At 74.4% G+C, this 56,705-nt stretch carries 51 protein-coding genes and 2 pseudogenes (2 of these 53 running past the window's edge); 31 read left to right on the top strand and 22 right to left on the bottom strand.

Annotated elements, in window-relative coordinates; genetic code table 11:
- Window positions 1-230 carry the 5' portion of a hypothetical protein gene (locus ACL02O_RS03020; RefSeq protein ID WP_357314747.1) on the bottom strand. The gene continues 82 nt to the left of window position 1, outside the view, so the window shows 230 of its 312 coding nt (coding positions 1-230); the start codon lies at window positions 228-230; its stop codon lies off the left edge, out of view.
- A 105-nt stretch (window positions 231-335) separates the two neighbouring features.
- Here ACL02O_RS03020 and ACL02O_RS03015 point away from each other — a divergent pair, with 105 nt between their 5' ends.
- The gene (locus tag ACL02O_RS03015; protein WP_412816410.1) at window positions 336-692 is read left to right on the top strand and encodes a DUF3099 domain-containing protein; all 357 of its coding nucleotides are present in this window, start codon (window positions 336-338) and stop codon (window positions 690-692) included.
- Window positions 693-738: 46 nt separating this feature from the next.
- Here the strand turns inward: ACL02O_RS03015 and ACL02O_RS03010 are convergent, their stop codons facing one another.
- Window positions 739-1,629 (bottom strand): carbohydrate kinase family protein, encoded by an 891-nt coding sequence (locus ACL02O_RS03010; protein ID WP_412816367.1) that lies wholly within the window; start codon window positions 1,627-1,629, stop codon window positions 739-741.
- Window positions 1,626-2,552: a pseudouridine-5'-phosphate glycosidase gene (locus tag ACL02O_RS03005; protein WP_412816366.1), complete on the bottom strand. Its 927-nt coding sequence runs from the start codon at window positions 2,550-2,552 to the stop codon at window positions 1,626-1,628. Before ACL02O_RS03005 ends, ACL02O_RS03010 begins: the two co-directional genes overlap by 4 nt.
- 88 nt (window positions 2,553-2,640) lie before the next feature.
- On the opposite strand from ACL02O_RS03005, the gene ACL02O_RS03000 reads away from it, so the two are divergent.
- From ACL02O_RS03000 to ACL02O_RS02990, 3 genes are all read left to right on the top strand, one after another.
- A complete protein-coding gene (locus ACL02O_RS03000) occupies window positions 2,641-2,859 on the top strand; it encodes a DUF3039 domain-containing protein (protein WP_412816365.1) in 219 nt (72 codons plus the stop codon).
- Window positions 2,860-2,899: 40 nt separating this feature from the next.
- The gene (locus tag ACL02O_RS02995; protein WP_412816364.1) at window positions 2,900-3,550 is read left to right on the top strand and encodes a trimeric intracellular cation channel family protein; all 651 of its coding nucleotides are present in this window, start codon (window positions 2,900-2,902) and stop codon (window positions 3,548-3,550) included.
- 179 nt (window positions 3,551-3,729) lie between these two features.
- Window positions 3,730-5,463, top strand: a complete 1,734-nt coding sequence (locus ACL02O_RS02990) for a DEAD/DEAH box helicase (protein ID WP_412816363.1) — start codon at window positions 3,730-3,732, stop codon at window positions 5,461-5,463.
- A gap of 132 nt (window positions 5,464-5,595) precedes the next feature.
- Here the strand turns inward: ACL02O_RS02990 and ACL02O_RS02985 are convergent, their stop codons facing one another.
- Together ACL02O_RS02985 and ACL02O_RS02980 are read right to left on the bottom strand one after the other, a co-directional pair.
- Complete coding sequence (locus ACL02O_RS02985; RefSeq protein ID WP_412816362.1) at window positions 5,596-5,829, bottom strand: DUF7455 domain-containing protein; 234 nt, start codon at window positions 5,827-5,829, stop codon at window positions 5,596-5,598.
- A 247-nt stretch (window positions 5,830-6,076) separates the two neighbouring features.
- Entirely contained in the window at window positions 6,077-7,687 is a 1,611-nt protein-coding gene (locus ACL02O_RS02980) for an RNA polymerase sigma factor (protein ID WP_412816361.1), read from the bottom strand.
- A gap of 288 nt (window positions 7,688-7,975) precedes the next feature.
- Between ACL02O_RS02980 and ACL02O_RS02975 the strand changes: the two genes are divergently transcribed.
- Window positions 7,976-8,797: an inositol monophosphatase family protein gene (locus ACL02O_RS02975; protein WP_412816360.1), complete on the top strand. Its 822-nt coding sequence runs from the start codon at window positions 7,976-7,978 to the stop codon at window positions 8,795-8,797.
- Between the two features lie 186 nt (window positions 8,798-8,983).
- Here ACL02O_RS02975 and ACL02O_RS02970 read toward each other — a convergent pair whose 3' ends face one another.
- Entirely contained in the window at window positions 8,984-9,499 is a 516-nt protein-coding gene (locus ACL02O_RS02970) for a LytR C-terminal domain-containing protein (protein ID WP_412816409.1), read from the bottom strand.
- A gap of 423 nt (window positions 9,500-9,922) precedes the next feature.
- On the opposite strand from ACL02O_RS02970, the gene ACL02O_RS02965 reads away from it, so the two are divergent.
- Both ACL02O_RS02965 and ACL02O_RS02960 read left to right on the top strand, forming a co-directional pair.
- Complete coding sequence (locus ACL02O_RS02965) at window positions 9,923-10,219, top strand: DUF4193 domain-containing protein (protein WP_046565779.1); 297 nt, start codon at window positions 9,923-9,925, stop codon at window positions 10,217-10,219.
- Between the two features lie 134 nt (window positions 10,220-10,353).
- Window positions 10,354-11,220: a hypothetical protein gene (locus tag ACL02O_RS02960; protein WP_412816359.1), complete on the top strand. Its 867-nt coding sequence runs from the start codon at window positions 10,354-10,356 to the stop codon at window positions 11,218-11,220.
- Between the two features lie 130 nt (window positions 11,221-11,350).
- Here ACL02O_RS02960 and ACL02O_RS02955 read toward each other — a convergent pair whose 3' ends face one another.
- Window positions 11,351-11,851, bottom strand: a complete 501-nt coding sequence (locus ACL02O_RS02955) for a DUF3093 domain-containing protein (protein ID WP_412816358.1) — start codon at window positions 11,849-11,851, stop codon at window positions 11,351-11,353.
- Between the two features lie 86 nt (window positions 11,852-11,937).
- On the opposite strand from ACL02O_RS02955, the gene dut reads away from it, so the two are divergent.
- The 4 genes from dut (at window position 11,938) to ACL02O_RS02935 (ending at window position 14,385) form a co-directional block, all read left to right on the top strand.
- The gene (gene dut / locus ACL02O_RS02950) at window positions 11,938-12,435 is read left to right on the top strand and encodes a dUTP diphosphatase (protein ID WP_412816357.1); all 498 of its coding nucleotides are present in this window, start codon (window positions 11,938-11,940) and stop codon (window positions 12,433-12,435) included.
- Window positions 12,436-12,460: 25 nt separating this feature from the next.
- Entirely contained in the window at window positions 12,461-13,126 is a 666-nt protein-coding gene (locus tag ACL02O_RS02945) for a DUF3710 domain-containing protein (protein ID WP_412816356.1), read from the top strand.
- Between the two features lie 204 nt (window positions 13,127-13,330).
- Window positions 13,331-13,711 carry an OB-fold nucleic acid binding domain-containing protein gene (locus ACL02O_RS02940; protein WP_412816355.1) on the top strand — a complete coding sequence of 127 codons (381 nt, stop codon included), beginning with the start codon at window positions 13,331-13,333 and terminating at the stop codon, window positions 13,709-13,711.
- Entirely contained in the window at window positions 13,708-14,385 is a 678-nt protein-coding gene (locus ACL02O_RS02935) for a DUF3159 domain-containing protein (RefSeq protein WP_412816354.1), read from the top strand. Before ACL02O_RS02940 ends, ACL02O_RS02935 begins: the two co-directional genes overlap by 4 nt.
- A gap of 46 nt (window positions 14,386-14,431) precedes the next feature.
- Here the strand turns inward: ACL02O_RS02935 and ACL02O_RS02930 are convergent, their stop codons facing one another.
- Both ACL02O_RS02930 and ACL02O_RS02925 read right to left on the bottom strand, forming a co-directional pair.
- On the bottom strand, window positions 14,432-15,121 hold the full coding sequence (locus ACL02O_RS02930) for a potassium channel family protein (protein ID WP_412816353.1): 690 nt from the start codon (window positions 15,119-15,121) through the stop codon (window positions 14,432-14,434).
- A gap of 3 nt (window positions 15,122-15,124) precedes the next feature.
- Window positions 15,125-15,790, bottom strand: coding sequence for a potassium channel family protein (locus ACL02O_RS02925; protein ID WP_412816352.1), 666 nt, complete (start codon window positions 15,788-15,790; stop codon window positions 15,125-15,127).
- 158 nt (window positions 15,791-15,948) lie between these two features.
- Here ACL02O_RS02925 and ACL02O_RS02920 point away from each other — a divergent pair, with 158 nt between their 5' ends.
- The 4 genes and pseudogenes from ACL02O_RS02920 (at window position 15,949) to uppS (ending at window position 22,365) form a co-directional block, all read left to right on the top strand.
- Window positions 15,949-18,018 (top strand): APC family permease, encoded by a 2,070-nt coding sequence (locus ACL02O_RS02920; protein WP_412816351.1) that lies wholly within the window; start codon window positions 15,949-15,951, stop codon window positions 18,016-18,018.
- Window positions 18,015-19,256: a class I SAM-dependent RNA methyltransferase gene (locus tag ACL02O_RS02915; protein ID WP_412816350.1), complete on the top strand. Its 1,242-nt coding sequence runs from the start codon at window positions 18,015-18,017 to the stop codon at window positions 19,254-19,256. The genes ACL02O_RS02920 and ACL02O_RS02915 overlap by 4 nt, the downstream gene beginning before the upstream one ends.
- Before the next feature lie 305 nt (window positions 19,257-19,561).
- Window positions 19,562-21,537 (top strand): annotated as a pseudogene (gene dxs / locus ACL02O_RS02910) (1-deoxy-D-xylulose-5-phosphate synthase); the annotation flags it as partial.
- Window positions 21,538-21,582: 45 nt separating this feature from the next.
- Window positions 21,583-22,365 carry a polyprenyl diphosphate synthase gene (uppS, locus tag ACL02O_RS02905; RefSeq protein WP_412816408.1) on the top strand — a complete coding sequence of 261 codons (783 nt, stop codon included), beginning with the start codon at window positions 21,583-21,585 and terminating at the stop codon, window positions 22,363-22,365.
- 24 nt (window positions 22,366-22,389) lie between these two features.
- On the opposite strand, the gene ACL02O_RS02900 is transcribed toward uppS, so the two are convergent.
- The gene (locus ACL02O_RS02900) at window positions 22,390-23,583 is read right to left on the bottom strand and encodes a hypothetical protein (RefSeq protein ID WP_412816349.1); all 1,194 of its coding nucleotides are present in this window, start codon (window positions 23,581-23,583) and stop codon (window positions 22,390-22,392) included.
- A 161-nt stretch (window positions 23,584-23,744) separates the two neighbouring features.
- Here ACL02O_RS02900 and ACL02O_RS02895 point away from each other — a divergent pair, with 161 nt between their 5' ends.
- Window positions 23,745-25,664 carry a hypothetical protein gene (locus tag ACL02O_RS02895; RefSeq protein WP_412816348.1) on the top strand — a complete coding sequence of 640 codons (1,920 nt, stop codon included), beginning with the start codon at window positions 23,745-23,747 and terminating at the stop codon, window positions 25,662-25,664.
- On the top strand, window positions 25,622-27,439 hold the full coding sequence (locus ACL02O_RS02890; protein ID WP_412816347.1) for a TgpA N-terminal domain-containing protein: 1,818 nt from the start codon (window positions 25,622-25,624) through the stop codon (window positions 27,437-27,439). The genes ACL02O_RS02895 and ACL02O_RS02890 overlap by 43 nt, the downstream gene beginning before the upstream one ends.
- Window positions 27,440-27,702: 263 nt before the next feature.
- On the opposite strand, the gene ACL02O_RS02885 is transcribed toward ACL02O_RS02890, so the two are convergent.
- Window positions 27,703-29,577, bottom strand: a complete 1,875-nt coding sequence (locus tag ACL02O_RS02885; RefSeq protein WP_412816407.1) for a hypothetical protein — start codon at window positions 29,575-29,577, stop codon at window positions 27,703-27,705.
- Between the two features lie 87 nt (window positions 29,578-29,664).
- Here ACL02O_RS02885 and ACL02O_RS02880 point away from each other — a divergent pair, with 87 nt between their 5' ends.
- Together ACL02O_RS02880 and ACL02O_RS02875 are read left to right on the top strand one after the other, a co-directional pair.
- Complete coding sequence (locus ACL02O_RS02880) at window positions 29,665-30,939, top strand: outer membrane protein assembly factor BamB family protein (protein ID WP_412816346.1); 1,275 nt, start codon at window positions 29,665-29,667, stop codon at window positions 30,937-30,939.
- On the top strand, window positions 30,936-32,222 hold the full coding sequence (locus ACL02O_RS02875; RefSeq protein ID WP_412816345.1) for an outer membrane protein assembly factor BamB family protein: 1,287 nt from the start codon (window positions 30,936-30,938) through the stop codon (window positions 32,220-32,222). Before ACL02O_RS02880 ends, ACL02O_RS02875 begins: the two co-directional genes overlap by 4 nt.
- A gap of 1 nt (window position 32,223) precedes the next feature.
- On the opposite strand, the gene ACL02O_RS02870 is transcribed toward ACL02O_RS02875, so the two are convergent.
- Entirely contained in the window at window positions 32,224-33,438 is a 1,215-nt protein-coding gene (locus ACL02O_RS02870; protein ID WP_412816344.1) for a peptidase C39 family protein, read from the bottom strand.
- Between the two features lie 161 nt (window positions 33,439-33,599).
- Here ACL02O_RS02870 and ACL02O_RS02865 point away from each other — a divergent pair, with 161 nt between their 5' ends.
- The 3 genes from ACL02O_RS02865 (at window position 33,600) to ACL02O_RS02855 (ending at window position 35,978) form a co-directional block, all read left to right on the top strand.
- Entirely contained in the window at window positions 33,600-34,271 is a 672-nt protein-coding gene (locus tag ACL02O_RS02865; protein WP_412816343.1) for a response regulator transcription factor, read from the top strand.
- Complete coding sequence (locus ACL02O_RS02860; RefSeq protein ID WP_412816342.1) at window positions 34,268-35,422, top strand: sensor histidine kinase; 1,155 nt, start codon at window positions 34,268-34,270, stop codon at window positions 35,420-35,422. Before ACL02O_RS02865 ends, ACL02O_RS02860 begins: the two co-directional genes overlap by 4 nt.
- 169 nt (window positions 35,423-35,591) lie before the next feature.
- Window positions 35,592-35,978, top strand: a complete 387-nt coding sequence (locus ACL02O_RS02855) for a VOC family protein (protein ID WP_412816341.1) — start codon at window positions 35,592-35,594, stop codon at window positions 35,976-35,978.
- Window positions 35,979-36,033: 55 nt separating this feature from the next.
- Here ACL02O_RS02855 and ACL02O_RS02850 read toward each other — a convergent pair whose 3' ends face one another.
- The 4 genes from ACL02O_RS02850 to ACL02O_RS02835 form a co-directional block, all read right to left on the bottom strand.
- Window positions 36,034-36,828, bottom strand: a complete 795-nt coding sequence (locus ACL02O_RS02850) for a hypothetical protein (RefSeq protein ID WP_412816340.1) — start codon at window positions 36,826-36,828, stop codon at window positions 36,034-36,036.
- A 262-nt stretch (window positions 36,829-37,090) separates the two neighbouring features.
- Complete coding sequence (locus ACL02O_RS02845) at window positions 37,091-39,154, bottom strand: 3-hydroxyacyl-CoA dehydrogenase NAD-binding domain-containing protein (RefSeq protein ID WP_412816339.1); 2,064 nt, start codon at window positions 39,152-39,154, stop codon at window positions 37,091-37,093.
- Window positions 39,151-40,347 carry a thiolase family protein gene (locus tag ACL02O_RS02840; protein WP_412816338.1) on the bottom strand — a complete coding sequence of 399 codons (1,197 nt, stop codon included), beginning with the start codon at window positions 40,345-40,347 and terminating at the stop codon, window positions 39,151-39,153. Before ACL02O_RS02840 ends, ACL02O_RS02845 begins: the two co-directional genes overlap by 4 nt.
- A gap of 182 nt (window positions 40,348-40,529) precedes the next feature.
- A complete protein-coding gene (locus tag ACL02O_RS02835; protein ID WP_412816337.1) occupies window positions 40,530-41,852 on the bottom strand; it encodes a ribonuclease D in 1,323 nt (440 codons plus the stop codon).
- Window positions 41,853-42,077: 225 nt separating this feature from the next.
- Here ACL02O_RS02835 and ACL02O_RS02830 point away from each other — a divergent pair, with 225 nt between their 5' ends.
- Together ACL02O_RS02830 and ACL02O_RS02825 are read left to right on the top strand one after the other, a co-directional pair.
- Complete coding sequence (locus ACL02O_RS02830; protein WP_412816336.1) at window positions 42,078-43,589, top strand: trypsin-like peptidase domain-containing protein; 1,512 nt, start codon at window positions 42,078-42,080, stop codon at window positions 43,587-43,589.
- 131 nt (window positions 43,590-43,720) lie between these two features.
- Window positions 43,721-44,509 (top strand): hypothetical protein, encoded by a 789-nt coding sequence (locus ACL02O_RS02825; RefSeq protein ID WP_412816335.1) that lies wholly within the window; start codon window positions 43,721-43,723, stop codon window positions 44,507-44,509.
- A gap of 69 nt (window positions 44,510-44,578) precedes the next feature.
- Here ACL02O_RS02825 and ACL02O_RS02820 read toward each other — a convergent pair whose 3' ends face one another.
- Window positions 44,579-45,148, bottom strand: a complete 570-nt coding sequence (locus ACL02O_RS02820) for a DUF3000 domain-containing protein (RefSeq protein WP_412816334.1) — start codon at window positions 45,146-45,148, stop codon at window positions 44,579-44,581.
- 151 nt (window positions 45,149-45,299) lie between these two features.
- Between ACL02O_RS02820 and hemE the strand changes: the two genes are divergently transcribed.
- Genes hemE through hemQ form a run of 3 tightly spaced genes read left to right on the top strand, consistent with a single transcriptional unit; the run spans window position 45,300 to window position 48,519 of the window.
- Window positions 45,300-46,409 carry a uroporphyrinogen decarboxylase gene (gene hemE, locus ACL02O_RS02815; protein WP_412816406.1) on the top strand — a complete coding sequence of 370 codons (1,110 nt, stop codon included), beginning with the start codon at window positions 45,300-45,302 and terminating at the stop codon, window positions 46,407-46,409.
- A 2-nt stretch (window positions 46,410-46,411) separates the two neighbouring features.
- On the top strand, window positions 46,412-47,821 hold the full coding sequence (gene hemG / locus ACL02O_RS02810) for a protoporphyrinogen oxidase (RefSeq protein WP_412816333.1): 1,410 nt from the start codon (window positions 46,412-46,414) through the stop codon (window positions 47,819-47,821).
- Complete coding sequence (gene hemQ, locus ACL02O_RS02805) at window positions 47,818-48,519, top strand: hydrogen peroxide-dependent heme synthase (protein WP_412816332.1); 702 nt, start codon at window positions 47,818-47,820, stop codon at window positions 48,517-48,519. The genes hemG and hemQ overlap by 4 nt, the downstream gene beginning before the upstream one ends.
- Window positions 48,520-48,702: 183 nt before the next feature.
- Here the strand turns inward: hemQ and ACL02O_RS02800 are convergent, their stop codons facing one another.
- From ACL02O_RS02800 to ACL02O_RS02785, 4 genes and pseudogenes are all read right to left on the bottom strand, one after another.
- Window positions 48,703-49,152, bottom strand: coding sequence for a GNAT family N-acetyltransferase (locus ACL02O_RS02800; RefSeq protein ID WP_412816331.1), 450 nt, complete (start codon window positions 49,150-49,152; stop codon window positions 48,703-48,705).
- Window positions 49,153-49,161: 9 nt separating this feature from the next.
- On the bottom strand, window positions 49,162-50,109 hold the full coding sequence (locus tag ACL02O_RS02795) for a cytochrome c biogenesis CcdA family protein (protein ID WP_412816330.1): 948 nt from the start codon (window positions 50,107-50,109) through the stop codon (window positions 49,162-49,164).
- 1 nt (window position 50,110) lies between these two features.
- Window positions 50,111-50,676, bottom strand: a pseudogene (locus ACL02O_RS02790) (redoxin domain-containing protein).
- Window positions 50,677-50,764: 88 nt separating this feature from the next.
- Window positions 50,765-51,025 (bottom strand): Prokaryotic metallothionein, encoded by a 261-nt coding sequence (locus ACL02O_RS02785; protein WP_412816329.1) that lies wholly within the window; start codon window positions 51,023-51,025, stop codon window positions 50,765-50,767.
- A 158-nt stretch (window positions 51,026-51,183) separates the two neighbouring features.
- Here ACL02O_RS02785 and ACL02O_RS02780 point away from each other — a divergent pair, with 158 nt between their 5' ends.
- The gene (locus tag ACL02O_RS02780; protein ID WP_412816328.1) at window positions 51,184-51,459 is read left to right on the top strand and encodes an isoamylase early set domain-containing protein; all 276 of its coding nucleotides are present in this window, start codon (window positions 51,184-51,186) and stop codon (window positions 51,457-51,459) included.
- Between the two features lie 42 nt (window positions 51,460-51,501).
- Here ACL02O_RS02780 and msrB read toward each other — a convergent pair whose 3' ends face one another.
- A complete protein-coding gene (gene msrB / locus ACL02O_RS02775; protein WP_412816327.1) occupies window positions 51,502-51,912 on the bottom strand; it encodes a peptide-methionine (R)-S-oxide reductase MsrB in 411 nt (136 codons plus the stop codon).
- A 47-nt stretch (window positions 51,913-51,959) separates the two neighbouring features.
- Between msrB and ligD the strand changes: the two genes are divergently transcribed.
- The 3 genes from ligD to ACL02O_RS02760 all read left to right on the top strand — a co-directional run.
- Complete coding sequence (gene ligD, locus ACL02O_RS02770; RefSeq protein ID WP_412816326.1) at window positions 51,960-52,985, top strand: non-homologous end-joining DNA ligase; 1,026 nt, start codon at window positions 51,960-51,962, stop codon at window positions 52,983-52,985.
- Between the two features lie 163 nt (window positions 52,986-53,148).
- Window positions 53,149-56,334 carry an FtsX-like permease family protein gene (locus tag ACL02O_RS02765; RefSeq protein ID WP_412816325.1) on the top strand — a complete coding sequence of 1,062 codons (3,186 nt, stop codon included), beginning with the start codon at window positions 53,149-53,151 and terminating at the stop codon, window positions 56,332-56,334.
- A 67-nt stretch (window positions 56,335-56,401) separates the two neighbouring features.
- Window positions 56,402-56,705: the 5' portion of an FtsX-like permease family protein gene (locus ACL02O_RS02760; RefSeq protein ID WP_412816324.1), read on the top strand. 2,426 nt of this gene lie beyond the right edge of the window; only the first 304 of its 2,730 coding nucleotides appear in the window; the start codon lies at window positions 56,402-56,404; the stop codon falls past the right edge of the window.

Here is a 56,705-nt window from a genome sequence, read left to right as displayed (position 1 = left end):
TCGCGGGCGGAGAGGATGTCCCAGTCGTTGTCGGTGCCGTCGGCCTCGGCCAGCAGCACGGCGAGGCGACGACCCCGGTGGTCGGTCGCGTAGACCACCATGACGTCGTCCCCGAGGTGCCGGATGACCCGTCGGGTGCTGTGCAGGGCCTCCCAGACTTCCCCGGGCGTGACGTCGTAGACCCGCAGGTTGGCCAACGCCTCGTCGGTGAAGCTGAACCGGTCGCCCACGACCGGAGCGTACCACGCACGTAACACGCGCTGCCTTGTCACGATTTTCGCCGATCAACCGTCGGTGGTGACAGGATGGGGCGTATCCCCTCGAGGAGGTCCGTGGTGAAGCGTCAGGCGTACCAGCCGATCCTGATCACCGACGCCTCGCGCAGCCAGGACGACCAGCTCAACAGCCGGCAGAAGCGCTACGTGCTGATGATGGGTATCCGGGTGGCGTGCCTGGTGGTCGGAGCGGTCCTGGTCGGCGTGAAGGCCCCACTGCTCTGGCTCTGGCTGCCGCTGCTCGGTCTCGGGATGGTGTTCATCCCGTGGCTGGCGGTGCTGCTGGCCAACGACCGGCCGCCCAAGGAGGAACACCGGCTGGCCAACAAACTGCACCACCGCCACCGCGACGACAGCCCGCCGATGGCGCTCTCCGCCGAGGAACCGGCGCACAAGGTCATCGACGCCGAGCCGTGACCGGTCGGTCCGGGCCCGGTCGACGCCGGACCCGGACCGTGCCGGGTCAGGGAGCCGGTCGGGCCCCCACCGACGAGACCGCGAGCGCGCCGAGGTCCCCGGCGCGGGACAGCGCCGCCCGCGGGTCCGCGCCGTCGAGCCAGGCGGTGAGCAGGCCGGCGGCGAAGGCGTCGCCCGCCCCGGTGACGTCGACCACCGGCACGCCGCGCGCCGGGGACGTCTCGACCGCCCCGCCACGGTCCACCCAGACCGCGCCGGCCGCCCCCCGCTTGACCACCACCCGCCGGGCCACCGCGGTCAGTGCCCGTGCCTGCGCCGCCGGGTCCAGCCCACCGGCGAGCACCGTCGCCTCGTCCGTGTTCACCAGCAGCAGGTCGACGTCGCGTACCCAGGCCAGGAAGGCCGCCGCGCCGACCCGCCGCAGCGGCGCCGCGGAGGCCGCGTCGACGCTGGTGGTGAGCCCACGCTCGCGCGCCACGGCAAGCGCGCGCAGTCCCGCGCCGCGCGACCCGGCGTCGAGCAGGGTGTACGCGGACAGGTGCAGGTGCCCGGCGTCGGGCGCCGCCGCCAGGGCCCGGTCGACCTGCGCGGCGGTCAACCGCAGGTTCGCCCCGCGCTGGCTGATCATGGTGCGCTCGCCGGCATGGGCGAGCACGATCACCGTGCCGGTCGGATACCCCTCGTGCCGCTCGACCGCGCAGGTCACGCCGACCCGTTCCAGCTCGGCGACCCGCTCGCGGCCCGTCTCGTCGTCGCCGACCGCGGCGACCAGGGTGACGTCCGCCCCCTGGGCGGCGAGCCAGGCCGCCGTGTTGGCCGCCTGGCCGCCGCCGCTGAACCGGATTCCGGCGGCGGTGTCCGACGCGGTGGCGAGCGGACCGCCGAGCACCGCGACCACGTCGGTGATCACGTCGCCGACCACGACGAGCCTGTTCATGCCGTACGCCGGGCCGCCGCGGCGACCGCGATCCGCGCCGCCAGGTCGGCGTTGCGCAGGATGATCCGGACGTTCACCGCCAGGCTGGCGCCCTCGGTGGCCGAGTGGAAGTGGGCCAGCAGGAACGGGGTGACCGCCTTGCCGGTCACGCCGTCGGCGGCGAGCCGGGCCAGCCCGTCGGCGAGGGTGCGGTCGTGCAGTGCCGGATCGAGCTGCTCGTCGGTCGGCAGCGGGTTGGCCACGATCAGCCCGCCGTGGTGCACGCCCTGCCGCTCGCGGGCCAGCAGCACGTCGGCCACCTGCTCCGGCGACTGGACCGACCAGTCCAGGTCGAAGCCGGCGTCGGTGAGGTAGAAGCCGGGGAAGCGGTGGGTGCGGTAACCGATCACGCCGACCCCCAGCGTCTCCAGCCGCTCCAGGGTGGCGCCGACGTCGAGGATCGACTTGACCCCGGCGCAGACCACCGCGATCGGGGTCCGGGCCAGGGTGACCAGATCGGCCGACTCGTCGAAGGTCTGCGCCGCCTCCCGGTGCACGCCGCCCAGGCCACCGGTGGCGAAGACGCCGATGCCGGCCGCCGCGGCCACCGCGCTGGTCGCCGCCACCGTGGTCGCGCCGTCCGCCCCGGTGGCCGCCGCCACCGCGAGATCGCGTACGGAGAGCTTGCTCACCCCGTCGACCGTGGCGAGTCGGGTCAGTTGGGCGTCGTCCAGCCCCACGATCAGCTCGCCGGCGACCATGCCGATGGTGGCCGGAACCGCGCCCGCGTCCCGGACCGCCTGCTCGATCTGCCGCGCGACCAGCAGATTGTCCGGCCGGGGGAGGCCGTGCGAGACGATGGTGCTCTCCAGGGCCACGACGGGACGCCCGTCGCGCAGGGCGTCGGCCACCTCGGCGCCGAAACCGATGTGAAAGTTGGTCACTTCCGTTACGGTACGGGCCGCCCTCCGGCCGGCCTGCGGTGGACCGCCCCAGGGGGACCTGCAAAACTGGAGATTTGGAGGTGTAAACGTGAGTACAGAAGTTCTTGAGCGTCCCGAGCTGAAGGACGCCGACACCGGCCCCGAGATGTTCCACTACGTGCGCAAGGACAAGATCGCCGAAAGTGCGGTCATGGGCACATTCGTCATCGCGCTCTGCGGCGAGACCTTTCCGGTGACCAAGGCCGCCAAGCCCGGGTCGCCGGTCTGCCCGAAGTGCAAGGAGATCTACGACTCCTGGGGCGCGTGATCGTGGGCGGCTCCGCCGCCCGCCCGCGTAGCCTGCGGCGGTGACCACCTCCACCGCCCTGCTGCTCGCCGACCTCACCGGCGTAGCGGTCTTCGCCGCCTCCGGCGCCTCCGCCGCGGTGGCGAAACGGCTCGACCTGTTCGGCGTGGTCTTCGTCGGCGTGGTCGCCGCCCTCGGCGGCGGCATCTTCCGGGATCTGGTCATCGACGAGGTCCCCCCGCTGGCCTTCGCCGACTGGCGGTACGCGGTGACCGCAGCGGTCACCGCAGCCGCCGTCTTCCGGCTGCACCCCCAACTCGCCCGGCTGCGCACCACCGTGCTGGTGCTCGACGCGGCCGGCCTCGGGCTGTTCACCGTCACCGGCACCCTCAAGGCGCTCGACGCGCACGTACCGGCGGTCGGCGCCTGCATGATCGGCACGCTCACCGCGATCGGCGGCGGGCTGGGCCGGGACCTGCTCACCGGCGAGATCCCGGTGGTGCTGCGCCGGGAGATCTACGCCGTCGCCGCGCTCGCCGGGTCGATCGTGGTGGCCCTGCTGGTGGCGTACGGGCAGGTCAAGGCGGTGCCGCTGATCGCCGCCGCCATCTTCGTCTTCGTGCTGCGCCTGGTGGCGCTGCGCCGGCGCTGGTCCGCGCCGGTGGCCACGCTGCGCCCGCCGCGCACCGGCACCCGCGGGCCGCAGGGCTGACCGCCGCGCCGGCGGCCGGCCGGATGTGACCAGCGTGGCGTCGAGTGGGGCGAAGCGCCCCCGCTGGTTATGCTGAATCGGCCTTCGCAGCACCGGATGCGCGAGGGCCTTTTCATGGGCGGCGGTACCCGTGGCCCTCGGCCGTGGCCCGCCGTCGTGCGGTCGGAGAGGAGCTGCGCGTGCCACCGCGGTTGCCGGCGCTCGAGACGTTCCCGCCCCTGCGTGCCTGGCAACGCAGGGCGATGGTGGAGTACCTGCGCCGTCGTACCGAGGACTTCACCGCGGTCGCCACGCCCGGCGCCGGCAAGACCACCTTCGCCCTCCGGATCGCCGCCGAGTTGCTGAACGACGGCACCGTCGAGGCGGTCACCGTGGTCGCCCCGACCGAGCACCTGAAGACCCAGTGGGCGGTCGCCGCCGCCCGGGTCGGCATCCAGCTCGACGCCGCGTTCCGCAACGCCGACCTGCACTCCGCCGCGGACTTCCACGGCGCCGTCGTCACGTACGCCCAGGTCGGCATGGCGCCGCAGGTCCACCGGCGGCGCACCATGACCCGGCGGACGCTGATCATCCTCGACGAGATCCACCACGCCGGTGACTCGCGTACCTGGGGTGACGGGGTGAAAGCGGCCTTCGAGCCCGCGGTGCGCCGGCTGATGCTCACCGGTACGCCGTTCCGCTCCGACGACAACCCGATCCCGTTCGTCAGCTACGAGCGCGGCGGGGACGGGCTGCTGCGCTCCCGCGCCGACTCCGTCTACGGCTACGCTGACGCGCTGCGCGACGGCGTGGTCCGGCCGGTGCTGTTCCTGGCGTACTCCGGGGAGACCCGGTGGCGCACCAACGCGGGGGAGGAGCTGGCGGCGCGGCTCGGCGAGCCGATGACCCAGGATCTGATCGCGCAGGCCTGGCGTACCGCGCTGGACCCGGCCGGCGACTGGATGCCGCAGGTGCTGCGGGCCGCCGACGCCCGGCTGACCGTGCTGCGCGCCAACGGCATGCCCGATGCCGGCGGCCTGGTGATCGCCAGCGACCAGCAGGTCGCCCGTTCGTACGCGAAGCTGCTCGAGCAGGTGACCGGCGAGAAGGCCGCCGTGGTGCTCTCCGACGACCAGGGCGCCTCCGCGCGGATCGCGACGTTCGCGGCGTCGGAGCAGCGCTGGCTGGTCGCGGTCCGGATGGTGTCCGAGGGCGTCGACATCCCCCGCCTGGCGGTCGGCGTCTACGCGACCAGCGCCAGCACGCCGCTCTACTTCGCCCAGGCGATCGGCCGGTTCGTCCGGGCCCGCCGGTCCGGGGAGACCGCCTCGGTCTTCCTGCCCAGCGTGCCGCACCTGCTCGGGCTGGCCAGCGAGATGGAGGCCGAGCGGGACCACGTGCTCGGCAAGGCGAAGGAGTCCGACGGCTTCGACGACGACCTGCTGGAGCGCGCCCAGCGCGACGATGCGGCCAGCGGCGAGTTGGAGAAGCGGTTCGCCGCGCTCTCCGCGACCGCCGAGCTGGACCAGGTGATCTTCGACGGCGCGTCCTTCGGCACGGCCGCCCAGGCCGGCACCCCGGAGGAGGAGGAATACCTCGGCCTCCCCGGGCTGCTCACCGCCGATCAGGTCTCCATGCTGCTCACCAAACGGCAGGCCGACCAGCTCGCCGCCCAGCGCCGCAAGGCCGCCCAGCGGACCGCTGAGCCGGCCGCTGCGGCCCCGGCGCCGGTGGCCCCGCCGATGAGTGCCGCCCAGCGCCGGGTGGCCCTCCGGCGGCAGCTGAACGCTCTGGTGGCCGCCCGGCACCACCGCACCGGCCAACCGCACGGCAAGATCCACGCCGAGCTGCGCCGGCTCTGCGGCGGCCCGCCGAGCGCCCAGGCGACGATCGAGCAGCTCGAAGAGCGCATCGCCACCGTCCAGACCCTCTGACGCGATCACCTCGTCCGGGTGAACCGGCGGCGATCCCCGGGACGGCCGCCGGCTTCGGGTTCGACGCAGAAACGCCGACCGGAGGCGACCCGTCTGGGTGCCTCCGGTCGGCTATGTCGTCGGACTGCTGATTCAGTTCGCCATCAGATCGGTGCCACGCCAGCTGAACTCCGGGTCCGTCGCGTACCGCACGGTGATCTTCACGAGATCCTCCGCGTACTTGTTCGCGTGGTGCCCACAGAACACCAGCTCGCTCCCACCCGCCAGAGTGATCCGGAGCTTGCCGGCAGCATTGCAGCGGTCGCACCGTTCATCGGCGGCCGGGGGGCTCACCGTCTCGGGCGGCGGCGTGAGGGTCGGGGTCATCGCCTTCCTCCTCTGGTCGTCACCGATGAACACTCTCTTCGGTCGTTGCTCACCTATCGTGCAACACCCTTCTCGGGCCCTGCCTTCCCTGTGTGCCCGCGGGGGACCGAGGTCACACCTGGCGTGGAGGACAGTGTGCCGTGCACCAAGGGTGCCACGTCAACGATCACGAACAGGCAACCGACCGATCACTAATGAGTGTTGTACGGCTGGTGATCAAACCGACACGACTGGTTGACGTGCGCGGTCAGTCCAGGTAGTCGCGGAGCACCTGGGAACGCGAGGGGTGCCGCAACTTGGACATGGTCTTCGACTCGATCTGACGGATGCGCTCCCGGGTGACGCCGTACACCTGGCCGATCTCGTCCAGAGTGCGCGGCTGGCCGTCGGTGAGGCCGAAGCGCAGGCGTACCACGCCCGCCTCGCGCTCGGAGAGCGTCTGCAGCACTTGCTGGAGCTGGTCCTGCAGCAGCGAGAACGAGACCGCGTCGACCGCGACCACGGCCTCCGAGTCCTCGATGAAGTCGCCGAGCTGGCTGTCACCCTCGTCGCCGATGGTCTGGTCGAGCGAGATGGGCTCCCGAGCGTACTGCTGGATCTCCAGCACCTTCTCCGGTGTGATGTCCATCTCCTTGGCCAGCTCCTCCGGGGTGGGCTCGCGGCCCAGGTCCTGGAGCAGCTCGCGCTGGATCCGGCCGAGCTTGTTGATCACCTCGACCATGTGCACCGGGATGCGGATGGTGCGGGCCTGGTCGGCCATGGCGCGGGTGATGGCCTGGCGGATCCACCAGGTGGCGTAGGTGGAGAACTTGTAGCCCTTGGTGTAGTCGAACTTCTCGACCGCGCGGATCAGGCCGAGGTTGCCCTCCTGGATCAGGTCGAGGAAGGCCATGCCACGACCGGTGTAGCGCTTGGCCAGCGAGACGACCAGCCGGAGGTTCGCCTCCAGCAGGTGGTTCTTGGCCCGCTCACCGTCCCGGGAGATCCAGAGCAGGTCCCGCTGCATGTCCCGGGTGAGCTTCTCCTCACCCTCGTCGGCGGCGCGCAGCCGCTCGGCGGCGTAGAGGCCGGCCTCGATCCGCTTGGCGAGCTCGACCTCCTGCTCGGCGTTGAGCAGCGGCACCTTGCCGATCTGCTTCAGGTACGCCCGGACGGAGTCGGCGGAGGCGGTCAGCTCGGCGTCACGACGCGCCTGCTTGAGCGCCTCGGACTCCTCGTCGTCCCACTCGAAGTCGTTGTCGCTCGCGGAGTTGGCGGCGTCGGTCTCGGCGGCCCGGGTGAGCTCGGCCGGCTCCTCGACCACCACGTCCTCGATCTCGGCGGCCAGCTCCTCCGGGTCGACGTCCCCCTCGGCGCCCTCGCCCTTGGCGCCCTTCGCCGGCTTCGCCGCGGCGGTCTTGGCCGCCACCGTCGCCTTGGTGGCCCGGGTCGCCTTGGTGGCCTTCGCCGGGGCGGCGGCCTTGGCGGCCACCTCGGCGGTGGTGTCGGTGGCCTTGCGGGCGGTCGCCTTCCGCGGGGCGGGGGTCGCCGGGGCCTCCTCGGCGGCCGGCGCCTGCTTCGGGGCCGGCGCGGCGGCCTTCTTGGTGGTCTTGGCGGTGGTGGCCCGGGAGGCGGGCGTGGCGGACCGGGCGGCGGCGACGCGGCGGCGGGTGCTGGCGGAGCCGTCGACCACGACCGTCACTCCCGCCTCGGAGAGCGCCCGCAGGATCTTCTTGGCCTGGGCCGGGGTCACCTCAGCGGATTCGACGGTGCGCGCGAGCTGGGCCGACGTGAGCTGGCCGCCGGCGCTCTGCGCGTGGGCGATCAGGGTGTCGGTGAGCGAGCGAACGTCGGCGCCGGTCTGGCGGGGTTCTGTCACGAATGACCTTCCGGAGGCGAAGAGCGAGCACGGCCGGGTTCGTCCGGCGCAGCGGCGGAGCGCGGTGCCGGACGATGTCGTTGAGGGACCCCCGTGTCCCGGGCCGGCCGGTCGCTGGCGGTCCGTGGCGCGTGGGCAGGGTGAATTGTAACGCCGTCTACGGCGATCATCCCGCGCCGCACGCCGTACCGACGGTGTGGACCGCCGATTCGGCGCAGATGTGGACTTTGTAAGGATGATACCCACGTACGAGCCGGCCGGCCCCGGTCGTGCGGGAAGGGGACGAACATGATCGGCTCGGCGCCCACGCCGCGGGAACTGCTCAAGATCGCCGTCGAGGTGGCCCGGGACGGGGCCGCCACCGCCCACCGGATGCGGGCCGAGGGGGTGTCGGTCGCCGCGACCAAGAGCACCGTCACCGACGTGGTCACCGCCGCCGACCGGGCGGTGGAGCGGCAGGTGCTCGACGCCCTGCGGACGCTCCGCCCCGGCGACGCGGTGCTGGGCGAGGAGTACGGCGCCGGCTCCACCGGCACGGCCGGGGAGGGCGGCGTGCGCTGGATCGTCGACCCGATCGACGGCACCGTCAACTACCTCTACGGGCTGCCGTACTGCGCGGTCTCCCTCGCCGCCGAGGTCGACGGCGAGGTGGTGGCCGGGGTGGTGCGCAACATCGCCACCGGCGAGGAGTGGACCGCCACCGCGGGCGGCGGCGCCTGGCGGGACGGGGAGCGGCTGCGCTGCTCCACCGAGACCGACCTGGGACAGGCGCTGGTCGCCACCGGCTTCGGCTACGACGCCGGCCGCCGGGCGCACCAGGCCCGGGTGGTCGCCGAGCTGATCCCGCACGTCCGGGACATCCGCCGGATGGGCGCCGCCGCACTGGACCTCTGCCTGACCGCCGAGGGACGGGTGGACGCCTACTACGAGAAGGGGCTGGCCGCCTGGGACCTCGCCGCGGGCGGACTGGTCGCCCGCGAGGCGGGGCTGCTGGTGACCGGGCTGTCCGGGCGGCCGGCCGGTCCGGACCTGGTGATCGCCGCCCCGCCGGCGCTCTTCGAGCCGCTGCACACCCGGCTCGCCGCCCTCGACGCCTCCGGCGGCCCCTGACCCGTCCCCGCCCCGCCGCGCCGCGTGTCGGCCTTTCCGGGCCGTGGCCCGGGTCCGGCCCGGGCGAGCCCGGCCCCGGAAAGACGCCGAATCTCCCGGAAAGGATGGCCTACCGGGTCGGGGCGGCCACTCTTTCCGGGAGATTCGTGTGGATCAGGTCGGCCGTCCGGCCGACCGTGATCGGAGTTACTTGTCGATCGGGGCGGGACAGGTGCCGGTCGGGGCGACCGGCGAACCGAGGTCACCGAGGGACTGATTGACCTCGGTGGTGGTGGCCAGTTGCTGGAAGCTGTTGCCCAGAATCACGTCGACCGTGTCGTCCTTGCGCTTCGGGTCGAACTGCGGATCGGCGTTGTCGAGGAAATAGGCCCGCAGCAGGTGCGCGGAGCCGACACCCTTCGGACCGAATCGCAGCACGGCCACGTCGTCCACGGCCTTGGGAGCGTTGCCTTCCTTCTTGACCTGGAACTTCCGGTTGCGGAAGTCGTCCGCGACGCTGCCGGCCAGGCCCGGCTCGTCGGTGCCGTTGTAAACGTTGATCTTGACGTCCTTGGGCTCACGCAGGGTGACGTCGGCGAGCGGCCAGTCCTTGGGGCAGCCCGCGGCGATGCCCGCGTTGCTCTGGGTGTCGCGCACCAGTGCGATGACCACGAAGACCAGGGCGAGAACCGCCAACAGGCCGACGACAACGAGTGCCCGCACTCGCGCAAAACTCATCTGGGCGCTCCCCGGACAGTGATTGGGTGGCGGCGGCCGCCAACGGTCGGGCCGTCGAGTACGTCGCTGAGGTTAACGGTTGTCCGGCCGTGGCGTGGAAACAGTCCGACATGCCGGCGCGCCACCGGTGGAACGGGTACTACTACCCCTATCTTCGTGTCGCCTGAGTCACATCGGGAACAACTTCGGGCGCAGGGGCGTACATCTCTGCCGCGAGGGCGGTATACATGCCTCGCCCAAAGGGGGGGTAAGGTTCCGCGCTCGCTGGGGGAGTTCCTCTGGCGACCCGGCCCACCGGTCGTCGGGGTCGGGTGACCGACAGATTTGGTGGCCGGCCAGTGGAACCGAAACAGCGTCGCCCGGCGTTACAACCGGAAGCGACCATATCGATATGGGAGAGTGAAACCGATGGCCACCGACTACGACGCCCCGCGTCGCGACGAGGTCGACCTCGGCGAGGACAGCCTGGAAGAGCTGAAGGCACGGCGGGTCGACTCACAGTCGGGCGCCGTGGACGTCGACGAGGCCGAGGTGGCGGAGAGCTTCGAGCTGCCCGGTGCCGACCTGGCCGACGAGGAGCTCACGGTCAAGGTGCTACCGATGCAGCAGGACGAGTTCCGGTGCGGCCGCTGCTTCCTGGTTCACCACCGCAGCCAACTCGCGGTCGAGCGGAACGGCGAACTGATCTGCCGAGAGTGCGTCTGACTTCGACGCGTGTCACCGGCGGCGGCCTCCTCGACGGGGCCGCCGCTGTTCGAGCCGCCGTGCGCCGGTGGCGGGAAGCTGCTTGACTCGTACGGGCGGCTGCCACGCCGCGCGGACCAGGGGAGGGCGGACAGGTGACCGAGCGCAGCGAGCGAACCGGTGGACCGGACGCCGACGGGACCGGCGTCGAGGGCACCACCGGGCACGGTGACGTCGAGCGACTCGGCCCGTGCGGGCCCGACGGTGCCGACGCCGACCAGCTCGGCGCGACCGTCGCCGCGCTCACCGCCGACGACATCGCGCCCGCCCGTCGCCGGCAACTCCTCGCCCGGCTGGTCGGTCAGGCGCGCGCCCGTGGCCTCACCGACCTGTTCAAGCCCAAGGCGGCCGTCCGCTGGATGGCGGACACCGTCGCCGAGGTCGCCCCGCACGTACCGATCCGTGACCTGGCCACGCTCCGCCGGCACTTCCCCGACCTGAACGACGACGAGTTGGCCGAGCGGCTGATCCGCAACGCGGCCCGGGCCACCGCCGGGGTCGGCGCGGCCGGCGGCGGGGTCGCCGCGGTGGAGTGGGCGGTCACCCCGACGCTGCTCTCCGCGCCCGTGCTGCTGGCCGCCGAGACGGTGGCGGTGGTCGCCATCGAGCTGAAGCTGATCGGTGAGCTGCACGAGATCCACCGGGCTCCGCTGCCCACCGGCGGCACGCAGCGCGCGGTCGCGCTGGTGCAGTCCTGGGCCGGCCAGCGGGGGATCAACCCGATGCTGCCGGGGGTCGGGGTGAGCGCGGTGCTGGGCACCGCGGCCCGCCGCGAGCTGCGGGACAGCCTGCTGCGCCGGTTCGGCCGGAACCTGACCACGCTGGGACCGTTCCTGACCGGCGCCGCCGTCGCCGGCTACCTCAACCGGCGGGCCACCCGGACCCTGGCCGACCAGCTCCGCAAGGACCTGCGCCGCCGGAGCCGGGAACTGCCGGGCGGCTCCCGTCCCACCCTGCCCTGACCCGCCGGCTAGGACCCGACTCACGCCTACGGGTGGGGCCTGATTCACGGAAACAGTGGCCATCCCGGGGCGGATGGCCACTGTTTTCGTGAATCAGCGCGCTGGAGCGTGGCGTGCGGTGTCAGCCGGGTCAGGCGCGGTCGCGGGCGGCGAGGACCGCGGTTGCCAGCTCGACCGGGTGCCGGGTGCTGACCACCCAGAACGGGGTCGGGTCGGCCGGGTCGTCCAGGACCACCTGCACCGCGGCGCCGACCCACGGCCGCTGCACCACGAAGGCGAGCGGGTCGGCCCCGACGCCCAGCACCTCACGCCGACCGGCCGCGTCCAGCGGGACCACGTCGGCGACGTACCGCACCGGGAGGCGGGCGTCGTCAACCCGCAGCTCGTCGGTGTTGACCGCGATCCGGATCCGGCCCAGCCAGGCCAGCGCCGCCACGGTCGCCGGGATCAGCACCGCGAAGGGCAGCCAGGCGCGGACGCCGGTCGCGCCCAGCCACAACTCGGCGGCGAGCAGCCCGGCCAGCGCCAGGCCGACCGGCCAGGCCCACCAGGGCAGGGTGAGCCGCTCCGAGTACCCCCGGGCAGGGGCAACCGGGGACACCGGGGCGGACGGGGACGACGACGGGCGCACAGTCCGAGGGTACGGCGCACGGCCGGCCCGCCAACCGGCAGGATGGCAGGGTCACCCCCGCAAGGACCGGACGGAAGAGGAAGACCGTGACAGACCTCGTACCCGTGCCCGTACGGCAGCTCGACCCCGAGCTGCCGCTGCCGGCGTACGCCCACCCCGGCGACGCCGGCGCGGACCTGGTGGCCGCCACGGACGTGGAGCTGCCGCCCGGCGGGCGGGCCCTGGTGCCGACGGGCGTGGCCATCGCGCTGCCCGAGGGGTACGTCGGCCTGGTACATCCCCGATCGGGGCTGGCGGCCAGGCTCGGCGTGACGGTGCTCAACGCGCCCGGTACGGTCGACGCCGGCTACCGGGGTGAGATCCTGGTCAACCTGATCAACCATGATCGGGAGGCACCGGCGAAGATCAGCCGGGGCGACCGGATCGCGCAGCTCGTCGTTCAGCGGGTCGCGCGGGCCGATTTCCGGCCGGTGGCGGAGCTGCCCGCGTCCCGACGCGGGACCGGCGGGCACGGGTCCACCGGCGGGCACGCCGGGCTGGTCCCGGCGCCGGCGGGCGGGCAGACGGAAGAGGTGGCAGGGTGAGTGCGAACAGCGGAGGGTGGGCGCAGTGATCTTCTCCCGTAAGCGGGCCGAGGGCGCGCGGCACGCGCGTGACGAGCGGGCCGCCGGGGTTCTCGACTCCCCGGAGGTCGAGGAGACCCCGCAGGCGCCGTCGCGGGGCCCGTACGACGTCTCCGAGGCGCCCGACGTGCCCCGGCTCGACCTGGGCAGCCTCCAGATCCCGGCGGTGCCCGACGTCGAGGTGCGGGTGCAGGCCGACCCGCAGGGCGTGATCCAGCAGGTCGTGCTGGTGCACGGACAGAACGCCCTCCAGCTCGGCGTGTTCGCCGCCCCCCGCTCCGAGGGCATCTGGGACGAGGTCCGTGAGGAGATCCGGCAGTCCCTGTACAACGACGGCGCCGCCGCCCAGGAGATCGACGGGGAGTACGGCACCGAGCTGCGGGCCCGGGTGCGCACCCCGGACGGCCTGACCGACCTGCGCTTCGTCGGCATCGACGGGCCGCGCTGGATGGTCCGCGGCGTCTACCAGGGCCAGGCGGCCACCGACCCGGCCGTGGCCGGCCCGCTGACGGCCTGCCTCGACGGCCTGGTGGTGGACCGGGGCCACGAGGCCAAGCCGGTCCGTGAGCCGCTGCCGCTGCGGCTGCCCCGCGAGGTCGCGGAGCAGCAGGCGGCCGAGCAGCAGGGCGGGCCGGAGCAGCGCGAGGCCTGACGCGTACCGGGCGGGCCCGGCATCCGTCGGCTCCGGCCGACGGCACCGGGCCCGTCGGGTGTCCACCCGCCGCGGCTGCCGCGACGGACGCCGGCTCCGCGGACGGGCCGTCTCGGCGTACGCTGGCGGGACGGTCCCGGCGTCTGCCGGGCGGAGCCAGTGCCGGCGCGGACCGGCCCGGTGGAGAAGGGTGACGCGGAGGTCATGACGACCGACGAGAGCCGGGTGTCGTTCCGGCGGCTCCTGCATCGGCTGACCGCGAGCGAGTCCGAGATCGAGGCGCAGGAGCTGCGCCGGGAGAGCGCCGAGTCCGGCTGCATGCCGGCCCACCAGTGCAGCCGGGGCCAGGTCGTCTCGGTCGCCGGGCGGCTCCGCACGGTGGTGTACACGCCCCGGACGAACCTGCCCACCCTGGAAGCCGACCTCTACGACGGCAACGACGTGGTCACCCTGGTCTGGTTGGGCCGACGGCACATCGCCGGGATCGAGCCCGGCCGGCACCTGACCGCCCGCGGCCGGGTGGCCGTACGGGACGAACGCAAGGTGATCTACAACCCGTACTACGAGCTGGAGTCGCCGAAGTGACGACCGGACAGCACACCGAGCCGGAGACCGGGCCGGAGGACGAGCGGCTGCCCAGCCTCGCCGAGCAGATGGCCGACCAGCTCGGTGGCTGGCGGGGCCTGGTCGAGTCGAGCATCCCGGTGGTGGTCTTCGTGATCGCCAACATGCTGGGCGAGCTGCGCCCCGCGGTGATCGCCTCGGTGGCCGTGGCGGTGCTGATCGCCGGTCTGCGGCTGGCCCAGCGCCGACCGGTGCGGCACGCCGTCAACGGCCTGGTCGGCATCGGCATCGGCGCGGCCATCGCCTGGCGTACCGGCGACGAGCGGGACTTCTACCTGCCCGGCATCCTCTACGGCATCGGCTACGGGCTGGCCCTGCTGGTCTCGGCGGCGCTCCGGCAGCCCCTGGTGGGCTGGATCTGGTCGGTGCTGGTGGCCAAGGGCCGCTCCGAGTGGCGGGACGACCCCCGCCTGGTCCGCACCTTCACCCAGCTCACCGTGCTCTGGGGCGTGGTGTGGCTGGCCAAGGTGGGCGTGCAGGCCGGGCTCTACCTGGCCCACCAGGACACCGCGCTGGGCGTGGCCCGGCTCGCCCTGGGCTACCCGCCGTACGCGCTGCTGCTGCTGATCACGGTCTGGGCGGTGCGCCGGGTGACCCGAGAGGGCGCGTCGACGACGCCGCTGCCCGGCGCCTGAGGCCCGCCGACCGCACCCCGGTGCCGGCCGGCGGGACCGCAGCCGGTCAGGCCCGCTCGCGGGTGCGCTCGACGCTGTCCGGGCCGAGGATCACCCGACGGACCTCGTCCTCCACCGCTGCCGTGCACACGAAGATCAGCTCGTCCCCGGCCTCGATCGGGTCGTCCGGGCTGGGCACCAGCACGCGCTTGCCACGCAGGATCGCCACCAGGGCGGCGTCCCGGGGGATCGGCACCGCGTGGATCGGCTGGCCGACGTAGGGGGCGCTGGGCGGCAGGGTGATCTCGACCAGGTTCGCCTCGCCCTGCCGGAACGTCATCAGCCGGACCAGGTCGCCGACCGTGACCGCCTCCTCGACCAGCGCGGCCATCACCCGCGGCTTGCTCACCGCGACGTCGACGCCCCACTGCTCGGTGAAGAGCCACTCGTTCTCCGCCCGGTTGACCCGGGCGACCACGCGGGGCACCGCGAACTCGGTCTTGGCCAGCAGCGACACCACCAGGTTGACCTTGTCGTCGCCGGTGGCGGCGACCACCACGTCGCAGCCGGAGAGGTTCGCCTCCTCCAGGCTGGCCAGCTCGCACGCGTCGGCGAGCACCCACTCGGCGGCCGGCACCCGGTCGGGCCGCAGCATCTTGGGCTGCCGCTCGATCAGCATCACCTGGTGACCGTTGTCGATCAGCTCCTGGGCGATCGACCGGCCCACGTTGCCGGCGCCCGCGATGGCGATGCGCATCGCTCAGTGCCCTCCTTCCGGCGGCGCCGCCGCCACCGAGGTGACCGACCCGATGATGTCGTCGGTCACCAGCATGAAGACCTGGTCGCCCTCCTGCACCACGGTGGAGGCGGTGGGCAGTGTGCCGATTCCGAACCGGATGAGGTACGCGACCCGCGCGCCCGCGGAATCCTCCAGCTGGCTCAGCGGCCGGCCGATCCAGTCCCTGTGCACCGGCACCTCGATGATCGACACGGTGCTGGTCGAGTCCCGGAAGATCTCCACGTTCCCCTCGGGGACCAGGTGGCGCAGCATCCGGTCGGCGGTCCACCGGACGGTGGCCACGGTGGGGATGCCGAGGCGCTCGTAGACCTGCGCCCGGCGCTGGTCGTAGATCCGGGCGGCCACCCGGGAGACGCCGAAGGTCTCCCGCGCCAGCCGGGCCGAGATGATGTTGGAGTTGTCGCCGCTGGAGACCGCCGCGAAGGCGTCCGCGCGCTCGATGCCGGCCTGGCGCAGCACATCGCCGTCGAAACCGGCGCCGGTGACGGTGATGCCGGCGAAGTCGGGTCCGAGACGGCGGAACGCGTCCGCGTCCTGGTCGATCACCGCCACCGAGTGTCCCCGGGACTCCAGGCTGTGCGCCAGGGTCGACCCGACCCGGCCGCAGCCCATGATCACGACATGCACGGTGTCCGCTCCTCCCACGGTGCCGCCCGCTGGCCCGTCGTCTGCGAGCCTGCCACGTCCCCGCCGCCGGCGGGGGACCGACCGTACCGCGCGGGCGCACGCGAGGGTGATCAGGCACCCCCACCGTCCGGAGCGGGGTGGTCGTACTCTTGGCGGTTGTGGCCAGACCCACCTCGCTGCTGAAGCGACTCCTCGTCGGTCGACCGTTCCGGTCCGACCGCCTCCAGCACACGCTCCTGCCGAAGCGCATCGCGCTGCCGGTCTTCGCCTCCGACGCCCTCTCCAGCGTCGCGTACGCCCCGGACGAGATCCTGCTGACGCTCTCCATCGCGGGCGCCTCGGCGTACCTCTTCTCGCCGTGGATCGCGCTCGCGGTCGTCGTGGTGATGCTCACGGTGGTGGCGAGCTACCGGCAGAACGTGCACGCCTACCCCTCCGGTGGCGGTGACTACGAGGTGGCCACGGTCAACCTCGGGCCGCGGGCCGGGCTCGCGGTGGCCAGCGCGCTGCTGGTCGACTACGTGCTCACCGTCGCGGTCTCGGTCTCCTCGGGCGTGGCGAACCTCGGCTCGGTGGTCCCGTTCGTGGACACCCACAAGGTGTTGATCGCGGTCAGCGCGGTGGCGGTGCTCACCGCGATGAACCTGCGTGGCCTGCGTGAGTCCGGCACCGCCTTCGCCATCCCCACCTACGGCTTCGTGATCGTCATCGGCGGCATGCTGATCACCGGGCTGATCCGGGTCTTCGTGCTCGGCGACGACCTGCAGGCCCCGAGCGCCGGGCTGGAGATCCACGCCGAGCACAGCGTCGCCGGCTTCGCGCTGGTCTTCCTGCTGCTGCGCACCTTCTCGTCCGGCTGCGCCGCGCTCACCGGTGTGGAGGCGATCTCCAACGGCGTGCCGGCGTTCAAGACGCCGAAGTCGAAGAACGCGGCGACCACCCTGCTGCTGCTCGGCACCATCGCGGTGAGCATGCTGGTGGGCATCATCTGGCTGTCCCGGCTGACCGGGTTGCAGTTCGTCGAGGACCCGTCGCAGATCGTCTCGGGCCCGGACGGCTACGTGCAGAAGACCGTCACCGCGCAGCTCGCCGCGACGGTCTTCGGCAACGGCTCGGTGCTGCTCTACGTGGTGGCCGCCGCCACCGCGCTGATCCTGTTCCTGGCCGCGAACACCGCCTTCAACGGTTTCCCGGTGCTCGGCTCGATCCTCGCCCAGGACCGCTACCTGCCCCGGCAGCTGCACACCCGCGGCGACCGGCTGGCGTTCTCCAACGGCATCGTCTTCCTCGCCGTCTTCGCGGTGGTGCTGATCGTCGGCTTCCAGGCCGAGGTGACCCGGCTCATCCAGCTCTACATCGTCGGCGTGTTCGTCTCGTTCACCCTGTCCCAGGCCGGCATGATCCGGCACTGGAACCGGCACCTGCGCACCGAGCGGGACCCGGAGGCACGGCGGCGGATGATCCGCTCCCGGGCGATCAACACCTTCGGCATGGCCATGACCGGCGTCGTGCTGATCATCGTGCTGGTCACCAAGTTCCTGCTCGGCGCCTGGATCGCGATCGCCGCGATGGCCGTGATCTACGTGCTGATGCTGGCCATCCGCCGGCACTACGACCGGGTCGCCGCCGAGCTGGAGCTGACCGAGCAGCGGGCCGTGCTGCCCGCCCGCAACCACGCCATCGTGCTGGTCAGCAAGCTGCACCAGCCGACCCTGCGGGCCATCGCGTACGCCCGGGCCACCCGGCCGGACACGCTGACCGCGGTGACCGTGAACGTCGACGAGAAGGACACCCGGGACCTGCAGGCGGACTGGGAGCGGCGCGAGCTGCCGGTGCCGCTCACCGTGGTCGACTCGCCGTACCGGGAGATCACCCGGCCGATCCTCAACTTCGTCGCCTCGGTCCGCCGGGAGTCCCCCCGCGACGTGGTCACCGTCTTCATCCCGGAGTACGTGGTGGGCCGCTGGTGGGAGAACCTGCTGCACAACCAGAGCGCGCTGCGGCTCAAGGGGCGGCTGCTCTTCGAGCCGGGCGTGATGGTGACCAGCGTCCCCTGGCAGCTCGCCTCGACCGCCAGCAAGAACCTGGACCGGCTGGACGCCACCCTGACCCGGGGGCCGGCGCGCGGACCCCGGGTGGCCCCGCGCAGCACCCTGCCGCCGACCGTGCCGCCGGTGGTCTCCGCCCCACCCGGGGAGAGCGGCTCGACCGCCGCGGACCGCCCGTGACCGCGCCCACCGACGCCCGACGCGGGCTGGAGGAGGCCGAGCGGGTGGAGCTGACCGTGGACGCGGTCGCCCCCGGCGGGCACTGCGTGGCCCGGGTGAACGGCCAGGTCGTCTTCGTCCGGCACGCGCTGCCCGGTGAGCGGGTGGTCGCCGAGGTGACCGAGCTGCACCGGGGCTTCGCCCGGGCCGACGCGGTGGAGATCCGCACCGCCTCCCCGGACCGGGTCGAGCCGCCCTGCCCGTACGCGAAGCCGGGCCGCTGCGGCGGGTGCGACCTCCAGCACGTCGCCCCCGAGGCGCAGCTGCGCTGGAAGGCCGCCGTGGTGCGCGAGCAGCTCACCCGCCTCGGCGGCCTCACCGACGACCGGGTCGACGCGCTCGGCGTCCGGGTCGAGGCGCTGCCCGGCGGGCCGCTGGGCTGGCGTTCCCGGGTCCGCTACGCGGTCGACGGCGCCGGCCGGGCCGGGCTGCTCAAGCACCGCTCGCACGAGGTGGTGCCGGTCGACCGCTGCCTGATCGCGCACCCGGCCATCCAGGGGCTGCCGGTGCTCGCCGCCAGCGGGGCCCGTTGGCCGGACGCCGACGCGGTCGAGACGGTCGCCTCCACCGGCGGCGACGTCAGCGTCACCGCGTACGCCGGCGGGCTGCCCACCCCGGTGCGCGGGCCGGAGCAGGTCCGCGAGGTGGCCGCCGGCCGGGACTGGACGCTGCCCGCGTCCGGCTTCTGGCAGGTGCACCCGGCCGCGGCGGACACCCTGGTCGGCGCGGTGCTGGACCTGCTCGACCCGCGTCCCGGCGAGACCGCCTGGGACCTGTACGGCGGTGCGGGACTGTTCGCCGCGGCGCTCGCCGGCCGGGTCGGCGACGCCCGGGTCACCCTGGTCGAGTCGGCCGAGCAGGGCGTGCACGCGGCCCGGGTCAACCTGGCCGACCTGCCCCGGGTGGAGGTGGTCGCGGCCCGGGTGGAGACCGCGCTGGCCCGCCGCCGGGTCACCGGCCCGGTCGACCTGGTGGTGCTCGACCCGCCCCGCTCCGGTGCGGGCGCGCCGGTGGTCCGCAACATCGTCGCCGCCGGCCCGCGCGCGGTGGCGTACGTGGCCTGCGACCCGGCCGCGTTCGCCCGGGACGTGCGCACCTTCACCGGGCTCGGTTGGCGGCTGGCCGCGCTGCGCGGCTTCGACCTGTTCCCGATGACCCAGCACGTCGAGCTGGTCGGCCTGTTCCTGCCGCCCGCCTGAGCCGGCCGTCTCCGGACGCCCGCGCGGGTGTGCTCCCCACGTCCCTCCGGGGTGGTCGCGGCCGGTGGCGGGGTGCGCAATCCCACACTCCGGTCCCGGCTGGCCGCGCCGGGCAGCGGTGCCGGCGGCTGCGCACCACCGACGAGCCGGGGTGCCGGCGCAGGCCAAGGAGGCGTCCCGCCCACCCCGCCGCCTGGTCGTGGCCGGCTGAGTGGGCAGACAGCGTGAAGCGGGCGGCTCCCTCCCTGCCCGCGGTGATCCCGGCCGGGCTGCGCCTTTCCGGGTGGCCGATAGACTCTTCCGTCATGAGTGTTGAAGAGGGCACGGCCAACCACGGTCGGCTGCTGGGCACCGTCCGCGGTCCGCAGGACGTCAAGCGGATGACCGCCGAGCAGCTGGACATCCTCGCCGCCGAGATCCGTGACTTCCTGATCGCCAAGGTCTCCCGCACCGGCGGGCACATCGGCCCCAACCTGGGCGTCGTCGAGCTGACCCTGGCCATGCACCGGGTCTTCGACTCGCCGCGCGACCGGCTCCTGTTCGACACCGGCCACCAGGCCTACGTGCACAAGATCCTCACCGGCCGGCAGGAGGGCTTCGACAAGCTCCGCCAGCGCGGTGGCCTCTCCGGCTACCCCAACCAGGCGGAGAGCGAGCACGACCTGATCGAGAACTCGCACGCCTCCACCGCCCTGTCCTACGCCGACGGCCTGGCCAAGGCGTACGCGCTGCGCGGCGAGAAGCGCGCCGTGGTGGCCGTGGTCGGCGACGGCGCGCTGACCGGCGGCATGTGCTGGGAGGCGCTGAACAACATCGCCACCGCCGGCAACCCGCTGGTGATCGTGGTCAACGACAACGGCCGGTCCTATTCGCCGACCATCGGCGGCCTCGCCGACCACCTCTCCTCGCTGCGGCTCAACCCGGGCTACGAGAAGGTGCTCGACACCGTCAAGGACGCGCTCGGCAACACCCCGTTCGTCGGCAAGCCGATGTACGAGGTGCTGCACGCGGTCAAGAAGGGCATCAAGGACGCGGTCGCCCCGCAGGCCATGTTCGAGGACCTCGGCATCAAGTACGTCGGCCCGGTCGACGGCCACGACGTGCCCGCGGTCGAGTCGGCGCTGCGCGCCGCGAAGAACTTCGGCGGCCCGGTGATCGTGCACGCGGTCACCCGCAAGGGCTACGGCTACCGCCCGGCCGAGGAGGACGAGGCGGACTGCCTGCACGGCCCGGGGGGCGCCTTCGACGTCGAGACCGGCCAGCTGGTCGCCGCGCCGTCGGTGAAGTGGACCCACGTCTTCGCCGACGAGCTGGTCAAGATCGCCGATGAGCGGCCCGACGTGGTCGGCATCACCGCCGCGATGGCCGAGCCCACCGGCATCGCCACCCTGGCCCGCAAGTACCCCGAGCGGGTGTACGACGTGGGCATCGCCGAGCAGCACGCCGCCACCTCGGCGGCCGGCCTGGCGATGGGCGGCCTGCACCCGGTGGTCGCCGTCTACGCCACCTTCCTCAACCGGGCGTTCGACCAGGTCCTGCTGGACGTGGCGATGCACAAGCTGCCGGTCACCTTCGTGCTGGACCGGGCCGGCATCACCGGCCCGGACGGGCCGAGCCACTACGGCATCTGGGACATGTCCGTCTTCGGCGTGGTGCCCGGCCTGCGGATCGCCGCGCCCCGCGACGCCGGCAGCCTCCGCGAGGAGCTGCGCGAGGCGGTCGCCGTGGACGACGGCCCGACCATCCTCCGCTTCCCGACCGGCACCGTGGCCGCCGACCTGCCGGCCGTGCGCCGGATCGGCCCGGTGGACGTGCTGGCCGAGTCGGCGCGGACCGACGTGCTGCTGGTCGCGGTCGGCTCCTTCGCCGGCCTCGGCATGGAGGTCGCCGCCCGGGTCGCCGAGCAGGGCTACGGCGTCACCGTGGTCGACCCCCGCTGGGTCCGCCCGGTCCCGGCCGAGCTGGTCGAGCTGGCCGCCGAGCACCGGCTCGTGGTCACCGTCGAGGACGGCGTCCGGGTCGGCGGCGTCGGCGACGCGCTCGGCCAGGCCATGCGGGACGCCGACGTCCGGGTGCCGCTGAAGGACCTGGGCGTGCCGGCCGACTGGCACCCGCACGGCACCCGCGCCCAGATCCTGACCGACCTGGGCCTGACCGCGCAGGGCGTGGCCCGCGACGTCACCGGCTGGATCTCCGGCCTGGACGCCCAGCCCGTCGACCCCGCCGCCAGTGAGGCCGCGGCCAAGAACTGACCACACCCACCGGAGCGGGCGGCCCGCGTCAGCGGAGCCGCCCGCGTGCTCCGTCCGTGGTTTCATCTGGAGTCATGATCGAGCCCATTCGTCGCACGGCCTACCGGCTGTACGCCCGTCGCCTGCACGCCCAACTGGCCGACCTCCCGCGGCCGCGACACGTCGCCATAGCCATGGACGGAAACCGCCGGTGGGCCCGGCAGATGGGCTTCGACGACCCCGGAGTGGGTCACCGGTACGGGGCGCAGCACATCCACGAAGTGCTGAGCTGGTGTGCCGAGCTCGGCATTCGCCACGTCACGCTGTACGTCGCCTCGGTCGACAACGTGCGCAAGCGGGCCTCCGCCGAGGTGGAGCACCTGATGCGGATGATCGAGGAGGTTGTCGCGGCGCCACTCCTGGACCCGCGCAACCCGTGGCGGCTTCACCTGGCCGGCCGCATGGACGTCCTGCCCGACTCGACCCGCCACACGCTGAAGCTCGCCGAGGACGCCACTGGTGAGCGCGGCGAGGGCTTCCACCTCACGGTTGCGGTCGGCTACGACGGCCGCGAGGAGGTCGTCAACGCCGTGCGTACGCTGCTGGCGCGGGCGGCAGAAGCCGGCACGACCCCTGATGACGTGGCACGGAGCCTGACAGCCGAGGAGATCGCGGAGCACCTGTACACCGGCGGGCGGCCCGACCCCGACCTCGTCATCCGTACCAGCGGGGAACGCCGGATGTCCGGGTTCCTGCTCTGGCAGGCCGCCTACTCCGAGCTGTACTTCTGCGATGTGTACTGGCCCGGCTTCCGAAAGATCGATTTCCTGCGCGCGCTGCGCTCCTACGCGGCGCGCAGCCGCCGCTTCGGAGCATGACGGTCGTACCCGAAGTGGGTCGGCTCAGCGGCCGCCCACCGACCGGTACCAGGTCTTCTCCGTACCCGCCAGGCTGAACGTCTGCCTGCGGTCCGGCTGCGCCAGCACGACGAGGCCCGGCCGGTCGACCAGCCGGGTCGTCCCCGGTGGCGCGGCGAACGAGGCGTCCCGGCTGGTCCGCCAGCTCAGCACGGCGAGAGGCTGGCCCGGCATCGGCAGGTAGTACGCCTGGAGGGTGGTGGACCGGTCGGCGGGGGAGAGCACCGGCCGCCCACCGTCGGCCGGCCGGTAGACCACCGCGGTCATCGTGCCGGTGGCGCTCTCCCAGCTCAGCTGCTCCAGGTCGCCTGGTTCGCCGCCGCCCACCGCCAGCTCGCCGAGCGACCGGACGGCGATCTTCGCCATCGGCCAGGACTCCGGCGCCGAGCGGGGCGCGCGCCGGTCGCCGATGCGGCGCGGCACGCTGCCGAACGGCCCGCGGGTGTCGGCGAGGAGGCAGGTGTCCAGCCCGCTCAGGGCCCGCCGGCCGGACCCCGTCTCGTCGCGGACCAGGGGATAGCGGGGGGCGGCGGTGGCCGTACCCAGATCGAGGAGGCGGTCGGCGGCGCGGCCGCGCGGCAGCGACCGGGTGGCGCGCAGCGTGGCGGTCAGCTCCACCGCCTGGCAGGCCGGCACGGCGACCGGCTCGCTGAGCCCGTCGGTGGTGGGCAGCGTGCGGCCGTCCGGGCCGAGCAGCCGCTGGACCCGGGCCGAGGTGAGGTAGCGGCGACCCTCCGCCGTCCGGACCGGCAGCACGTCGGCGTAGACCAGGTAGCCGGGGTCGGTGTACTCGGTGGCGTGGTCGACCCGCCAGCGGTCGCCGTCGCGGCCGAGTTGCAGCAGCCAGGAGGCGCTCTCGCCGGGCACGTCGGCGGCGACGAGGGCCAGCGGCGTGCCGGCGACCGTGCCGGAGAAGAGGATGCCGGAGGACGGCAGGTGGACCCGGTCGTCGACCGGCGAGCGCCAGCTCCGCACGGCCGTGGTGATCGCGGCGGTGGTCGTGGCCTCCTCGGCCAGGCTGCCGCGCCCCGGCCAGACGGTGAGCGGCCCGTCCAGGCTGTCGTAGCCGACCCGCAGGTCCGCCGGCTGCCGCCCGGCGACAGGTCCGCAGCCGGTCGCGGCCAGCAGCAGCGCCAGCAGCGCGGTGGCCGTCGTGCCGCGGCGGCGGACTGAAGCCACCTGAACGCCCCCGATCCCGTCGCCGGTCGTTTACGCGAAGCCACATGGTACGAGACGCCTAGCGGTCCGTCCGCAACCGCCTCACCCTTCCGGAAGCGACCACAGAGGACGGCGGTGTGCTTTTCGTGGCCATTTTTCGGCTCCGGTAGACTCCGCCGACTGTGACGCCTGCCGAGCCCCGTGGCGACTCGCCGCCGGACGCCGACGCCCCGACGGGCTCCGCCTCCGTCACCACCGTCGCCCCGACCGCCCCCGAACCGCCGGCCCCCGAACCGCCGGCCGCCGGGCCGGTCGCCGCACCGGAGGCGGCCGGGGTCGCGTCGGCCGGCCGGCGGCGCCGGCGCTGGACGCTGCGCCGGATCGATCTCGCGGTGCACGGGGTCTTCCTGCTCGCCGCGCTCTGGGTGACCAGCGGGATCTGGGTCGACCCGGCCGGGCGGGTGGCCGCCCTCTACAGCAGCGACCCGGCGCAGGTGCAGTTCTTCCTCGCCCACTCGGTCCGCGTGGTGCTGCACGGGGAGTTCCCGTTCTACACCGACCAGTTCAACTACCCGGACGGGGTCAACCTGATGGCGAACACCGCCATCCTGGCCCTCGGCATCCCGATGGTCCCGGTCACCCTCCTGTTCGGACCGGCGGTCTCCTTCGTCACGCTGGTGACGCTCGGCCTGGCCGGCACGGCCGCCGCCTGGTACCGGTTGCTCTCCCGGCACGTGGTCCGGCTCCGGCTGGCCGCCGCGGTGGGCGCCTGGTTCTGCGGGTTCTCGCCGGCGATGCTCTCGCACGCCAGCTGGCATCCCAACATCATCTCCCAGTTCCTGCTGCCGTTCATCATCTGGCGGGTGCTGGTGCTGACCCGCTCCACCCGCCCGGTCCGCGACGGCGCGCTGCTCGCCCTGCTGGTCACCGTGCAGGCGTTCATCAACGAGGAGATCCTGCTCTTCACCGCGCTGGCCTGCGGCGTGTTCCTGCTCGCCGTCGTCGCCCAGCGGCGCGGGCTGTGGGCCACCGCCCGGCGTCCGCTCGGCGTCGGGCTGGCCGTCTGCGCGGTGCTCGCCGGTGCGCTGCTGGCGTACCCGCTCTACGTCCAGTTCGCCGGGCCGATGGCGTACCACGGCCTCAGCGACACGGTCCGCGACTACGGCAACGACATCGCCGCCTTCTTCGCCCCTGGCTCGACCACGCTGGGCGGCAACCAACGGGCCAACGTCAACCTCGCCCCGAACTACTCCGAGGAGAACGCCTTCTTCGGCTGGAGCCTGTCGCTGCTGAGCGTCGGGATCGTGGTCTGGCTGCGCCGGGAGGTGCTGGTCCGGGCGCTCGCCGTGACCGGGGGGTTCTTCGCTCTGCTCTCGCTCGGCGAGCGCGTCTCCTGGTGGGACCGGGACCTGTTCACCGGGCCGTGGGAGCTGCTGGTCCACCTGCCGCTGCTGGACGCCGTCGTGCCCACCCGGTTCGGCCTGATCACCACCGTGGTCATCGGGGTGCTGCTGGCGTTCGCCGTCGAGCGGGCCGCGGCGCTGCGGGTCCCCGACCGGCGGACGGTACGGATCCTGACCGTCGCCGGCCTGGTGCTCGCCCTGCTGCCGATCGCGCCGATGCCCTTGCAGGTCACCACCCGTCCCGGGGTCCCGAGGTTCATCACCGCGGACCGGTGGCGGCAGTACGTGGGGCCGGACCAGACCCTGGTGCCGGTGCCCGTGCCGAGCATGGGCAACACCGACCCGATGCGCTGGGCGGCCAGCACCGACCTGGCCTTCAAGATCCCTGGGGGTTACTTCCTGGCCCCGCGCAACGGGGTCACCGGCGACCCCGGCCGGTTCGGCGGGCGCCCCACCGGCATCGGTGACCTGCTGGAGGAGGTCGCCGCCACCGGGCGCGCGCCGAAGCTGAACGACCGGCAGCTGCGGCGCTTCCTCGACGAGCTGCGCCACTGGCGTGCCGCCATCGTCGTGCTGCCGCTGAACGAGCCGAACGCCGAGCCGCTGCGCCGGACCGTCGAGCAGTTGCTCGGTCCGGCTCGGCAGGAGCTGGACGTGTGGGTGTGGGACGTCCGGAAACTGACCAGCCAGTCGGCCTGACCCCGGCCCCGCAGGCGCCGCCCGGCCCCGTGCCGGCGGCCGGAGCCGTCGCGGCGCGGCGGGACCGCCGTCGGCCCCGCCCCGTGGACGCACTGGTCGTCGCCGGCTACCTCTGCCTGGCCGTGCTGCTCACCGTCGGCCAGTGGCGCCGCCCGGAACGGCTGTTCCACCAGGCCGGCGACCAGATCCTCTTCGAGTGGATGCTGGCCCACGCGGCCCGGGCGGTGAGCGGCGGGGAGCATCCGCTCTACAGCACCGCCCTGAACGCCCCCGACGGGGTGAACCTGATGGCCAACACCTCGGTGCTCGGGCTGGGCGTGCCGCTCGCCCCGGTCACCCTGCTCGGCGGCCCTCAGGTGGCCTTCCTCGTCGCCGTGGTGGCCTGTCTCGCCGGCACCGCCACCGCCTGGTACGCGCTGCTGGCCCGCCGCCTGGTCCGGTCCCGACCCGCCGCGGCGGTCGGCGGGTTGTTCTGCGGGTTCGCGCCGGGCATGGTGGCGCAGGCCGGGGCGCACCTGCACATGGCCGCGCAGTTCCTGGTGCCGGTGATCCTCGCCCTGGTGTTCCGGCCCCGCGCCGACCGGGTGCGCCGGGACGGGGTGCTGCTCGGGCTGGCCGTGGCGTACCAGGTCTTCCTCGGCGAGGAGGTGCTGGTCTTCCTCGTCCTCGCCGCCGGGCTGTTCGCCGGGGCGTACGCGTTGGTCGACCGGGCCGCCGCGCGCCGGCTGGCGCCCGTGGTGGCTCGCCGCCTCGGCATCGCGGCGCTGGTGGCCGGGGTGCTGCTGGCGTACCCGATCTGGTTCCAGTTCCACGGCCCGGGCCACTACCGCGGGATGCCCTTCTACGCGCGGGGTTACCGGCTCGACGCGGCCTCGTTCACCGCCGCCGCCCGGCAGAGCGTCGCCGGGGACGGCTACCGCGCCGGGCTGCTGTCGCCGAACCCGACCGAGCAGAACTCCTACTTCGGGCCGTTCCTGCCGCTGCTGGTGGTGCTGGTGGTGGTCCGGCTGTGGCGGCGGCCCCTGGTCCGGGCGCTGGCGGTCTGCGGGCTGCTCTTCGCCCTGCTCTCGCTCGGCACCACGATCGTGGTGAACCGGCACGAGACCGGGCTGCCCGGGCCGTACCGGCTGCTCGCCGGGGTGCCCCTGCTCGACCTGGTGGTGCCGGCCCGGTTCGCGCTGGTCTGCGTGCCGGTGCTGGGGGTGCTGCTGGCCCTCGCCCTGGACCGGGTCCACCTGCGGTCGGCCCGGACCTGGACGCCGTGGGCCGGCGCGGTCGCCGCCGCGCTGCTGCCGCTGGCCCCGACGCCGATCCGGACCGTGCCCGCCGCGCCGGTACCGGCCTTCGTCGCCGACGGCGAGTGGCGGGCGTACGTCCCGCCGGGGCGGACGCTGGTGCCGGTTCCCCCGGTGACCGGGGCCGCGGTCAGCCCGGGCACCCTCTGGTCGGCGCGTGCCGGGCTGGCCTTCACCGCACCGGGTGGCTACTTCATCGGCCCCCGGAGCGCGGACGACCCGGCCGCGCGTTGGGGTGCCCCGGACCGTCCCACCTCGGTGCTGCTGCGCCGGGCCGCCGAGACCGGCGAGGTGCCGCAGGTCGGCGCGGCGGAGCGCCGCCAGGCGGTCGAGGACCTGCGGCACTGGCGGGCGGCGGTGCTGGTGCAGGCCGGCTCGTCCCCCGGCGACCCGGTCCGCGCCACGGTGGACGCCCTCGTCGGCACCGGGCGGGACGTGGCCGGCGCGCACATCTGGGACGTCCGCCCCCTCCTCGGCTGAACCACGCCCGCCCTCGTCCGACAGGCTCGGACCGCCGGAGTGCGGTGCGGGCGAACGAGCCACGCTGGGAGTGCCGGCAGGCCCACCTCTTGTGGGACGCTACGAACTTGATGGCGTGGACGATTCAGGACCGGGTGGGTGGATGATCGGCGAGGACGGCCGGCGCGCAAGCTGAGGCTCGCGAGTCGTTCGCGTCATCAAGTTGGTAGGCGGAGTGACGCCATCCCGGCGTCCCAGCGCGTAGCCGGCAGCCGGCAGCCGGGTCAGACGCGGTCGCGGACGTCCCAGAGCCAGACGTCGTCGACCCGCTGCGGCGGGCCCAGCAGCGCGGTCATCAGCTCGCGCAGCACCCCCTCGCTCGGGTTCGCGCCGAGCACCACCACCGATGCCTTCCAGAAGCGCAGGTCCGCCAGGGCCTGGCGGCGGTTCTCGTCGGTGATCACCGGCACCCTGCCGGCGTCCATGGTGGAGTAGATCAGCGTGCTGGTCGGCCGGTTCGGCGCGCCGAAGACGCCCTCGCCCTTCTCGTTCGGGCCGATGAAGTAGCCGGCCGGGATGGGGAACTCCAGCCCGGTCAGTGCGCTCCAGCGCAGCGTGGGCAGGCCGTGCACGTTGCTCGGGATCGGCACCGGCACCAGGGTCCGGCCGTCCGGGACGTACGGCCGCCAGGTGCCGGCGGTGATGAAGTGCGGCGGCGGGTCGATCTGCTGGGCCGGCAGCGGGCGGGGGAGGAGCGGCAGCAGGGCGGCCACGATCGCCGCGTACCCGATGCCGCGCAGCCAGCGCCGACGCGGCCCGGCGGCGGGCGACGACGGCCTCGTGGCCCCGGTGGTCTCCCCGTCGGTGCGGGGCGCCGGCACCGGCGGCCGGCCGCCCCGGGCGAGGGCGTTCCAGGCCAACGCGAGCAGCACGCCCACCGCGCCGGCCACCACCAGGGTCAGCCGGGTCGGCATCATCATCTCGACCAGCGGCAGGTCGTCCGGCACGTACGCCCAGGGGCCGTCGGTCGTGGTCTCCACCCCGTCGAAGCGCACCTGGGGGCCGATCGCGGCGACGGTGAAGACCACCACCAGCACGGCGACGATCCGGGCGGCCAGCGAGCGGCGCACCAGCAGCGCCAGGCCGACCAGCGCGACCAGCACCAGCGGCCAGCCGAACCAGCTGTTCTGCTCGGTCAGCCCGATGGTCTTCTCCACCGCAACGTCGCCGGCGACGGTGTCCCGGGCGAAGGTGACGAACGCCATCAGGTCCTCGCCCCAGCTGTGGAAGATCCCGCCCTGCAGGCCCCGGTAGGACTGCGGCCCGTTGAACTGGTACCAGATCGGATACGCGGTCAGCAGCAGGGCGAGTCCGGCGCCGATCCCGCCGGCGGCGAGGAAGGTGCCCGCCCGACGCCCCGCCGCGCGCGGCCGCTGCGCCGCGTACGCGACCAGCACGACCAGGCAGGCCAACGCGGTGAGCAGCAGCATCTCCTCGTTGATGAAGATCTGGTACGCGACCAGCAGGCCCAGCGCGATCCCGTTGCGCAGCCGGCGGCCCGGTTCGCTGAGGCGCAGTACCCGCACCACGATCAGCGGGAGCAGGAAGTTGGAGACGAAGTTCGGCTGCCCGTTGGCGTGGTGCACGATGCCCGGGGCGAAGCCGAGGAAGGCGCCGCCGACGAAGGCCGCGCCGCGGGACCGGACCAGGTGGCGGGAGAGCATCCAGTACGACGTCGCCGCGGTGGCCGACAGCGCCGCGCCCAGGTAGAGCGCGTACATCACCTGGGGGCCGAGCAGCATGGTGAGCGGGGCCAGCGGCAGGGTCACCCCGAGCAGCGAGGTGTTCGCCATCATGTTCACCCCGTCCGGGGCGTTCTGCCGGGCGGTGAAGAGCGGGTTCTCCAGGTGGCGGACCGAGTAGGCGCCGTGCGCGAAGAGCCACTCGAACCAACTGTGGTCGGTCGGCAGGTGCGAGGAGACCCGGTGCTGCACGTCGCCCCAGTAGTTGAGGCAGACGACGAGACCGAGCACCGCATAGGCTGCGAGCGCCAGCACGTCGGCGCGGGCCGGCCGGCGGCGCGGTCGACGCGTCGGTTCCGCCACGACGGGCTCGACCGCGACGGGCGAGGAGTTCAGCGAGGGGTCTACCACCGGCACAGCCACGACGGGCCATCGTACAGGCGGCGCGGCGTCGACCCGGCCGGTCGGTGGCCCGCCGGGCGGCGGCACGGAGAGGGGGTGGCGGTGGCCATCATCGATCTGGGTGAGCTCCGTGACGACGTCACGCCGGGTCTGCCGGCCCGGCGGCGCCCGGCCGACCGTCGCCCGTACCGGTTCGTCGCCGCGCTGGTGGTGGCGTTGGTCACCCTCGCGTCCGCGACTCCCGGGCCCGAGCGGGTCACGGCCACCGCGCCCGGCGGCACGGTCGCCGCCCCGATCGTCGTCGACGACCGGGTGTACCTGGTGCAGCCGCCCGACCCGGAGCGGGGGGTGGGCCGGCAGCTCATCGCGTACCGGATGACGGGCGACGGGCTGCGGACGCTGTGGCGGACGCTGTTGCCCGGCGGTGGTGTCCCCGTCGGCGGCATCGAGCGGGCGGGTCGACTGCTGGTCTACGGGCGCTCCGCCGACGAGGCTCGATGGGAGAGCATGGCGGTCGAGCTGCGCACCGGGCGGGTCGGCTGGCAGCTGCCGGGGGTGGTCGTCGCGGCAGGCGACGCGGTGCTGCTGCACACCGTCGCGTCCGAGGGCGCCGACGAGGTCCGCCGGGTGGATGTCGCCACCGGCCGGACGCTGTGGACGGTGGCGGCGCCCGCGGACGTCGTGAACTGGAGCGTCGGCCCGGCCGGCGTCGAGCGGCTGGTGCTGGTGCCCGCCATCGGTCCGGTGGCGGTCCACGACGCCGTCTCCGGGGTCCGGCTGGTCGCCCGTGACCTGCACCCCGGTGAGCTGCCCGCGCGGCGACGGATCCTGGTGGCCGCCGGCCTGCTGCTGGAGGTCAGCGATGCCGGGGCCAGCGTCGCGGCGTACGACCTGGACACCCTGGAGCGTCGCTGGACGGCGTCACTGCCGCTGGTCGGTTTCGTGCAGCGGTGCGGCCGGCTGCTCTGCGCCGCTCGGCAGGCCGGCGGGATGTGGGCCCTCGACCCGGGCACCGGACGGATCGCCTGGACCAACCCGCGCTGGCAGGCCGTTCTCGCCGCCTCCGGCGGCCGGCTGCTGGTCACCGGAATGGGTACGACCGCGCCGGAGCACACGGTGGTCGAGGTGGCCACCGGCCGGGTGCTCGCCGAACTGGGCGACTGGGGGACGATCCCCCTCGACGCGTCCGGGGCTCTGGTGGTCGGTGTCCGTCGGGCCGCCGACGGCCGGTTGCTCGTGGCCGAGCTGGATCCGGCGGCCGATCGGGCCCGGGTGCGCGACGCGGTGCCGGGTGCGACCGGAGACTGCCGGGCCAGCGTGACGGTGCTGGTCTGCCGCCGGAGTGACGGCGCGTTCGGGGTGTGGCGGATCGGATGAGCGGCGTGATCGAGCTGGGGGAGATGCCGCACGGCGCGGGGACGGCCGAGCCCCGGGAACCCGGCCGCCCCCCGGCCCCCGCGGCGCGGGTGGCGGCGCTCTGCCTCGTCGCGCTGCTGACCCTGGGCGGCGCGGCGCCGGAGGTCGGCCGGACACCGGGCGTACCGGTGCCCGCGCCGCAGGGCGCCAGCTTCCTTGTCGTCGGCGGCCGGCTGGTGGTGGCCGACGGACCGGGCACCGTGGGCGGGCGGGACCGGGTGGTCACCGGGCACCGCCTGCCCGACGGGCAGTCGCGGTGGCGCTTCCTCCTCCCGGCCGGCGACCACGTGCTGGGCCTGCGCACCCTGGCCCGGTTGCTGCTGGTGACCAGCAGCCCGGCGGGGGCCGGCGACACCGTCACCACCGCGCTGGACCCGGACTCCGGCGCGGTGCGCTGGCGGGCAGCCGGCTACCCGGTGCCCACCCAGTCGGGCGGGCTCCTGTTCGAGGTGCCGCGGCCCGACGGCACGGGCACCGTCCGGTCGCTGGAGCCGACGTCCGGCCGGACCCGCTGGTCGATGCCGCTGCCAGGAAACGGGGTCGCCTACCGGTACGGGGACCGGGGCGTGACGGAGATCGTGCTGGTCCCCGCCGACGGGCGGGTGGCGGTGCACGACGCCGACTCCGGCGCCCTGCGGCGGGTCGGCCGGGTACCCCCGGCCACCGGCCGGGTGTCCTACCGGTTCACCCAGGTGGTGGCGGACCTGCTGCTGGTCGACGGGGCGCCGGGCACGGTCACCGCGTACGGCCTGGACCGGTTCGACCGCCGCTGGACCGTCCCGGTGCCGGCGCGGGTCGCCGCCTGGTTCGCCGACTGCGCCGGCGTGGTCTGCCTGCACGGCCAGCTGCCCGGGGTCCGCGTGTTCGACCCGGCCACCGGCCGCCAGCTCTGGACCGATGACCGGTGGCTCGGGGCGATCCCGGTCGGCGACCGGCTGCTCGCCGCCGCCCCGGCCGTCGGCGCGGAGGTCGACCTGGCGACCGTCGACCCCCGCACCGGGCGCATCCTGGCCCGGTTCGGCCGCTGGCGGCCGGCCGGCGGCGACCCCTCGGCGTCCCGGCGGCTCGGCCTGCGGCGGTTGCCCGCCGACCGCACGCTCGTCGGGACGCTGGACGTCGCGGCCGGCCAGGTCCGGATCCGCGCGGTGCTGCCCGGCTCCTGGGACGAGTGCGCCGACGCCGGCACGGCGCTGGTCTGCCTGCGGCCGTCCGGCGGGCTGGTGGTCTGGCCGGTGGACCGCTGACTCACCAGTTGGCCTGCGCGGGCGGCGGGGGCAGCGGCACCGACTCCGGCCGGACCACGTAGCTGACCCCACCGCTTCCGCCCTGCCAGGCCGCCTCGAACGGCCCCCGGGGCACGGTCCGCCGGACCGCCTCGTCGTCCGGCGCGTACGGGTCGTTGAGCACCGGGTCGCCGTCGGCGGTGAAACCGACCAGCACCATCAGGTGCCCGCGGGTGTCGTAGTCCAGCCCCGGCACCTGCCCCCGGCGGAAGGCCGCCGACACGATCAGCGGGATGCCGGCGGCGACGAACCGTTCCGCCTCGGCGAGGCCGCGCAGCCGGGTGACGAAGGCGTCCACCCCGTGGCGGCCGGCGTAGGCGGTGTTGAACGGCCAGTTCCCGGCCCCCGCGTAGGCGTGGTCGTAGCAGTGCCGGGCGGCGTGCACCACCGCCGGCCGGTGGCCCGGCGGATCCACCCAGGCGTACTGGTCGGCGGCCGGGCCGGCGCCCCAGAAGTCGAGCACCATCGAGACGCAGGTGGGGCTGCACCAGGAGTCCCCGCCGCCGCCCCAGCGGGTCTCCCGGCCGCCGTGCAGCCGCTGCGAGTACCGGGGCACGTCGAGCACCCACCCCCGGGCGTCCGCCGGGCCGCCGTCCGCCGGGCCGCCGTCCGCCGGGCCGCCGTCCGGCGTGGCGCGGTCGTCGTCGACCCGGGCCGTACCGGAGGCGACCGCGCCGAGCGTGCGTAGCACCGGGCTCGCGGCCAGGCCGGCCCGCCGGTACAGGGTGACCCGGACCTGCCAGCCGGTGGCCGTCGAGCGGAGCGGGCCGAAGGTGTCCACCTTCGCCCGCGCCTGCCCCGGCACCGAGCTGCGGTGGATCGTGGTGTCGTCGGCGGCCCAGTGCCCCAGGTCGTACCAGTCGGTGCGGGGCTGCCGCTCGTCCCAGCCGCGCAGCTCCACCCGCAGCCAGCAGCCCTCCGGGGTGTCCCCGGTCCAGGACGGCACCACCTCGTCGACCGGGAAGCCCAGCGCCACCACCGGGGAGGTCCAGGTTGCCAGCTCGTACGTGGCGGTGGCCCCGGAGTGCGGGTCGGTGTGCTCGGTCCGGCCGGCCGGTGCGCCGATGACCAGCCCGCCCGCCCGGGCGGTCAACCCGTCGGCCGTGCCGAGGCCCAGGTCCGCCGGGAACCGGAAGCGCCGGTAGGCGACGTCCCGCACCGGGTCGACTGCGGGCATGGCGGGCTCCGTCCGGTCGGTGGCCGGCAGGGCGGCCGGGGCGGATGTCAACGGATGCCGGGAAGCATGGCGTAAGCGAAGGAAATGTGCAATGACGGCGGCGGCGCGCGGTTTGGCGGCCGGCACTAGGTTGTCGGGAGGTCACGAGGTGGGAGGCCGGGATGCGGGTACTGGTGGTGGAGGACGAGCGCAACCTCGCCGACGCGATCGCGCGTGGGCTGCGCAAGCGCGGCATGGCGGTGGACGTCGCCTACGACGGCGACACCGGGCACGAGGCGGCCTTCGTCACCCGGTACGACGTGGTGATCCTCGACCGGGACCTGCCCGGCGTGCACGGCGACCGGATCTGCGCCGACCTGGCCGCCTCCGGGACGCTGACCCGGGTGCTGATGCTCACCGCCAGCGGCACGGTCGCCGACAAGGTCGAGGGGCTCCAGCTCGGGGCCGACGACTACCTGCCCAAACCGTTCGCCTTCGACGAGCTGGTGGCCCGGGTGCAGGCGCTCGGCCGGCGGGCCACCCCGGCCGCCCCGCCGGTGTTCGAGGTCGCCGACCTGGTCCTCGACCCGGCCCGCCGGGTGGTCACCCGGGGTGGGACGCCGGTCGACCTGACCAACAAGGAGTTCGGCGTCCTCGCCGAGCTGCTCAAGGCGCGCGGCGCCGTGGTCTCCAGCGAGGAGCTGCTGGAGCGGGTCTGGGACGCGAACACCGATCCGTTCACCACGATCGTCCGGGTCACCGTCATGACGTTGCGCAAGAAGCTGGGCGACCCACCGCTGATCGAGACGGTGGTCGGCGCCGGCTACCGGATGATGGCCGAGGTGTCGGCATGACCGGTAAGCCCCGGCCCACGCTGCGGCTGCGGCTGACCCTGCTCAACGGGGTGCTGCTGGTCGGCGCCGGGGCGATCCTGGTGCTGCTGGCCTGGCTGCTGGTCCGGGACGCGCTGCACCCCACCGACGAGCTGCTGCCCGGCACCACGGTGGTGCTGGCCGACGGCCGCACCCTCGACGCCGGGCAGTGGCAGCGGCAGCTCGTCGACGCCGCCTCGCGGGAACTCCTGGTCAAGGGGTTGGTGGCGCTGCTGGCGATCAGCGTCGTCGGGGTCGCCGGCGCGTACGTGGTGGCCGGCCGGGCGCTGCGCCCGCTGCACCAGGTCACCGCCACCGCGCGGCGGCTCGGCGAGGCCACCCTGGACCAGCGGATCGGCTGGTCCGGTGCGGACGACGAGGTCGCCGAGCTGGCCGAGACCTTCGACGCCATGCTGGACCGGATCGCCGGCGCGTTCGAGGCGCAGAAGCGCTTCGTCGCCAACGCCTCGCACGAGCTGCGTACCCCGCTCGCCGTGATGCGGACCGAGATCGACGTGACGCTCAGCGACGACGAGGCGGACATCGCCGAGTACCGCCGGATGGCCACCGTGGTACGGGAGGCCTCGGAACGGGCCAACGGGCTGGTCGACGCGCTGCTGGTGCTGGCCCGCAGCGAGGCCCAGACCGGCCGCCGGCTGGCCCGCCGGGCCGAGTTCGACCTGGCCGTGGGCACCGCCAACGCGCTGTCCGCGATGGCCCGCGAGGTGGAGCGGATCGGCCTGCGGGTGCACACCTCGCTGCGCCCGGCGCCGGTGGTCGGCGACCCGGGCCTGCTGGACCGGCTAGCCGGCAACCTGGTCGAGAACGCGGTCCGCTACAACCACTTCCAGGGCCGGCTCTGGGTTCGCACCGGCGCCGACGGTGAGCGCTCCTGGCTGGTGGTCGGGAACACCGGCTTCGAGGTCGCCCAGGCCGACGTGCCGGGGCTGTTCGAGCCGTTCCGGCGGGGTGGGCAGGAGCGGACCGGGGCCCGCGGCTCCGGCCTCGGGCTCTCCATCGTCCGCGCGGTCTGCGACGCTCACGGCGGCACCGTGAAGGTGGTGGCGCAGCCGGGCGGCGGCCTGGAGGTGACCGTGACGCTGCCGTCGGCGGACGTCCCGGCCGCCACCTGACGCCGGGGATGTTGCCTAACGCCCCGCCCGGCTGACATGATCAGCCCGTCAGCCCGAGCTGTGAAGGGGGGTGTGGTCGATGTCCACCGTGAACGTTCCCGCGCCCCGCACCGTCCCCCGCTGACCTCGTCCGCTTCCGCGGGGCGCACTCCGATCAGGAGGAAGCACCGTGAGTGCACTGATTCACTGCGTCACCGTCGAGAGCGACGACCCGTACGTCCTGGCCAGCTGGTGGGCGGCGGCGCTCGACCGGAAACTGCACGACGACGACCACCCCGGCGACCCGGAGGCGGTCCTGGTCGCGCCCGACGGGCACGGTCCCGACCTGCTCTTCGTGCAGGTGGGGGAGCGGCACGGCAAGGGCGCGTTCCACCTCGACCTGCACCCCGCCGAGGGGACCCGGGACGCCGAGGTCGAGCGGTTGCGCGGCCTCGGGGCGACCCTGGTCGCCGACCGGCGGCGGCCGGACGGCACCGGCTGGGTGGTGCTGGCCGACCCCGAGGGGAACGAGTTCTGCGTCTGCCGCGGCCCGGCGGAACGGGCCGCCTCGGCCTGATACGCGGACCGGCCCCCGCCGTGCGGCGGGGGCCGGTCTCCGGGCGCGCGGACGGTCAGTCCCGCTTCTCGATCTCGCCCCGCATGGCGACGAACTGCTTCTCCAGCTCGGCGGCGGGCTTGTTGTAGAGGAGGATCATGCCGAGGCTGCCCTTGTCGGTCCAGACGCAGACCCCGACCGGCACGCCCGCGGTCTCGCCGTCGCCGCACTTGGCGTTGCCGCCCAGCGGGCCGGGCTCGACGGACTTGAAGTTGCTGACGGCCATCTCCTTGGCGAGGCCGTTGGTGGCGTCCGCCAGCTCCTTGTCCGGGTCGGCGATCAGGCCGGACACGCCGGCGATCATCATCAGGTCCTGCTTCTCCGGGTTGCCGTAGAAGGCGCCGATGGTGCTGGTGGCGTTCGGCACGTCGTTGTTGAACTGCGCCTTCATCTGCTCGGCGGCGCCCGCGAGCTTCGGATCGTCCACCTTCGGCTTGCCGGCGAGGGTGGCCGGCGCCTCGACGCGGGTCTTGGTGGCGTCGACGACCTCGGAGACCTTGTCCTTGGTGGCGAGGTAGAGGGCCGTGCCACCACCCACGCAGAGCAGCACCACGACGGCCAGGACGATCAGCAGGATCTTGCCGACGCTGGACTTCTTCTTCGGCGGCTCGGCGGGCAGGCCGTAGCCGGGCTGGCCGGCCTCGAACGGCTGGCCGGGCTGCGGCGGCGGATATCCACCGCCGTACTGCGGCTGCTGCGGCGGCGGATACCCGCCGCCGTACTGCGGCTGCTGCGGCGGCGGGTAACCGCCGGGCTGCTGCTGGGGCGGAGGGTAGGAACCGGGCTGGGGGTTGTACGGCGGCTGGGACATGTCAGTTGGCAGCTCCCGTGAAATGTCTGGACGCGTGATGGTAGCCAGCCGGACCGACAACGCGCGGTACCCGTATGGCCCGAGCCACGAAACCGGAACCGGCTCGTGACCGGGGGGCGGTCCGGCGGTGTGACCGGGAACGGCGGGTGGCCCGCCCGTGACTCTCCGAGAGACGAAAGCGGCGGCCGCCGTCCGGGAGGGACGGTCGGCCGCCGCGATCGCGGGGGAGCGGCGCCGGCTCAGGCGCGCCGAGCTGGAGCTGTCACGAAAGGCTGGCCACCCCGCGCGGCAGGAACCGCCGCCCGGTGACCCGCTCGCTGGTACCGGTCCGGTCCAGGTATGGCGTGACGCCGCCCAGGTGGAACGGCCAGCCGGCACCGAGGATCATGCACAGGTCGATGTCCTGCGCCTCGGCGACGACACCCTCGTCGAGCATGAGCCGGATCTCCTGCGCCAGCGCGTCCAGCGCGTTCTGCCGTACCTGCTCGGCGGTGAGCGGCTGGTCGCCGACCACGAGCAGCTTGGCGACCTCCTCGTTGACCTGGTCGTCGACCACGATCGGCTGGCCCGAGTCGGCGATCCGCTTGAGGTTCTCGCTGACCTCGAACCGGTCCGGGAAGGCGGCGTGCAGGGTGCCGCCCACGTGGTACGCCACGGCCGGGCCGACCAGCTGGAGCAGGGCGAGCGGGCGCATCGGCAGGCCCAGCGGGTCCAGCGCGCTGTTCGCCACGTCCAGCGGGGTGCCCTGGTCGACGGCCGCGAAGACCGTGCCGAGGAAGCGGGTCAGCAGCCGGTTGACCACGAACGCCGGGGCGTCCTTGACCAGCACCGACGACTTCCTGAGCTGCTTGCCGACGGCGAACGCGGTGGCCAGCGTGGCGTCGTCGGTCCGGTCGCCGCGGACGATCTCCAGCAGCGGCAGCACCGCGACCGGGTTGAAGAAGTGGAAGCCGACCACCCGCTCCGGGTGCTCCAGGTCCTCGGCCATCGCGGTGACGGACAGGCTGGAGGTGTTGGTGGCGAGCACCGCCTCCGGCTTGACGATCTTCTCCAGCTCGGCCCAGACCTGCTTCTTGACGTTCAGGTCCTCGAAGACCGCCTCGATGACGAAGTCGGCGTCGGCGAAGACGGACTTGTCGACCGAGCCGCTGACCAGGCCGTACAGCTTGGCCGCGGTGCCCTTGTCCATCCGGCCCTTGCTGACCGACTTCTCGATCTGGGTGTGCACGTAGCCGACGCCCTTGTCCACCCGGGACTGGTCCAGGTCGGTCATCACCACCGGCACCTGGAGGCGGCGGGCGAAGAGCAGGGCGAGCTGGCTGGCCATCAGGCCGGCGCCGACGATGCCCACCTTGGTCACCGGCCGGGCCAGGCTCTTGTCCGGCGCGCCGGCCGGCCGCTTGGCCCGCCGCTGCACCAGGTCGAAGGCGTACAGGCCGCTGCGCAGCTCCTCGGAGAAGACCAGGTCGGCCAGGGCCTCGTCCTCGGCGGCGGTGCCGGCGGCGAAGTCGGCGTCCTTCGCGGTCTCCAGCAGGTCCAGCGCCTTGTACGCGGCCGGGACCGCGCCGTGCAGTCGCTGGTCGAGGGTCTGCCGGGCGAAGTAGAGCACGCCGGCCCACATGTCCTTGTCGACCTCGGGCCGGGTCACGGTGACCTCGCCCCGGACCACGCCCGCGGCCCACTCCAGGGACCGCTCCAGGAAGTCGGCCGGCTCCAGCAGCACGTCCGCGATGCCCATCTCGGCCGCCTGCTTCGGCTTGAGCATCTTGTTCTGCATCAACGGGTTCTGCAGGATCACCTGGGTCGCCGCCGGGATGCCGATCAGGTTCGGCAGCAGCTGGGTGCCGCCCCAGCCGGGGACCAGGCCGAGCGAGACCTCGGGCAGCGCGAGGGCCGCCGCGCCCGCCGACAGGGTCCGGTAGTGGCAGTGCAGGGCCAGCTCCAGGCCGCCGCCCATCGCCGCGCCGTTGACGAAGGCGAAGGTGGGGATCTCGCTGTCCTTGAGGCGGGCGAAGACCCGGTGGCCGAGCCGGCCGACCTCCAGCGCCTGCTCGCGGTCCGCCAGCAGCGGCAGGCCGGTGATGTCGGCACCCACGCAGAAGATGTACGGCTTGCCGGTGACCGCGATGAACGCCGGGTTCGCCGCGAGGGCGGCGGTGATCGCCTCGTCCAGGCTGGTCAGGCCGCCGGGGCCGAAGGTGTTCGGCTTGGTGTGGTCGAAGCCGTTGTCCAGCGTGATCAGGGCGGCGGGCCGGTCCAGCCCCGGCACGTTCACCTGGCGCAGCAGCGCTCTGGTGACGACCTCGTTCGGTGCGGCGAGGCTCACTTGTCTCCACCCTCCCAGTGCGGGTTCTCCCAGATCACGGTGCCGCCCATGCCGATGCCGATGCACATGGCGGTGAGGCCGTAGCGGACCTCGGGGTGCTCGGCGAACTGCCGGGCGAGCTGCGTCATCAGCCGGACGCCGGAGGAGGCGAGCGGGTGACCGATGGCGATCGCACCGCCCCACGGGTTGACGCGAGGGTCGTCGTCGGCGATGCCGAAGTGGTCCAGGAAGGCGAGCACCTGCACGGCGAACGCCTCGTTCAGCTCGAACAGGCCGATGTCGTCGATCGTCAGGCCGGCGATGCGCAGCGCCTTCTCAGTCGACGGGATCGGGCCAACGCCCATCACCTCGGGCTCCACGCCGACGAAGCCGTACGACACCAGCCGCATGGCGACCGGCAGGCCCAGCTCGCGGGCGGTGTCCTCGGCGACCAGCAGGGCCGCGGTGGCGCCGTCGTTCAGGCCGGCCGCGTTGCCCGCGGTGACCTTGCCGTGCGGGCGGAACGGGGTCTTCAGGGTGGCGAGCTTCTCCAGCGAGGTGTCCCGGGGAGCCTCGTCCACCGTGGCCAGGCCCCAGCCGTTCTCCTCGTCGCGGATGGCGACGGGCACCAGGTCGCCCTGGAGCTTGCCGTTGGCGTACGCCTTGGCGGTCTTCTGCTGGGAGGCGAGCGCGAACGCGTCGGTGCGCTCCTTGGTGATGTGCGGGACCCGGTCGTGCAGGTTCTCCGCGGTGGCGCCCATGACCAGTGCGGACGGGTCCACCAGCTTCTCCGCGACGATCCGCGGGTTGGGGTCGACGCCCTCACCCATCGGGTGGCGGCCCATGTGCTCGACGCCGCCGGCGATCGCCACGTCGTAGGCGCCCATGGCGATGCCGCCGGCCACGGTGGTGACCGCGGTCATCGCGCCCGCGCACATCCGGTCGATGGCGAAGCCGGGCACCGTCTTGGGCAGGCCGGCCAGCAGGGCGGCGGTGCGGCCGATGGTCAGGCCCTGGTCGCCGATCTGGGTGGTGGCCGCGATGGCGACCTCCTCGACCCGCTCCGGCGGCAGTTGCGGGTTGCGCCGCATCAGCTCGCGGATGCAGCGGATCACCAGGTCGTCGGCGCGGGTGTTGGCGTACATGCCACCCGCCTTGCCGAACGGGGTGCGGACGCCGTCGACGAAGACGACATCCCGAACTTCACGGGGCACTTGGAGCCTCCTCTTCGACCATGATTCGGCCTCCGCGCCGCCGGGCGGCGCGACGGACCGGATGAAGGTCGGCCGGCACTGGCACTTTCCCCCGGATGCTACTCGCCAGTAACCAATGGCGTCACCACCCCCCGTGTGGCCCACCCCACACTCCGCCCGCCCACCGTCACCCGGTTCGGGGGTCAGGACTCCGGGAGGTGGAGGGCCCGGGTGAGGGCGGGCAGGAGGAGGGTGAGCTGCCACTCCCGCGCGCCGAAGGTGCGGAGGGTCTCCGCGACCGTGGCGTCGGTGATCTCCTCGGGCGGCTGCCAGGCGAGGCGGCGGATGTAGTCCGGCGCGACGAGGTTCTCCGGCGGCAGGTTGTGTGCGCCGGCCGTGCCGACCACCACCTCACGGCAGCGGGCCAGCCGGCCCGCCGCCACCGGATCCCGCTCCGCCCAGCGGTGCGGCGGGGGCGGCCCCTCGACCACCGGACTCACCGGCAGCGCGTCGTCCGGGAGCTGACGGGCGTCGTCCAGGGCCGCCAGCCAGGTGCGGGCCAGCCGGCGTACCGAGCGGCCGCCGAAGCCGGGGAGGGTGAGCAGGGTCTTCTCGTCCTTCGGGTCCAGCTCGGCGGCGGCCACGATGGCCGAGTCCGGCAGCACCCGCCCGGGGGCCGCGTCCCGCCGCGCGGCGATCTGGTCCCGGGCGTACCAGAGCGAGCGCACCCGGGCCTGGGCCCGCGCGCCGCGCACCCGGTGGATGCCCGAGGTACGCCGCCACGGCTCGGCGCGGACCCGGGGCGGCCGGGCGCCGTTGCGGACCAGCGCGGCGAACTCCTCCGCCGCCCACTCCGACTTGCCCTGCCGGCGCAGCTCCTCGTCCAGGACGTCGCGCAGGTCCACCAGCATCTCCACGTCCAGCGCCGCGTACGTCAGCCAGGACTCCGGCAACGGCCGGCTGGACCAGTCCGCCGCCGAGTGGTGCTTCTCCAGCGTGTAGCCGAGCAGCTGCTCGGTCAACGCGGCCAGGCCGACCCGCTCGAAGCCGGCCAGCCGGGCGGCCAGCTCGGTGTCGAAGAGCCGGCGGGGGCGCAGCCCCAGCTCGGCCAGGCAGGCCAGGTCCTGGCTGGCGGCGTGCAGGACCCACTCGGCCTCGGCGATCACCTCGTCGAGGGCGGAGAGGTCGGGCAGGGGCAGCGGGTCGATCAGCGCCGTGCCGGCGCCGGCCCGGCGCAGCTGCACCAGGTACGCGCGCTGGCTGTAGCGGTATCCGGAGGCGCGTTCGGCGTCCAGGGCCACCGGACCGGTGCCCGCCGCGAAACGGGCCACGACCTCGTCGAGCCCGGTCGGCGCGGCCACCGGCGCGGGAGTTCCGTCGCGCGGGGCGGTCAGTGGGACGGGCCCGCCGTCGGTCGGTTCGCTTCCCGCGTTCGCCGGCTCCGGCGCAGCCGGCGACGGGTGCGGTGAGGCGTCTCCCGGACGGCTTTCGGCGGCCCGACGGCGCAGGGGTGGTTCGTCGGTCACCTGACAACCCTAGTTCGCCGGGAGATCCGGTGTGCGCAGCCGGTCGGGCGCGTGTCGGCGGGATGACCGGCAGGTGTCGTGGCAGAGTCGGCTTGCGTCGATGTGACAGGGTCGGACAACGGGGGCGACAAACCCCGTTCGCGCCGGTACGGTCCATCGAGCCGCGTGGCGGCACGAAAGCCCCGGCGGCGTCGCAACGGGGTGGGCACGGGGAGGACAGCGAGCATGACGGCTGGTTACGGAGCCGGCGACGGCGCACCCGGGCAGGGTGCGGAGGAGGCGGCCGACCCGGGGCGTCGCGAGCCTCCGGTGAACGACCGGCCCGGGCCGCTGCCACCGCGCTTCGCCCGGCCCGCCGGGCACGCTCCGGTGCCCGGACCGACCGGCTTCCCGGCGCCGCCCGGCGGCGGTTTCCCCGCCCCGGCCGCCGGCAGCGTCCCGGCCTCGCCGCCGGACGGCTTCCCCGCCCCGGCCGCCGGCCACCCGACGCCGGGCGCCCGCTGCTCGACGCCCGCCGCCGGCTTCGGTGTGCCGCCGGCCGTGCCCGGTGCCGGCATCGCCGGTTCCGACAGCGCCGGTGCGCCGCCGCGCCACGATCCGGGCTCGGCATCGCCGATCACCGCGCCCGGCGCCCCCGGCCAGTCGGCCGTGCCGACGCCCCGGGCCACCTGGTCCAACGCGCCGGACAGCGGGCGGTGGGGCGGCCCGTCCGGTGCCTCCGCCGCCCCGGGTGGCTGGCCGTCGGCCACTGCCACCGGGCAGCCCGCCGGTCTCGCGTCCGCCCCGGGCCAGCCGGCCGGGGCGGCACCGCCCGTCGGCCAGCCGACGAGTGCGGCACCCGCGTTCGGTCAGCCGGCCCCCGGCGTGGCCTATCCGGGGCAGCCGGCCGGCGGTCCCGCCCTGCCGGGGCAGCCCGCGTCCGGTCCGGCGTATCCCGGCGGGGCGGTCGACCCGGCGGCCCGGCCTCGCCGGCTGCCGGTGGTGGCGCTGGTTCTCGCCGGGGTGCTGGCGGTGGTCGCCGGCATCCAGGCGTACCAGATCCACCGGCTGGACGACCGGCTCGCCGCCACCAACCGGCGGTTGACCGAGGTCCAGGGCGTGGCCGGCACCCGGTTCGACGGCCTGGAGCAGCGGGCGGGGGAGCTGGAGAAGCAGGCCGGTGCCGCGTTCAACCCGGAGGCCGTGGCGAGCGCCGTGCTGCCCAGCGTGTTCCGGGTCCGCGCCGGCAACTTCACCGGTACGGCCTTCGCGATCGGCAAGCCCCCGGCCGGCGGCGGCGCCACGCTGCTGACCAACTTCCACGTGGTCGAGTCGGTCTATGACGGTGGCGGCCGGAAGGTCTTCCTGGAACGCACCGACCAGCGCTTCGAGGCCACCATCGTCCGGGTCGACAAGGACAAGGACATCGCCCAGCTGCGGACCACCGCCCGGTTCAAGGCGCTGGTCGCCGCCGCCACGCCGGTCAAGTCCGGGCAGCAGATCGTCGTGGTCGGCGCCCCGCTGGGCCTGCAGGACACCGTGACCACCGGGGTGGTGAGCGCCTTCCGCGAGGACGAGGACGGCTCCGGCCCGGTCATCCAGTTCGACGCGCCGATCAACCCCGGCAACTCGGGTGGACCCGTGATCAACGGGGCCAAGGAGGTCGTCGGCATCGCCACCGCCAAGGCCCGGGACGCCGAGGGCATCGGGCTCGCGGTGCCCATCAAGACCGCCTGCGACACCTTCTCGCTCTGCTGACCGGCCCCGCCGCCGGTCACCTCGACCGCAGCGCACCACCGCCGACGCGTGGCCCCGACCACGCCTGATCCGCAGACCCTGGCCCTTCGGGGCCACCCCACGGGGGGACCACAGCACACCTGGAGGAAGACATGTCCCAGCCACCGACCGGCCCGGGCGGCTACCCGCCCCAGCCGCCGGGCGGCAGCGTGTACGGCAACCCGTACGAGGGCGGCCAGCCGGCACCCCAGCAGTACGGGCCGGCCCAGCCGGAACCGACCCTGCCCCAGCCCACCATGCCCCAGCCGACCATGCCGCAGTCCGCGCCGCCGGCCCCCGGCCAGTACCCGCCGGACGCCGCCCCGGCCCCCGGCCAGTACCCGCCGGGCGCCGCCCCGGTCTCCGCGCCCGGCTACCCGCAGCCGATGTCGGCCCCGCCCATGTCCGCCCCGCCGGTCTCCGGTCCCGGCTTCGGCCCGCAGCCGACGTCGGCCCCGCCCGGTGCGGTCCCGCCGTACGGTGTGCCCGCCGGAGGCGCCGGCAAGGGGCGCACCACGCTGATCCTCGCCCTTGTCGCCGGGCTGCTCTTCATCCTCGGCGGCGTGATGACCGGCCTCTACGTCACCACCAACGGCAAGCTGGACAAGGCGGAGAAGCAGGTCAGCCAGCGGGACGGCACCATCGCGGCCAACCAGCAGGAGATCGACAAGCTCAAGGCCGATCTCCAGTCGGTCCGGGACAAGCTTTCCGACACCGAGCAGGACCTGACCGGGACCAAGAACGACCGGGACGAGCAGGCCCGGCAGAAGAAGGTCATCGCCAGCTGCCTGGACAAGCTGACCAGCGCCCTGCGCGCGGCGTCGCGGGGCGACAAGGCCGGCGTCGACGCGGCCAGCAAGGGCATGGACAAGGTCTGCGACGAGGCCGAGAACTACCTCTGAGCACCTGCCCGGCACGGGCCGCTCCGGTCATCCGGGGCGGCCCGTCCGCGCGGGGTGCGGCGGGTGGGGTCAGGCGGCGCCGGCGGGGCGGCGGGGCAGGGCGGTCACCCCGGGCGGCGGCAGTCCGGCCGTCGAGGCCAGCAGGGCGCACCAGCCGAGCAGGTGCGCGGCCAGGTCGGCGCCGAGCGGTGTCCACGACGCGCGGATCTCGATGTCCCCGGCCGCCGGCGGCCCGGCCAGCTCGCCGAACCGGGTGGAGAGCGTCTGGGTGACCGTGCCGCCGATGGCCCGGTACGGGGCGTCCTGCGCGTCCAGCGCGTCGGTCAGCCAGGTCCAGCCCACCCCGGGCAGCAGCGGGTCGCTGGCCAGGTCCACCTCCAGCTCGGCGGTCACGTAGGTGACCAGCCGGAGGGTGCCCTGCCAGGCCTCGTGTCCGGCCGGGTCGTGCAGCAGGATCAGCCGGCCACTGGCCACCTCGTCCTCGTCCCGCAGGATTGCGGCGGAGAGCGCGAACGCGTACGGGGCCAGCCGCTGGGGGGCGCCGACCTCCTCCAGCACGATCTCCGGCCGGGGTGTCACCGATCGCAACCCCGCGACCGCGCGAGCGAAGGTTTCCGGGAGCGCGATCGGGGGGGCCATGCCGGCAGCCTATGTCGGAGCCCACCCGCACCGGGTGGCGGCGCGCCGAGCGGCGGTCACGATCATGTCCGGACCGCGCCGGCGGGAGCCGGAGGGTGGCCCGTCACAAAAGGTGACGGTGAGCGCGAGCGCCGGTCGAGCGCGTGGCACGATGGCCGCGATGACCACCGACACCACGGGCACTGCCGCCCGAGACGGAGCACCCCGCCGCGGCGGGCCGGCCGACTCGCCCTTCGTCCGCGCCTGCCGGCGTGAGCCGGGCCCGCACACCCCGGTCTGGTTCATGCGTCAGGCCGGCCGGTCCCTGCCGGAGTACCGGGAGATCCGGGCCAACGTGCCGATGCTGGAGTCGTGCCGCCGCCCCGAGCTGGTCACCGAGATCACCCTCCAGCCGGTCCGCCGGCACGGGGTGGACGCGGCGATCCTGTTCAGCGACATCGTGGTCCCGGTGGCCGCCGCCGGCATCGACCTGGACATCGTGGCCGGCACCGGCCCGGTGGTTGCCGAGCCGGTGCGGGCCGCCGCCGACGTCGACCGGATCCGCCCGATCGGCCGCGACGACGTGTCCTACGTGGACGAGGCGGTCCGGCTGCTCGTCGGCGAGCTGGGCGACACCCCGCTGATCGGCTTCGCCGGCGCCCCGTTCACCCTGGCCAGCTACCTGGTCGAGGGCGGGCCGTCGCGGACCCACGCGAAGACCAAGGCGCTGATGTACGGCGACCCCGACCTCTGGCACGCGCTCTGCGCCCGGCTGGCCGAGGTGACGCTCGCCTTCCTGCGGGTGCAGGTCGACGCCGGGGTGTCCGCGGTGCAGCTCTTCGACTCGTGGGCCGGTGCGCTCTCCGAGGCCGACTACCGCCGCTACGTGCTGCCGCACTCGGCGCACGTGCTGGCCGGCCTGGCCGACGCGGGGGTGCCCCGGATCCACTTCGGGGTGGGCACCGCCGAGCTGCTCGGCGCAATGGGCGAGGCCGGCGCCGACGTGGTCGGCGTGGACTGGCGTACGCCGTTGGACGTCGCCACCCGGCGGATCGGCCCGGACCGGGCGGTGCAGGGCAACCTCGACCCGTGCGTGCTGCTCGCCCCCTGGCCGGTGGTGGAGGCCGAGGTGCGCCGGATCCTCGACCAGGGGCGGGCCGCCCCCGGTCACGTGTTCAACCTCGGTCACGGCGTGCTGCCGGAGACCGATCCCGACATGCTGACCCGGGTGGTCGCGCTGGTCCATGAGCTCAGCGCGCGACCGGTCGAACAGAGGAGTTGACGGTGGCGCGACCGTGGCGGGTGGCGATTGTCGGTGGCGGGATCACCGGGCTGGCCGGGGCCGTCCGGTTGCGTGACCGCGCCCCCGCCGGCACCGAGATCACCGTCTACGAGCAGTCCGGCCGCCTCGGCGGCAAGCTTCGCACCGGCGAGCTGGCCGGCGGCCCCGTCGAGTTCGGCGCCGAGTCGTTCCTGATGCGGAACCCGGCCGGCGCGGAGTCGAGCGCGGTGGCCCTGATCCGCCGGCTCGGCCTCGGCGGGTCGATCGTGCACCCGTCGGTCGGGCAGGCGGCGCTCGTGGTCGACGGCGGGCTGCGCCCGGTCCCGGGCGGCACCCTGGTCGGCGTACCCGGGGATCTGGAGAAGGTGGCGGCGGTGGCGCGGCCGGCGGCGGACGCCGACCGCGACGCCGGTCGGCCGCTGCTCGGCCCGGACGAGGACGTGGCGGTCGGCGCGCTGGTCCGCGACCGGCTCGGCGACCAGGTGGTGGACCGGCTGGTCGACCCGATGCTCGGCGGTGTCTACGCCGGGCGGGCCGACGAGCTCTCCCTGGTCACCACCATGCCGGCGCTCGCCCGGGCGGCCCGGACCACGCACACCCTGGTCGGCGCGGTCCGCGCCGCGCAGGCCGCCGCGCCGCGCGCCCCCGGCGCGCCGGTCTTCGGCACCCTCGCCGGCGGGCTGAGCACCCTGGTCGAGGCGGCGGCGCGGGAGAGCGGCGCGACGATCCGGCGGGACGCCGCGGTCCGCGAGCTGCACCGCACCCCGGCCGGCTGGCGACTCACCGTCGGCCCGACCCGCGACCCGGAGCACGTCGAGGCGGACGCGGTGCTGCTCGCCGTGCCGGCCCGCCCGGCCGCCCGGCTGCTCGCCGGCCCGGCGCCCGACGTCGCCGGCACCGTCGGCGGGCTGGACTACGCCAGCGTCGCCCTGATCACCATGGCCCTGCCGGAACCGGAGCTGCCGGAGCTGTCCGGTTTCCTGGTGCCGGCCACCGAGGGGCTGCTGATCAAGGCGTCCACCTTCTTCACCACCAAGTGGGGACACCTGCGCCGCCCCGACGGGCCGGCCCTGGTCCGCGCCTCGGTCGGCCGGTACGGCGACGAGGCGTCCCTCCAGCTCACCGACGACGACCTGGTCGCCACCGTGCACCGGGAGCTGTCGAAGGTGCTGGACACCGCGCTGCCCACCCCGCTGGCCCGGCACGTGCAGCGTTGGGGTGGGTCCCTGCCGCAGTACACCCCCGGTCACCTGGCCCGGGTGGCGGCGGTGCGGGCGGCCCTGCGCGACGCCCACCCGACGCTGGCCCTGGCCGGGGCCGGCTACGACGGCGTGGGCATCCCGGTCTGCGTCCGCTCCGGCGAGCACGCGGCCGAAGAGATCATCACGGCACTGGGAGGATCGGCAGCATGACCGAGCAGACCAACGCGGCGCGGCTGCGGGAGCTCAACGAGAGCATCCGGTACACGATGTGGTCGGTGTACCGGGCCACCAGCCCTCTCCCGACGCTGCGCGAGAACGTCGTCGACGAGGTCGAGTCGCTCTTCGCGGAGCTGGCCGGCAAGGACGTCACCATCCGGGGCACGTACGACGTGGCCGGGCTGCGCGCCGACGCCGACCTGATGATCTGGTGGCACTCCTCCTCCAGCGACGCCCTTCAGGACGCCTACCTGCGGTTCCGCCGGACCACGCTGGGCCGGGCGCTCACCCCGGTCTGGTCGCAGCTGGCGCTGCACCGGCCGGCCGAGTTCAACAAGAGCCACATCCCGGCGTTCCTGGCCGGCGAGGAGGCCCGGGCGTACCTCTGCGTCTACCCGTTCGTCCGCTCCTACGAGTGGTACCTGCTGCCGGACGCCGAGCGGCGCGAGCTGCTGGCCGAGCACGGCCGGATGGCCCGCGGCTACCCGGACGTGCGCGCCAACACGGTGGCCTCGTTCGCTCTCGGCGACTACGAGTGGATGCTCGCATTCGAGGCCGACGAGCTGCACCGGATCGTCGACCTGATGCGCGACCTGCGGGCCTCCCGGGCCCGCCGGCACGTCCGCGAGGAGGTCCCCTTCTACACCGGCCGCCGCCGGTCGATCGCCGACATCGTCACCTGCCTGGTGTGAAAGCGGGGGCCACCGTCACCACGCCCGGCGTGGTACCGGTGGCCCCCGCCGGCACCTCACCCGGGCGTCAGGACGTCGCGGTGCAGGTCGGCGTCGGGTTGGCGCCGCTGCCGGAGCTCGCTGGCTCGCGCGACGGCTCCGCCTGGCACGGTGCACCGGAAAGCGGTATCCGTCGATGTCCGCTCAGGCCGGTGGCAGCCCCGCCCGGCGCATCGGGGTGTGCGGGATGCCGTCCTCGACGTACCCGGCGCCGCTGATCGCGAAGCCGTGGCCGGCGTAGAAGTCGACCAGGTGGGTCTGCGCCTCCAGCACGCAGGGCCGGTCGCCGACCAGGGCCAGGGCCTCGGCCATCAGCCGGCCGGCCAGCCCCGCGCCGCGGGCCGCCGGCGCCACCACCACCCGGCCGATCCGGTCCACCCCGTCCGGGTCGGCCAGGATCCGCAGGTACGCCAGCACCGCGTCGTCCCGGGTCAGCCACAGGTGCCGGGTGCCGGCCTCGACGTCCCGGCCGTCCAGCTCCGGGTACGGGCAGGCCTGCTCGACGACGAACACGTCGATGCGCAGCCGGAGCAGGTCGTGGAAGGTGCGGGCGTCCAGCTCGGCGAAGGTGGCGACGTGTGACTCGACAGGCATCCCGCAAGGTTAGGCCGGGTCCGTCCCGCCGCCCGGGGTGGCCCGGACCGGGGTGGTCGCCGCCCCGCCGTCGTCGGCCCGGTCGGCGGCGGCTGCCCGCCGGGCGGTGCTGCGCCGACGGGCCAGCGTGCCGAGGGCGGCCACCGCGAGCAGCGCGGTGACGATCCAGGTGACGCCCCACGGGCCCAGCCCGGCCAGCCCGTCACGCAGCGCGCCCTGCACCCGGCCGGCGGCGGCGATCACCGGGTCGTCGGCGTCGCCGCCGGCGAACAGCCGGACCTCGTACCAGCCGTACCAGGCCACGTAGCCGCCGGTGAGCACGAGCAGCAGGCCGGCGAGCCGGCCGAGCAGCGGCGCGGCCCGCCGGGCGCGCCGGACGAGCGACTCCCGGGCCAGCGCCACCGCGAGGGCCGCCGCGCCGACCGCCAGCCCCATCCCGAGGGCGTACGCCACGAAGAGGCCCGCCCCGGCGGCCGGGCTGCCGGCCCGGAAGCCGGCCACCACCACGGCCAGGAACGGGCCGATCGTGCAGCCGAGCGAGGCGACGGCGTACGCCACGCCGAAGAGCGCCATCGAGCCGAACCGGGCCCGGACGGCCGGGCCGGCCGCCGGCCGCGGGGTGAGGGTCGCCAACTGCCGGCCGGCGAGCAGCCACCCGCCGGCGACCACCAGCGCCACCCCGATCAGCACCGACACCCACGGCAGGCGTTGCGCGACGGCGTCCGCGGCCGGGCCGGCGAGCAGGCCGAACGTGCCGAAGACGGCGACGAAGCCGGCGGTCATCGCGCCGGTCAGGGCCAGCGCCCGGCCCACCGCGGTGAGCGGCCCGCGGGCGGCCGCCGGGCCTTCGCCCAGCACCAGCACCGACAGGTACGCGGGCAGCAACGCGAACCCGCACGGGTTGACCGCGGCGAGCAGGCCGGCGGCGAGGGCGAGGCCGTAGGGGGCGTCGGACATGTCAGGCCAGCTCGGCGACCCGGCGGCGCAGCTCCTCCTGGGACAGCGCCCCGGAGTGCACCACCTTGCCGGTGGAGTCGAGCAGCACGTACCACTCCTGGCTGGTGACGCCGAACCGGCGCCACACCGCGCCCTCGTCGTCGGCCAGGTTGGGGAAGGCCGCGATGCCGGTGTCCGTGGCGAAGCGACGCATGGCGTCCGCGCCGCTGCCCAGCCCGGCCACGCCGATCACGTTGACCCGGCCGGCACTGTCCCGGCGCAGCGCGGCCACGTCGTCGGCCACCCCCCGGCAGCGGGGGCACCAGGCCGCCCAGAACCACAGCAGGCCGGCTTCCCGGCGAGGCTGGCGCCGCTGAACGACCCGCCGTCGACGGTGCGCGCGGTGAAGTCCAGCTTGGCGGGGACCGGCGCGGCGGTGCCGGCCGCCGACGCGGCGGGCGTGGTGGCCGCCGGGGCCGGGTCGGCCGGCGCGGCCTCGTCGGTCGGCCGGTCCGACCCGGCGCACCCGGCGAGGGCGAGGACGGCGGTCAGCGTGAGCGGCAGCAGCGTCGATCTGGTCGCGGGCATGCCCGTAGGCTAGCCAGCGCGCACAGCGGTCGACCCTTACCGCCCGCTTACGGCCGGTCTGAAGTGGATTCGCGCCGGGCGGTCCGGCTCAGGCCGGGCGGGCGCCGACCGCGTCGCGGATCTCGGCGCCCTGGGCGCCCTCCACCGCCCGGGCGCAGTGCGCGCCACAGAAGAAGCGGCCGGAGACCTCCACCCCGTGGCCGACGATCTTGATCTGGCAGTGCTCGCAGATGGGTGCCATCTTGTGGATGGCGCATTCGAAGCAGTCGAAGGTGTGCGTGTCGCCGCTGACCGCGCGCACCTCGAACGCCATCCAGTAGTCGTTGCCGCAGACCTCACACGTTGCCATCTGAAACCCCCCGAAAACGGACCCGTCATCTCAGAGTCGGGGAGTGGACACACCAGGGCAACCGAAACCGGCGAACCTGGTCCGGCTCGACGGCGAGTCGCCCCCGGCGTGTCGCGCGTTAGGCCCGGTGACCGCCCTCGAACCCCGGAGGATCCCCCGTGATCAAGCGCAACAAGCTCTTCGGCAACCAGACCCGGGTCACCTTCTGCCTGCCCCGGGACACGCCGGCCGGCACGGTGAGCGTGGTCGGCTGCTTCAACGACTGGGAGCCCGGCCGGCACGAGCTGGTGAGCCGGCGGGACGGCACCCGGACGGTGACCGTCCGGCTCGCCCCGGGCGAGTACCGGTTCCGCTACCTGGCCACCGGCGGGGTGTGGCTGGATGACGACTCGGCGGACGCGATCGACGAGCAGGGCGGCCGCCTGCTGCTCTGAGCACGCGGCGGCGCCGCAGGTACGGCACCGCCGGCCCACCCGTCAGCCCTGCTTCGGCTCCAACGTGATCGAGATCGAGTTGACGCAGTGCCGGGTGTCCTTCGGGGTGAAGCCCTCACCCTCGAAGACGTGCCCCAGGTGGCTGTCGCACCGGGCGCAGCGGATCTCGGTACGCCGCATCCCCAGGGTGTTGTCGGGAATCTCCTTCACCGCACCCGGGATGGCGTCGTCGAAGCTCGGCCAGCCGCAGTGCGAGTCGAACTTGTCCTCGCTGCGGAACAGCTCCGCCCCGCAGGCCCGGCAGTGGTAGACGCCGGGGGTCTTGGTGTCGACGTACTCGCCGGTCCACGGCGGCTCGGTGCCGGCCTCGCGGAGCACCCGGAACTCTGCGGGGCTCAGCCGGACCCGCCACTCGTCCTCGGTACGGGGCAGTTCGCTCTCGGAAAGACTCACCGGTCAACGGTACGCCGCGCGTCAGTGCCATCGCATATGGTCGCGCAATGGCTGGCAGCAAGGCCGCGGCCGAGGAGATCGAGGTGGCCGGGCAAACCGTACGGCTCAGCAGCCCGGACCGGGTGATCTTTCCGCAGCGCGGCTTCACCAAGGCGGACGTCTTCCACTACTACCTGTCCGTGGCCGAGGGCATCATGCGGGCCCTGCGGGACCGGCCCACCACGTTGCAGCGCTTCCCCGAGGGCATCGAGGGGGAGATGTTCTTCCAGAAGCGGGTGCCGGCCCGTGGCGTACCGCCGTGGGTCCGGACCGCGGAGATCGCCTTCCCGAGCGGCCGCAAGGCCGCCGAACTGTGCCCGGCCGACCTGGCACACGTGGCCTGGGCGGCCCAGATGGGCACGGTGGTGTTCCACCCGTGGCCGGTGCGAGCCGCCGACGTCGACCGCCCCGACGAGCTGCGGATCGACCTCGACCCGCAGCCCGGCACCGACTTCGCCGACGCGGTGACCGCCGCGGGCGAGCTGCGGGCCCTGCTCGACGAGCTGGGCGCGACCGGCTGGCCGAAGACCTCCGGCGGCCGGGGCGTCCACGTCTACCTGCGCATCCACCCCCGCTGGACGTTCGTCGAGGTGCGCCGGGCCACCATCGCGCTGGCCCGCGAGCTGGAGCGCCGCCGCCCCGATCTGGTCACCACCGCGTGGTGGAAGGAGGAACGCGGCAGCCGGGTCTTCGTCGACTTCAACCAGATGGCCCGGGACCGGACCATCGCCTGCGCGTACTCGCTGCGGGCCAACGCGCGGGCCACCGTCTCCACCCCGGTCGACTGGGACGAACTGACCCGGGTCGACCCGGACGACCTCCACCTGGGCAGCGTGCCGGCCCGGCTGGCCGAGCGCGGTGACCCGCACGCCGGCATCGACGACACCCCGTGGGACATCAGCCCGCTGTTGGAGTGGGCGGAGCGGGACGCCGCCGCCGGGCAGGGCGACCTGCCGTACCCGCCGGAATATCCGAAGATGCCGGGCGAGCCGAAGCGGGTGCAGCCCTCGAAGGACCGGGACCGGCCCCGGTAGGAGCACGGCGTGCCCGTCCGGCCCGGGCGTTGCCTGTGGTCCGCATCGCAAGCAGGTCGCCCGCCACGTTCCCGATAACGATCAAGTAACGCCCGCGAACCTTTCCCGGCTTCCGAGCTGTCTCCCTGGAGGTCGCCCCAACCGGGGCAGGGGAGGACGTCGGATGAAGCTGGTGTGGAGGCGGGCCGTCGAGGCGCGCGGGCTGCTGCTCGCCGCCGCGGTCGCGGCCCTGGTGGCGGTCGCGCTGGTCACCGGACTCTCCGACTACAACCGGCGAGCCGTCGAGGCCGGGGCGCGGGCGGTGCTCGACGCCGCCCCGGCCGAGGAGCGCAGCCTGCTGGTCAGTGGGTCGGGCGGCGCGGATGCCGCCGCGTATGCCGACCGGGACCGGGCGGTCCGCGTCCAGTTCGCCGACGGCCTGGGCGGGATACCGGTCGCCGTCGCCGCCGCCCGCTACGGCACCGGCCGGGAACTGACCGGTGACCTGGGCGCCGCCCGGGTCGGCGACGACCCGATGTTCGCCAGCCTCGCCACCCTGGCCGACCTGCCCGCGCACGCCCAGCTCACCGCCGGGTCCTGGCCGACCCCCGGGCAGTCGCCACTCCAGGTCACCCTCCCCGAGAAGGTCGCCGGGCAGCTCGGGCTGCGCACCGGGGACCGGGTGCCGCTCTACGACCGCAGCGCCGAGAAGGCCGGCGCGGTGGTGCTCGCCGGCATCTGGCGACCCCGTGACCCGGGCGAGGCGTACTGGCGGCTCGCCCCGGGCGTGGGTGACGGCCCGGGCGCCGGGGCCACCACCTCGTACGGGCCGTTCGTGCTCGACCCGGCCGACTTCGCGCCGACCTTCCCCGGCTCCACCTCGGCCGCCTGGCTGGTCGCGCCCGACCTCGCCGGGACCGCGCCGAGCCGGCTCGCCGGGGTCGCGGCGGCCCTCGACACCATCGTCGAGCAGCTCCCCGACGCCACCGGCCTCGGCTCCTCGGCCCAGGCCGTCGGCAAGCTGGGCCGACTCGCCGACCGGCTCGGCCGCGCCGACCTGGTCGGCCGGTCCGCCCTGCTCACCCCGCTGCTGCTGATCGTGGTCCTCGGCGGGTACGCGCTGGTGCTGGTCGCCGCGCTGCTCAACGAGGACCGGCGGGCGCAGACCGCGCTGCTGCGTGCCCGAGGCGCCGCCCGGGGCCAGCTCGCCGGCCTCGCCGCCCGGGAGGCCACCCTGGTGGTGGCCCCGGCCGCGCTGCTCGCCCCGCCGCTGACCGGGCAGGCCGTACACCGGCTCGGCGCGGACCTGGGCCTGACCGGCGGCGGCCTCGGCCGGGTCTGGACCGTCGCGGTCGCCGCCGCCGTCGGCTGCCTGCTCGCCATGGTGGTGCCGGCGCTGCGCCGGGCCGGCACCTACGTCGCCGACATGGCCGCCCGGTCCCGCCCGACGCGGGGTGCCGCCGTGCAGCGGGCCAGCGTCGACCTGGCCCTGGTCGCCCTCGCCGTGCTCGCCTGGACCCAACTGCGGCAGTACTCCTCCCCGCTGGCTGGGGCCGGCGGTCGGCTCGGCATCGACCCGCTGCTCGCCGCCGCGCCGATCCTCGGCGTGCTGGCCGGCGCGGTCGTCGCACTGCGGCTGCTCCCCCCGGCGACCCGGCTCGCGGAACGGTTCGTCGACCGGCGCCCGTGGACCGCCACCACGTTCGGGATGTGGCAGGCGGGGCGCCGGCCGCACGCCGGCCCGGTGCTGCTGCTCGCCCTCGCCGTCGGTGGCAGCACCCTCGCCTGGTCGTTGGTGGCCTCCTGGGAACGTTCGCAGCGCGAGCAGGCCCGGCACACGGTCGGTGCGGACCTGCGGCTGGTCGAGCGGAACGGCGTCGCACCCGCCGACCGGCTGTCCCAGCTGGCCACCGTCGCCGGGCTGGACCGGGTGCTACCGGCCTGGCGGGACGACGTCCGACTCGGCCGCGACGACCTGCCGGCCACCGTGCTGACCCTCGACGCGGCCGCCGCGACCGGGGTGCTGCGGCTCGCCGACGCCGACGGCGGGGCGTCGGCCGACGCGCTGCTCGACCGGCTGGTCAAGGGACGGGCCGCCCCTGCCGGGGTGCTCCTCCCGGCCGGCGCGACGACCCTCTCCGGCACCGCCCGCACCCCGGTCCTGTCGCCGTTCGCGCCACCCCCGATGGCCGTTTCCGCGCTGCTCACCACCGACGGCGGCAATGCCTGGCGGCTGCCCCTCGCCCTCGGGAAGGCCGACGGCAGTCCGGTGGCCTTCTCCGTGCCGCTGCCCGCGACCGGGGGCGCCCCGCTGCGGCTGGCCGGCTTCGAGGCCGACGGCGGAGCGGCGCTCGGCGTGCGCTACCAGCTGCGAATCGACGGGCTCCGGCTCAGCGGCGCCACCGGCAACGCGCTGCCGCTGCCGCTCGACGGTGACTGGCGGGTCACCGACGCCGAGCAGGGCCCCTCGGTGTCGGCCCGGGTGGGCGCGACTTCCGTCGACGCCACCCACGAGGTCATGCTGCCCCAGGGCGCCCTGGAGTACGCGCAACAGCCCACCTCCCGGTTCGCGGTGGTGCCGGTCGGCGACGATCCACCCGTGCCGGCCCTGGTCACGCCCGGCGTGGCGGCCGCGCTGAACCTGCGTACCGGCGACGAGACACCGCTCTCGCTGTCCGGGGTGACCCTGCCGGTGAAGGTGGTCGGACAGGTGGCGGCGGTCCCCGGCACCAGCGGCGACGGGGTGCTGCTGGATCTGCGCGCCGCCACCGACCTGCTGCTGCGCCAGCAGGGCACCGTCCGCCCGATGTCCGAGTGGTGGCTGCGGACCACGCCGGACGGGCACGTGGGTGCCGCGACGGCGCTGGCCGAGCTGCCCGGGACCACCCTGCTCGACCGGCGCCGGGTGGCGGCGGAGGCCGACCGCGACCCGTACTGGCGGGGCGCCCGTACCGGCCTGCTCGCCGCGGCGCTCGGCGCGGTGCTGCTCGCCCTGGTCGGCCTGGCGGTCGACGTGTGGGCCACCGCCCGGCGCCGGCTGACCGAGTTCGCCGTGCTGCACACGCTGGGCGCGAACGCCCGGCTGCTGGCCCGGGCGCTCCTCGCCGAGCAGGCCTTCCTGGCCGGTATCGGGGTCGGGGTCGGGCTGCTGGTCGGGGCCGGGGTCGCGGCCACCATGGTGCCGCTGGTGATCCTCACCCCGGCCGCCGGCCGGCCGGTGCCCGAGGCGGTCCTCACCGTGCCGTGGACCCCGGTCGCGCTGACCGCCGGCGGGCTGCTGCTGGCCGCCCTGGGCTTCGCCGCCGTGATCACCGCCGGCCTGCGCCAGCGGGTGGCCGCCGTGCAGCTGCGGATCGGGGGAGAACGATGAGCGAGCGAATCATCCGGCACGGTGTGGCGGTCACCCGCCGCGCCGAGGAGCGAAGCGAGGCGGCGCGATGAGTCTGTTCGCGGCGGTCCGGCGGGTCCGGGCGCACGGCGGGCACTTCCTGCTGCTCGCCGTACTGACCCTGGTCACCGCGTTGCTGATCACGGCGGTGCCGAGGGTCGCCGACCGGCTCACCGGGCAGGGCCTGCGCGAATACGTCGCCGGCCAGCCGGTGGCCCGCCGGGACCTGACGTACACCTCCGAGCCGGCCATGGTGTCGCGCACCGCCGCCCAGGTCGTCGCCGGGCGGGCCGGCGACCTGGCCGCCATCGAGGGGCGGATGCCGCCGGCGGTGCGGCAGACCGTCGGGGAGC

This window comes from Micromonospora mangrovicola (assembly GCF_047200535.1).
In the GTDB taxonomy this organism is placed as follows: domain Bacteria; phylum Actinomycetota; class Actinomycetes; order Mycobacteriales; family Micromonosporaceae; genus Micromonospora.
The sequence above is the reverse complement of the archived record's forward strand: the minus strand, read 5'-3'. Positions and strand labels throughout refer to the sequence as shown.

What these genes read in the sequence shown, in the direction of transcription:
- ACL02O_RS02875 (WP_412816345.1), top strand. Translation starts at nt 30,936, where the DNA reads ATGAGCGGCGTGATCGAGCTGGGGGAGATGCCGCACGGCGCGGGGACG.
- hemQ (WP_412816332.1), top strand. Translation starts at nt 47,818, where the DNA reads ATGACCGAGCAGACCAACGCGGCGCGGCTGCGGGAGCTCAACGAGAGC.
- ACL02O_RS02820 (WP_412816334.1), bottom strand. Translation starts at nt 45,148, where the DNA reads ATGGCCCCCCCGATCGCGCTCCCGGAAACCTTCGCTCGCGCGGTCGCG.
- ACL02O_RS02785 (WP_412816329.1), bottom strand. Translation starts at nt 51,025, where the DNA reads ATGGCAACGTGTGAGGTCTGCGGCAACGACTACTGGATGGCGTTCGAG.
- ACL02O_RS02930 (WP_412816353.1), bottom strand. Translation starts at nt 15,121, where the DNA reads ATGCGCATCGCCATCGCGGGCGCCGGCAACGTGGGCCGGTCGATCGCC.
- ACL02O_RS02985 (WP_412816362.1), bottom strand. Translation starts at nt 5,829, where the DNA reads ATGACCCCGACCCTCACGCCGCCGCCCGAGACGGTGAGCCCCCCGGCC.
- ACL02O_RS02795 (WP_412816330.1), bottom strand. Translation starts at nt 50,109, where the DNA reads ATGTCCGACGCCCCCTACGGCCTCGCCCTCGCCGCCGGCCTGCTCGCC.
- ligD (WP_412816326.1), top strand. Translation starts at nt 51,960, where the DNA reads ATGGCTGGCAGCAAGGCCGCGGCCGAGGAGATCGAGGTGGCCGGGCAA.
- ACL02O_RS02965 (WP_046565779.1), top strand. Translation starts at nt 9,923, where the DNA reads ATGGCCACCGACTACGACGCCCCGCGTCGCGACGAGGTCGACCTCGGC.
- ACL02O_RS02765 (WP_412816325.1), top strand. Translation starts at nt 53,149, where the DNA reads ATGAAGCTGGTGTGGAGGCGGGCCGTCGAGGCGCGCGGGCTGCTGCTC.
- ACL02O_RS02825 (WP_412816335.1), top strand. Translation starts at nt 43,721, where the DNA reads ATGTCCCAGCCACCGACCGGCCCGGGCGGCTACCCGCCCCAGCCGCCG.
- ACL02O_RS02850 (WP_412816340.1), bottom strand. Translation starts at nt 36,828, where the DNA reads ATGTCCCAGCCGCCGTACAACCCCCAGCCCGGTTCCTACCCTCCGCCC.
- ACL02O_RS02975 (WP_412816360.1), top strand. Translation starts at nt 7,976, where the DNA reads ATGATCGGCTCGGCGCCCACGCCGCGGGAACTGCTCAAGATCGCCGTC.
- ACL02O_RS02870 (WP_412816344.1), bottom strand. Translation starts at nt 33,438, where the DNA reads ATGCCCGCAGTCGACCCGGTGCGGGACGTCGCCTACCGGCGCTTCCGG.
- ACL02O_RS02865 (WP_412816343.1), top strand. Translation starts at nt 33,600, where the DNA reads ATGCGGGTACTGGTGGTGGAGGACGAGCGCAACCTCGCCGACGCGATC.
- ACL02O_RS02830 (WP_412816336.1), top strand. Translation starts at nt 42,078, where the DNA reads ATGACGGCTGGTTACGGAGCCGGCGACGGCGCACCCGGGCAGGGTGCG.
- ACL02O_RS02940 (WP_412816355.1), top strand. Translation starts at nt 13,331, where the DNA reads ATGACGACCGACGAGAGCCGGGTGTCGTTCCGGCGGCTCCTGCATCGG.
- ACL02O_RS02860 (WP_412816342.1), top strand. Translation starts at nt 34,268, where the DNA reads ATGACCGGTAAGCCCCGGCCCACGCTGCGGCTGCGGCTGACCCTGCTC.
- ACL02O_RS02800 (WP_412816331.1), bottom strand. Translation starts at nt 49,152, where the DNA reads ATGCCTGTCGAGTCACACGTCGCCACCTTCGCCGAGCTGGACGCCCGC.
- ACL02O_RS03010 (WP_412816367.1), bottom strand. Translation starts at nt 1,629, where the DNA reads ATGAACAGGCTCGTCGTGGTCGGCGACGTGATCACCGACGTGGTCGCG.
- uppS (WP_412816408.1), top strand. Translation starts at nt 21,583, where the DNA reads ATGATCGAGCCCATTCGTCGCACGGCCTACCGGCTGTACGCCCGTCGC.
- hemE (WP_412816406.1), top strand. Translation starts at nt 45,300, where the DNA reads ATGGCCGCGATGACCACCGACACCACGGGCACTGCCGCCCGAGACGGA.